The sequence below is a fragment of the Dorea sp. OM07-5 genome (assembly GCF_003481355.1).
Classification (GTDB): Bacteria; Bacillota; Clostridia; order Lachnospirales; family Lachnospiraceae; genus Dorea_D; species Dorea_D hominis.
Genome location: NZ_QUKZ01000010.1, coordinates 57,672 through 98,632, shown reverse-complemented (window position 1 = coordinate 98,632; position 40,961 = coordinate 57,672). Strand labels below are relative to the sequence as shown.

Below are 40,961 nucleotides of genomic sequence, written 5' to 3'. Positions count from 1 at the left end.
GATGAAGTATTTCTTGTATGCAGTTTTGAAGGTATATAAAAAATTTGTTATAACCCCTTGCAAAATATATTGCATGGGTTTATACTATATAAGTATTCCTCGATAGCTCAGTGGTAGAGCATTCGGCTGTTAACCGAAGGGTCGTTGGTTCGAGCCCAACTCGGGGAGTTTGAAAACCTGTAAGCCATAGTCTTACAGGTTTTTCTGTTTCTTCCACAACAGCCAGAGGAAACTGTCTGTGCCGGATTTTGTAATATTATATAAATAAAAAAGATATCTGATAAAGTAATGAGGAATTACAAATCGGATATCTTTTTTGTGCTATAATGTAGTAGCTAAATATTGCGCGGACCATTTAAAGCAGTGGACAATGGCAGATTCGGCAGATAAGAGCAATGTTCTTGTTTTCAAATATATTTACACGAGATTTTCTAAGATTTTTCGTTGAAATTTCCCCATTATCGTATATAACTTTTTAAGAAAAAAGGATTCGTTTGAAGTGACAATAGTTACGTAAATGAGTAAATTTAAAAGGGCGTGCTATAAATAATGTTTGCGAAAGTATAAAAGTATAAAAGCACAAAAGGACAAATGTCCTGAATTCATGGCAGAAATAATTTGATTTTATTTTAACAGAGTAAAACTGCCGGACATAATTCCTACACATTTTTGCGCTATTTTTTTATAATAGGAAATGGAAATAAGGAAATATCCATTTCATTCTTTGATGCCAATAAACTGCAGTGAGGAAGGAAGACTAAAATGGATCAAAATTTAGAAAAACTAGTAAAACTTTTGGAAAAAGACAGAGAAATATTTCAGATGTTGCGTCAGTGCCCATATGAGATTTTGAGACGTTTTGAAGTAAAGGATTATGAGGCGGACCAGTTTGTACTGAACCAGGGAGAGATTCATAACAGATTTTATATCATCGCTTCTGGGTATGTAGATATTTATGTAGAGTCAGCACATGGAAAACGTTATCTTCTTTGCACATATATGAAAGGCGATTATATTGGCGAACTGGAAATCTTCAAACAGACGGGTTACATCAGCCGGATACAGTCGCGTGGAAAAGTACGGATTCTGGAACTGGATCGAACGTTCTTTTTACAATGGATCCGGACAGATAAGAATTTTAATGAATATATGATTCGTACACTGTGTGATAATTCATACCGGATGTGTCTGAATATGGGAGAAAATACACTATATACATTAAAGCAGAGAATTTGTCAGTATCTGCTTCGTAATATGGAAATGGATGCAAAATTTGTCATGATTTCTTCAGAAGTTTTAAGTCAGCAGATGGCGGTGACAACAAGAAGTGTCAACCGGGTATTGAAACAGTTAAGAGAACAGGGATTTATTGAACTCGAGAAAGGGAAAATATCAATCTGCGATCAACAGGCTTTGGAAGATATATTAAGAAAGGATTGAGAACTATGAGTACATTACAGCCACATATCAGATGCAGCGAGGAAGATGCGGCAAAATATGCGATTCTTCCGGGAGATCCGGCGAGAGTAGACCGTATCAAAGAGCATTTAACAGATGTGAAAGAGATCGCATTTAACCGTGAGATGAAGAGTATCAGCGGATATTATAAAGGTGTAAAGGTGATGGCAGTTTCTACCGGAATGGGAGGAGCGTCTACAGGAATTACAGTAGAGGAGCTTCATAATATCGGTGTTGAAGTTATGATTCGTATCGGAAGCTGTGGAGCATTACAACCGGAGATCAATATGGGAGATCTGATCCTCATTAACGGAGCTGTCCGTGATGAGGGAGCTTCCAAAGCTTATATCGAAGAGATTTATCCGGCAATTCCAGATACAGGAGTACTGATGAATCTGATCGAAGCAACGAAGGATCTCGGATATGCTTACCATGTAGGACGTGGAAGAAGTCATGATAGCTTCTACACAGACCGTGAGGATGAGATCGATCACTACTGGTCAGGCAAAGGAATCCTTGGTGCAGATATGGAAACAGCCGCTTTATTTATCATTGGCGGTTTAAGAGGTGTTAAGACAGCTTCTATTTTAAATACAGTCAGCCTGTATGAAGGAAATCTGGAAGAAGAGATTAATAATTATGTAGATGCGGACAACGCAGCAGCAGTTGGCGAAGAGCATGAAATCATTGCTGCACTGGAAACAATCGTTCGTATGGACAAGAAGAATTAAGAGAGCGAAAGATACAAAGGTAGTGTCAAGTAAGCTATGAAAAAACTGAGACACAAAGGACGGAGGCAGAAAAATGAAAAATAAAAATAATAACAGCCCATGGTCGCTGAAAATCAATACGGCATCACTTGTATTGATCCCGGCGGCAGTAGGTATCAATTATATTGGGAAATTATTTGCAGGAATGTTAAAACTGCCATTATGGCTGGATTCCATCGGAACCTGTCTTGCAGCAGCATTGGCAGGACCGGTTGTCGGAGCGATTTCCGGAGCAATTAACAATATTATTTATGGTGTAACTATGGATCCGATCTCTACTGTCTATGCATTTTCGCAGGCAGGAATCGGAATCGTAGTAGGGCTGATGGCATATTACGGAGCACTTAAGAGTTTAAAGGGTACGTTGCTTACAGGTATATTTGGTGGTGCAGCGGCAGTTGTGATTTCTACTCCTTTAAATATTATTTTCTGGGGAGGAACAACCGGTAACCTCTGGGGAGACCTGGCATATGCGGCAGCGGTTGCCAAACATTTCCCTCTGTGGCAGGCATCTACGATCGATGAGATCATTGTAGATATCCCGGATAAAATTGTAGTACTTCTGTTGGTAGCAGCTCTTTTCAAAGGACTTCCGAAGAGTCTGATGTCCCTGTATCAGAGCAATCACAGAATCGAGAGCCTGGACTAGGCAGGACAGGAAAGAGAATGGAGGCTAATCATGAAAAGTTTGAGTTTGTATGAAGATAAACAGTCCTTTTTAAATGGACTGACTCCGGGATGCAAGGCTTTTTACATTATTGCAGCACTTGTAATTCCGGCAATGCTGGGAAGTAAATTGATCAGTATCGGATTTATTGTTTTAAGTATTTTACTTCTTACCCAGTCAAAAGTAATCCGCAGAACACTGCCAATCCTTGCAGTATCTGGATTTGTATTGATCACTGTAATTATTATTCAGGGATTGTTCCGTGCAGGTAACGAGACTGTAGTACTGGATCTTGGACCGGTTGCATTTTATAAAGAAGGTTTAATATTTGCGGCAGATATTGCAATTAATGTGTTAAATATTATTTTTGCTTTCTGTGTACTCGTTCTGACAACAAAACCTTCTGATATTATTGAGAGTATGGTAAGCCGCGGATTTTCACCGAGAATCGGATATGTATTTGTATCCCTGTTCCAGTTGATTCCGCAGATGACAGAGCGTATGTCTACAATCACAGATGCGCAGAGAAGCCGTGGTATGGAAACTGAGGGAAGTCTATTAATCCGAATGAAGGCATTTATTCCGTTGATTTCTCCTGTGATCATGAGTTCTTTTATTGATACAAAAGAGCGTGCGATCGCGCTGGAAGTTCGTGGATTTAACTCAAAAGAAAAGAAATCATTTTTGAATGTATTCCATGCAAATGCTGCAAGCCGTCCGATTTACTGGATTTTATTAATTGCCACAGTGGCATCTGTAGTATGGAAACTTGTGATGATGTTTGCATAAAATACGCAGAAAGGACAGAGACAGACAATGGCTGAGATTAAAATTGAAAATTTAAAATACAGATATCCGGATACGAAAGAACTTGCACTGGATGGAATCACCTGCGATATTAAGCCGGGAGAATTTATCGGCGTGATCGGACGTAACGGATCAGGGAAAAGTACATTTTGCCAGTCCCTTATCGGACTGGTGCCAAACTTTTACCGTGGCGCTTATGGCGGAAAAGTTTTTATTGATGATATTGAAGTACGCAATGTGGAAGTAGACGAACTTTGCCAGAAAGTTGGAATGGTGTTCCAGAATCCATTTAATCAGGTAACAGGTTCAAAATTGACGGTATATGAAGAAATTGCTTTCGGACTGGAAAACTTTGGTATTCCAAGAGACGAAATGAAGAAGAGAATCGATGATGCGCTGGAACTTCTCGATATTGCAAAATACAGAGACCGTGCTCCGTTTGATCTTTCCGGTGGGCAGATGCAGAGAATGGCGATCGCAAGTATCATTGCGATGAATCCGGAAATTATTGTATTGGATGAGCCAACTTCACAGCTCGATCCACAGGGAAGCGAGGAAGTGTTTAAAGCAGTTGCCAAGCTGAGTGAAAAAGGTATTACAGTCATCATGGTAGAGCATAAGATTGAAAAAATTGCAGCTTACAGCGACAGAATTATGTTATTAGATGGCGGTAAGTTGGTTGCATTTGACACACCACAGGAAATCTTCGCAAGAGAAGATCTGGATGAACATGGTGTAGTTGCACCGGTTTATACAAGAATCTGCAAAGATCTGGGACTTCGTGTTCCGGGAACAGATTATTATCCGGTAACTTTGGACGAAGCACATAAACTGCTGGCATGTAAGTAGTGGAAATGGAGGACATTATGAATACGATCGAGATAAAAAATCTGCATTTCTCATACAATGCAGGAGAAGAGATCCTGAAGGGACTGAATCTGACGATTGATGAACGCTCCACTGCGATTATCGGACAGAACGGTGCCGGAAAGACAACATTTGTAAAATTATTAAAAGGACTTTTGCGTCCGACAGAAGGACAGATTTTATTTAACGGGCAGGATATTTCCAAACAGACAGTTGCAACCCTAGCAAAAGATATTGGACTTATTTTCCAGAATCCGAATGACCAGATTTTCAAAAATACAGTTTTGGATGAAGTAATGTTCGGACCGATGCAGATCGGCATGAGCAAAGATAAAGCAAAAGAAGTTGCGTTAAAAGCATTGGATATGGTAGGCTTAAAGGGAACAGAGAAGATTAATCCGTATGACCTGGGACTCTCTGAGCGTAAGATGGTATCGATCGCAGCGATCGTTGCGATGGATACAAAGGTAGTTATTTTTGATGAGCCGACGATCGCACAGGATTACATGGGCAAGAAGAGAATTCAGGCTATCATGAAGGAATTACAGAGACAGCATAAGATTGTGATTTCTATTTTGCATGATATGGATTTCGTTGCGGAAACATTTGACCGGGCAATCGTATTTGCAAAAGGAGATGCACTGCTGGACGGAGATGTGAAAAGCGTGTTCAAGGAAAAGGATATTCTTGAGAAGGCATATTTGGAGCAGCCATACACCATGCAGCTTTGTTACGAACTTGGATATAAAGAAGCATTTTTAAACCCAGAAGATTTTGTCGCTTATAAGAAAGCGAATCAATAGTAAGAAGAAAGAAGGGACCGGGATGAGAGCATTTTGGATCGTACTGGACAGCGCAGGAATCGGAAAAGCACCGGATGCGGCGCAGTTTGGAGATGAAGGAAGTAATACCTGGAAAACCTGTTATGATTCAGGAAAATTGAACATTCCGAATATGGAGAAACTTGGCATTTACCATATTGATGATATGGGATATGGAAATCAGGATCAGGCAGCGGAAGGCTGCTATGGAAGACTGTATGAGAGTTCCCAGGGGAAGGATACAACCATCGGTCACTGGGAGATGGCAGGTGTGATCTCACCAAAACCGTTCCCGGTTTACCCGGATGGATTTCCGGAGGAGGTGCTGGCAGAATTTGAGAAGCAGACTGGACGGAAAGTGCTTTGTAATAAGCCATATTCCGGAACGGATGTAATCCGTGACTATGGAAAAGAGCACATGGAGACAGGCGCGCTGATCGTGTATACTTCTGCGGACAGTGTATTTCAGATTGCAGCCCACGAGGAAGTCGTACCGATTGAGACATTATATGAATACTGTAAGATTGCAAGAAAGATTTTGATGGGAGATCATGCAGTAGCGAGAGTTATTGCGAGACCGTTTGTCGGTGAGTATCCGAACTTTACAAGAACAGACCGTAGACATGATTTTTCACTGGTGCCTCCGAAACCGACGATTCTGGATCAGTTAAAGGCAGCAGGAAAAGATGTGATCGGCGTCGGAAAGATTTATGATATTTTCGCAGGTCAGGGACTGACTGAGACAACACCGAATCATGGAAATGCAAAAAATATGGAGAAAGTATTCGAAATCCAGAAAAAAGATTTTGACGGACTTTGCTATATCAACCTGGTTGATTTTGATATGATGTATGGACACCGCAGAGATATTCCGGGTTATACAAATGCGTTGAATGAATTTGATGAAGCACTCGGAACATTTCTTGCAAATATGCGGGATGATGATGTGCTCTTTATTACTGCAGATCACGGATGTGATCCGGGATACAAGGGAACAGATCATACACGAGAGGCTGTGCCGCTTCTTGGATATAGCAAGGCATGGAAACAGGGAATCAACATTGGAACGAGAGACACGTATGCAGATATTGCAGCTACGATCGGTGAGTTGTTCCAGATTGATTATACCGGTGACGGCAGCAGCTTTGTGGATAAATTGAGATAATAATAGAAGAGACCCTAAGGTTAAAATCTGTATGAGTTTACTCATGCAAGAAAGACTTTAGGGCCTTTTTGCGTAAATTTTTTCATTAATACGAAGCGTACATTTAGGAAGCTCTGCAGCATGATTTGTGTAAAAAAATGATAGGATATATTGGGGGGATAGGGGAATAGAAAAAATCGTGCTATAATGACGTTAGCATTGTAAATGCAAGTACAAAAGAAATGGATGGTATATGGTATGGAAGAACTTGTATATGTAGATCGTAAAAATACAAACTGTAACAAATGGGATGGCCAGACAGGCATGTTTGGCGAGGAAGGCTTACATGCAATGTGGGTGGCAGATATGGATTTCCGCGTGCCGCAGGGGGTGGTGGATGCCCTGAAAGAATATGTAGAGCAGGGAGTATTTGGATATTATAAAATACCGGAGTCCTATTATGAAGCATTTATAAAATGGGAAAAGGAGCAGCACGGATTTACGGTAGAGAAGAAATGGATGCGATTTTCACCTGGTGTGGTTGCGGCATTTCACTGGTTTGTGCAGATTCTGTCAGAGCCGGGGGATGCAGTGATCGTCAATACGCCGGTATATTATCCGTTCCTGCATGCAGTGAAAAATAATAACCGGAAGCTGATCTGTTCAGATCTGATCAACGAAGACGGAAAATATCATATAGATTATGAAGACTTTGAAAAGAAAATTGTAGAGAATCAGGTGAAAATATTTATTCTGTGTTCACCGCACAATCCGGCAGGACGTGTATGGAAAAAAGAGGAGTTAAAGACATTATTTGAAATCTGCAGAAAGCATCAGGTATATGTGATTTCGGACGAAATTCATCATGATCTGATCTTCAGTGAACATCCGCATGTACCGTCTTTATCTGTTGGTGAGTATGCAGATATGATGGTAGCAATCACAGCGCCGTCGAAGACATTTAACCTTGCCGGCGGACAGAATTCCATTGTGATCATTCCAGATGATAAGCTCCGGAAGAAATGGGATACATTTGTAGATGGAATCCGTGTCAGAAGTGGTAATCCGTTTGGATATATCGCAGCAGAGGCGGCATACCGGACAGGAGCTTCCTGGTTGAAAAGTGTGAAAGCACAGATCCGTGAAAATGAAGCATATGTCAGAGAAACATTTGAAAAAGAACTTCCGGATGTAGTAGTCTCGCCGTTGGAGGGAACATATTTGTGCTGGATCGATCTGGGCGCATATGTTCCGGCGGAAAAAGTCAAAGAAGTTGTGCAGAAAAGATGTCATCTGGCAGTTGATTTTGGCGACTGGTTCGGCGGAAGCAGATTTGGCACATTTATCCGTATGAATCTGGCTACATCGCCGGAAAATGTGAAGATTGGCGTGGATGCATTGGTAAGAGAACTGAAGAAGTAGTATGTGTATGAGACATTAAGATATGATAGATAATGAAAGTATACTTTCCGGGTGGGGAGTATACTTTTTGTTTATGGCGACGAGGAAGCTACCGGTGGCAGATCCGGTAGGTTCAGATATTTGACGAAATATGAAAAATAGATTATAATAAGACGAACATATGTTCTGAATTAAGAAAGGGAGAATGCGAGATGGAACACACTTATATAGCGATTGATTTAAAATCATTTTATGCATCTGTGGAATGTCAGGAACGTGATTTAGATCCGATGACAACGAATCTGGTTGTTGCGGATCCAAGTCGTACAGAGAAAACAATCTGTCTTGCAGTCTCTCCTTCTTTAAAAAAATGTGGAATTCCGGGAAGACCACGTTTATTTGAAGTAGTACAAAAAGTCAGCGAAATAAACAGGAACCGAAAAAATCTGGCTCCGGGAAGAAAGTTTACCGGAGATTCCTATAATATGGAAGAGTTAAAGCAGCATCCGGAACTGGAATTACAATACATTATTGCTGTTCCAAGGATGGCGCTTTATATGGATTACAGCCGCCGGATTTACGGTATATATCTGAAATATATCGCACCGGAAGACATGCATGTATATTCGATTGATGAAGTATTTCTGGATGTGACACATTATTTGAAAACGTATGGATTAACGGCGAAGAAACTGGCAGAGAAGATCATACAGAATATACTGAAAGAAACCGGAATTACGGCTACGGCAGGGATTGGGACGAATCTGTATTTGTGCAAAGTGGCAATGGACATTGTGGCGAAACATATCGAGCCGGACGCAAACGGTGTGAGAATTGCATCATTAAATGAAAGATCTTACCGGAAAATATTGTGGGATCACAGACCACTTATGGATTTTTGGCGGGTAGGCCACGGGTATGCACAGAAATTAGAAGCTGCAGGGCTCTACACGATGGGAGATATTGCGAGGTGTTCCATTGGGAAAGAAAATGAATATTATAATGAAGAACTTTTATACAAGATGTTTGGCGTGAATGCAGAATTATTGATCGATCATGCGTGGGGATATGAGCCATGTACGATGGAATATGTAAAAGCTTACCGGCCGGAACAGAACAGTATGGGAGCAGGACAGGTATTGCATTGTCCTTATTCCGGGAAACAGGCAAAACTTGTTGTAAAGGAAATGACAGACCAGTTGGTTCTGGATCTGGTGGAAAAGCAGCTGGTGACAGATCAGATTGTCCTGACCATTGGTTTTGACAGGGAGAATCTGGCAAATCAAAAAGGAAAAAGTCAATTTAAAGGTGAAGTAGCGACGGATCGTTATGGACGCAAAGTGCCAAAGCATGCTCATGGTACGGCAAATTTAGAAAAGTGGACATCTTCAACGAAAAAAATTATGGAAGCGGTATTGGAATTATATGACCGGATCGTAGATCCGGAACTTCTAGTCAGACGTATTACAATCACTGCGAATCATGTAGTGTCGGAATCTGCGGCGCAGGAAAAGAACGGCTTTGAACAGCTTTCGCTATTTGATAATGATCCGGATGAACCGCAGAAGAAGCAACAGGAGCAGGAAGAGCTGGAACGGGAAAAGAAAATGCAGAAGGCAGTGCTGGATATTAAGAAAAAATATGGGAAAAATGCAATCTTAAAAGGCATGAATCTGCAGGAAGGCGCGACGGCAGTGGAGCGAAACAGCCAGATTGGAGGACACAAAGCATGAGCGTGTATGGAAAATTTGAGAGTGCAGAAAAAAAGTACAAAGATATCATAGATCTTCCACATCCAACATCCAGAAAGCATCCCCGCATGTCGCTGGAAGCAAGAGCAGCACAATTCGCACCTTTTGCTGCACTGACCGGTCATAAAGAAGAATTGCAGGAGGAACGCCGGTTGACAAAGCATAAGATCATACAGGATGAAGGTTACCGGGAAGAACTGGATTATGCTTTAGATCATATTTGCCAGAGTGAAGGGGAGATTTGTATCCGGTGTGAATATTTTGTCGCAGACAAAGAAAAAGATGGCGGAGATTACAAAATCGCAACAGGAATATTTAAAAGGATAGATTCTGAGACAAATCACCTGGTATTAAAAGACGGGATGGAAATTCCGGTGGAAGATATTGTGGAGCTGGAAGAGATAGAAGATCCTACACTGGACAACGTCTGACGCCCTTAAATAATCTGAAAATGAAAATAAATACAAAAAATATATTGACAAATATATAATACAAGGTTATAATGTAATTACAAAATAACAAATCGAAATTATAAGACAGACGCGAGCTGTAGATAATTCATTTGTTATACGATTTCAATTATACAATTGAAAGTGTCCGAGGTGTAACGCAGGAGGACAACGATACTAAGAAAGGAAGGTACAGACCACCAAAAGGTAGAAGGTAATGAAGATGGAAGAACAATCAGAATAAAGGCGGATATCAATGAATGAATTGGTATCCGTCTTTATTTAGGTATGCATTTTTGATTAGTAAAGTGTTCTGTTCCAATGATAAAGTGGGGAGTTATAGGACAAAATGGGCATATTATGTTTTGGTGGTTATCCTTGATGGAAAGCAACGAATAGTTTACTTCGCGTGGGCCAAGTGATATAATTTTATTATTATAGGATAACAGGGAGGAAAGACTATGAACAGGAGAAAAGCGAAGATATTGTTTATGTCATTATGTTTGATGATTTGTATGGTATTATTTGTGTCAAATAATACCAATGCAGCTAGTAAAAAACCAACAAAAATGACATTAAATGTTTCAAAGAAAACCGTTGATGTTGGGGGAACATACCAAATTAAGGTGAAGTCTGTAAGTCCATCAAAGGCGAGTAAGTCTGTAGCTTATAAGAGCAGTAATACAAAGATTGCAACAATTTCTTCAAAAGGTATTGTAAAAGGAAAAAAAGAAGGAACAGCAAAGATTACGGTTCAATCAAAAAAGAATAAAAAGTTGAAAAAAACTGTTGCGATTACAGTCAAACGGTTGAAACCATATTCATTAACATTAAATAAAACAAAATTAAATATGAATGTTAATGATACATATAAGTTAAAGGCAACAGTAAAGGCAAGTAGCCCTATTACATGGAATTCTAGTAATAAAACAGTTGCAACAGTTGATAAAAATGGGATTATAACGGCTAAAAAAGATGGAACTGTAACAATTACTGTTAAAACAACGAAAAAGGGATATCATGGAAAAGTTCTTAGTAAAAGCTGCATAGTAACTGTATCAAAAAAGGATGATTCAAGTGATGAGCCTACAATAGATCCAAGTAAACCAGATACTCCAACTCTATCTAGACCAGAAGAACCAAAAGAAAATGTCAGTTTAGTATATTCTTGTTTATATTCTGATGGTGAATTAGTGATTTCACAAACTGAAATTACTCCACAAAAAGGAAGAACAGTATTGGCAAATAATAAAATAAGAACACCATCAAAAGTATATAAAAAAGATAAAACTAAAATTAAAAAAGTTACTTTCAGTGGAGCGGTAAAACCTACTTCTTGTCAAGAATGGTTTCTTGATTGTGAAAATCTAACTACTATTAATCATATGGAAAATTTATATACAAATACAACAGATGATATGACAAGTATGTTTGAAAATTGTACTTCATTAAAAGAAATTGATTTAAGTAATTTTGAAACAGAAAATGTATATTCTATGAATGATATGTTTATGAATTGTAGTTCATTAAAAACAATTGATACATCAAAGTTTAATACAGCAAAAGTAAAAGATATGCAATTTATGTTTTATAATTGTTCTTCATTACAAACATTAGATGTAAGTAATTTTAATACATCAAATGTTACAGATATGACGAATATGTTTTATAATTGTAAATTATTAAAAAATATTGATTTAACTAACTTTGATACATCAAAGGTTACTGATTTTAGTAGGATGTTTTGGGGATGTTCTAACTTTACAACTTTAAATTTAAGTAGTTTTGATACAGCAAAAGCTTGGCATATGGGTTGGATGTTCCGTAATTGTACAAAGTTAAAAACAATTACTGTTTCAGATAAATGGGTAACAGGAACAGCAAATACAAATGGAATGTTCTTAAATTGTGGTACAGACCATGTAACAAAAATTTAATTCACAATATAGAAGATACTCCATCATCCAGTATTGACAGTCGCGAAAAGAGGACGTCAGCTACTGAACGGTGGGGTATTTTTTAGTATCTGTACAATTGAAAATATCCAAAGTGCAACGTAGGAGTACAACGATATTAAGAAAGGAAGGTACGGACCACCAAAAGGTAGAAGGAAACGGAGATTTATGTTCCGATGACAAAGTAAAAACGCAAAAATAGGTAGAATATGTTTTCCGTATTATAGCTGTGTGCAAGTTGACGCTCGTTTATGTATTTGATAGAATAAATAAGGTAAATATGGGGAGCTTTTATGGAATAGAATAAGGAGGATAAGCTATGCTGGATTTGACATTTGGAGAGCAAGTCAAGATTATCTTAAAGAGAAAAGGTATGACGATCAAAGAGCTTGCAAAGCTCATTGAAGAGCAGACGGGAAAGAAGATGTCCCGTCAGAATATGACGCAGAGACTGAATCGCGATAATTTTCAAGAGCAGGATATGCGAACGATCGCGAGTATATTAGGCTGTCCTTTTCAATTGAATATTCTGGGAGAGGATACAGCTGCTGAAAATGACAGCATGGAACATATACAGGAAGTGGCAGCAGAGCCGGAAAAAGAGATTGTAGAAGAGACAGTAGAAGAAGTTTACGAAGAGCCGGAAGAGGAAGTCTACGAAGAACCAACGAAAGAAGTTTACGAAGAGCCGGAAGAGGAAGTCTACGAAGAATCAACGGAAGAGAGATTTTATGAAGAAGAACCGGTGGAAGAAGTAACGGAAGAAATCTACGAAGAGCCGACAGAAGAGATCGTGGAGGAAGTCTATGAAGAAGAACCGGTGGAAGAAGTAACGGAAGAAATCTACGAAGAGCCTGTAGAAGAGCCTGTGGAAGAACCTGTAGAGGAATATGATGATTTCCGAGAGACAGAGGAACTGATCCGGGAAACATTTGAAGAGGAGAACCAGGAAGAAGTTTCAGAGGTCACAACAGGAGAAGCAGAAGAGACAACATCGGAGCCGGAAGAGCCAGAGTCAACAGCGGAAGATGAAGAACCGACAGCAAAATCAGAAGAACCGGTGAAGAAAAAGAAACACCACAGCTGGAAGGATTATTTCCAGAGAATGACTGGCAAACATGCAGACAAGGAAGCAGAAGGCGTAAAGCAGACGGAAGTGGAAGAACAGAAACAGCAACCGGAACAGGAACCGTCGCCAAAACAGGAACCAGTGCCGGAACCGGAAATAACAGAACCGGAAGAAGAATATAAGGAAGAACTCGGTGAAGAATTTACAGAACCAGAAGCAGAAGTATCACCGGTAGAAGAGGAATTTGCAGAAGCATTTGAGGAAGCTGTTGCGAAAGAGAACGAGCAGGAAGAAGAGACAGAGGATTTATCCATTGGTGAGATGAATCCATATACCGGTCGTGAATATGAGTCCAACAGTGTGCGGATGCATCCGAAACGTATCGGTTATGTACAGGTTTACAGCCGCAAAGATCACAAATGGCAGGATATGACAGAGTGGGCATTTCTTGGTGAGCAGGAACGAAAGAAAGTAGAACTTGGTGATGATTATGTTTCACCGATTTACCTCGATTAGAAAGCGTGAAGATATATGAAATGGGAACAGCTATTATCGACAAAGCGAAGCAGAGAGTCCGGATCCGGCCGCAGGACGGATGGCAATACGGATCTGAGAAGTGAATTTGAAAAAGATTATCACAGAATTATCGGAAGCGCTTCTTTCCGCCGTTTGCAGGATAAGACGCAGGTGTTCCCACTGGACAAGAGCGATTTTATACGGACAAGGCTGACACACTCTATGGAAGTATCTTCGATTGCCAGGTCGTTGGGACAGAATATTGCGGAAAATATTCTGTTATATAAAAAGGATGAGGGCTTCAAACCGCACATGAAGGAAGATATCTGTAATATTTTGCAGTGTGCCGGATTGATCCATGACATTGGTAATCCGCCGTTTGGTCATTACGGTGAGGTCGCGATAAGAGAGTGGTTTGAAAGGAATCTTTCAAAGATCGAATTTCACGGACGCCCGGTCGATCAGCTTCTGAATGAACAGATGCTTGCAGATCTGTATCATTTTGAAGGAAATGCGCAGGCACTCAGACTGGTAACGAAATTACACTTTCTGGTGGATGAGCATGGAATGAACCTGACATATGCGTTATTGAATACAATTGTAAAGTATCCAGTGCCGTCCCATCAGATGGATCCTCATTCAGAAGATATTAAGAAGAAAAAAATGGGATATTATTATGCGGATGAGGAGATTTTCCGGGAGATTGAAAAAGAAACCGGAACAAACGGTAACCGTCATCCGCTGACATATATATTGGAAGCGGCAGATGATATTGCGTACAAGACAGCAGATATTGAAGATGCGTTTATTAAGAAATTTATCAGTTACCATACATTGCTGGAAGAGCTGAAAGAAGTGCAAGGATTAACGAAATCGGAGCAGACAGAGACATTTTCCCCGGCAGATGTACTGGAAGAGTTGTATTTACGTGGGAAAGAAAAAAATGTCGCACATCCGGAAGCGTATGCGATTAAGAACTGGATCATATGCGTGCAGGGATTTCTCATCGGTCAGGCAACTTATGGATTTACTTCTAATTATGATCAGATTATGGCAGGAAAATATCCGCATGATCTGTTTTACCATACAGAAGCGGAGAAATTAATGGACATGCTCGGAAAGCTGGCATACCGGGAAGTGTTTACGTCCGATGTGATCTACCGGATGGAAGTCGCAGAAGAGGCTGTCCTGGATTTCCTGATGGACAAGTTCATGCATGCGATCATCAGCTATGACGATGAGCCGGAGAAGTTAGAATCGCTGGATGTACGTATGGTTTCTTTTATATCGAGCAATTATAAAAGTGCGTATCATTTGCAGGCAGAAGGAAAATCAGATATTGAACGGCTGTATTTAAGACTGCTTCTGGTGACTGATTATATTTGTGGAATGACAGACAGCTATGCCAAACAGCTGTATCAAGAACTCAAAGCAATGGATTGGCCGTGGAGTGGTATTTTTTAACAGGACATGGAATAGATTGTGATAAATAAACCAGACAGGATGTGGAATGGTGAAGCAATTTATCCGATATCTGTATGAATACGATCAGGGAAAAAGAATAAGGAATGTAGGTTTTGTAAAAGTGGAACAAAGCGGAGCAAGAGGAATGGTACACATTCACGGAAAGGGACTGCGCCTCGGAAGTGAACGGACATTGTTCCTGTACCTGCTTTGTGAAGAAGACAGAGGCTACGTTGGAATCAGGCAGGGTGAGATTGGAAATATCAACCCTGCTGTTAATTATCGCTTTTGTTATGAAATGAAAGGCCATACTGTGTGCGGCGTACTTCTTATGAAAGAAGGAAATAATTATTATGCGGCATCGTGGAATGACATGCCGGTGGTGCCGGAGCGCTTGTGGCTGGGTGAGGAAAGTGAAAGTACATCTAAAAAAGAAAAGTCGAATACAGAGCCCAGTCTTAATTTAGATACAAAAGATGGGATAGAAGATGAACCAGTACTGACTTCAGATCATGCTTCAGGCAAAGACATAAAGCCATCGGAGAAAATAAGTTCAGAAACAGAAACCGATTTTTCCCCGGAGATATCCGCATCTGAAGCAGCCACAGAGCACATGGTAAAATGTAATGCACACCGGATCACAAGACGGGAGATCGCAAGGCTGCCGCGGTGCGAATGGAAATTAGCGAATAACCGTTTCCTATTACATGGCTATTATAATTACGGGCATTTACTTTTCCTGGAAGAAGAGGATGGCTGTTATCTGGGAGTACCGGGAGTGTATCATGAGAAAGAAGCGCAGGCAGCAGGCGTTTTCGGATTTGGGAAATTTGTTATGGCAGAGGAACTGGCATTTGACAATAATATAGATGAAAATATAAATAAAACTGCAGAAACAATTGTAGATGATAACATAGACAAAAAAGAAGCGCAGGCAGCAGACAGTGAAGAAGAGCGATTTGGATACTGGTGCAGGCGTGTCAGAAAATAAAGAAAAAGGATAGCGGAAGATGACAGATACAGATGCAAAATACATGAAAGAGGCAATCAGACAGGCAAAGAAAGCATATGCGATCGGGGAAGTACCGATTGGTTGTGTAATTGTCCGGGACGGGAAGATCATCAGCAGGGGATATAATCGCCGGACGATTGATAAGAATACACTGGCTCATGCAGAGTTGGCGGCGATCAAAAAAGCGAGTAAGAAATTAGATGACTGGCGGCTGGAAGGTTGTACGATGTATGTGACACTGGAACCTTGTCAGATGTGCGCCGGTGCACTGGTGCAGTCAAGGATTGACAGGGTTGTGGTCGGCTGTATGAATCCAAAAGCCGGATGTGCCGGATCTATTTTAAATCTTTTGCAGATGCCGGAATTTAATCATCAAGTTGAGCTGGAAACAGGAGTTTTAGAAGAAGAATGCAGTCAGATGATGAAAGATTTTTTCAGAGAACTAAGAGAAACCAAGAAATTGAAAAAACGGGGAGAAAATAAAAACAAGAAATAAAAAACGTGCATTGCGCTTCGAACACTTTCTCCCGGACGTTACCTTAACAGTTAACTCAGACCAGGCTGCCTTACGGCACCCGGGAGATTCTGCTTAGTGCTGCTTCGTTCCCGACCTGACACGGTTCACAGATTCCCGTCGCGTAAGACCCAGTCATCAACGCCACTTATTAAGGGCAGCTCCGAAAGAAAAATGCCCTCTGCGCAATATCACCCCTACTATAGCGGATTGTAGGTACAAGGTACCGCTAACACCCCGGCTGCACGAGTCTATATTTTAACGTGTTTTGCCCGAATTGTCAATGGAAATACCGGAATTGGAGGAAATATACAATGAAGATTTTGCTGGCAGCGATCAATGCCAAATATATACATTCAAATTTAGCAGTCTATTGTCTGAAAGCATACGCTGACCTGCACTGCCACACAGAACAGGAAAATAATGAATTACAGATTGAGATCGGAGAATATACGATCAACCAGCAGATGGATGATATTATGCGGGATGTCTACGAAAGGCAGCCCGACGTTTTATGTCTGTCATGTTACATCTGGAATTTAAAATATGTTGAAGAACTGATCCGGGAAATAAAAAAAGTCCGTCCGAATCTTAAGATTTGGACCGGCGGCCCGGAAGTTTCTTATGACGCACCGGATGTACTTCGAAGACTGCCGGAAGTTACCGGGGTAATGAAAGGAGAAGGCGAACTGACTTTTCATGCATTGTGTGAAGCATATGTACAGACAGAACAGGAAATGACCGGATATGAGATCCCGGATGATGTGCTGGGCGGGATTGATGGAATTACATTTCGTGACAGTAACGGCGAAGTAGTAGAAACACCGTGGCGGCAGCCGATCGATCTGAGCGAAGTCCCGTTTGTATATGAACATCTGGAAGATTTTGAACATAAAATCATCTATTATGAGACAAGCAGAGGCTGTCCGTTTGCATGCAGCTATTGCCTTTCTTCTATAGATAAGAGACTTCGTTTCCGCAGCCTTGATCTTGTATTTCGAGAATTACAGTTTTTCCTGAATCATAAAGTTCCGCAGGTTAAATTTGTAGACCGTACATTTAACTGCAAGCATGACCATGCACTGGCAATATGGAAATATCTGGAAGAACACGATAATGGAATTACGAATTTTCATTTTGAAGTGTCGGCGGATCTGTTAAATGAAGAAGAACTTGAGATTATTACTGCTATGCGTCCGGGATTGATCCAGTTGGAAATCGGCGTACAGTCAACGAATCCGGATACGATCCGGGAGATTCACCGAACAATGGATCTTGATAAGCTTGCTGCAAAAGTGGCAAGAGTCAATCAGGCAGGAAATATCCATCAACACTTGGATCTGATTGCCGGATTGCCATTTGAGGATATCAAAAGTTTTGCAGTGTCTTTTGATGATGTATACCGAATGCGCCCGGAACAGTTGCAGCTTGGTTTCCTGAAAGTTCTGAAAGGTTCTTATATGGAAACAAAAAAAGAAGATTATGGATTGCAGTATAAAAGTACACCGCCATACGAAGTGCTTTCGACCAGATGGATCTCTTATGAGGAAATCTTACATCTAAAAGGCATTGAAGAAATGGTTGAAGTTTATTATAACAGCAGACAATTTGAAGAGACGCTTGAAGAACTGGGAAAAGAATATGAGAGTGCATTTACCATGTATGAGAAACTCTGGAGTTATTATAAGAAACAAAATTATCATCAGGTCAATCATAAACGAAGCGAGCGCTATGAGATTTTGCTTGGATTTGTACATGAATATCATCCGGAAAAAGTGGAATACTACAGAGAATTGCTGACGTATGATTATTATCTGCGTGAAAATGCAAAATCCAGACCGGCATTTGCAGGAAAAGAAGTGCTTACGAAGGAAGAATACCGTCAGTTTTATGAAACAGAAGATAAAGAAAGGCGTTATCTTACTTCCTATGATAAATATGACAAAAACCAGCTGCGTAAAATGACGCATCTGGAAAGATTTTCAAGATTACAGAAAACAGTTTTGTTTGATTATCTGGAACGAAATCCTCTTACGCAGGATGCAAGAATCTGTCTGATCGACAGTCTGGCAGATTGTGGGGAAAATCGTTGCAAAGCATAGAAAAAGAGGGTAAAATATAAACGCATAACGCATAGAGAGGAAGGAAGAAATATGAATTTTAATGATAAAAGAGTAAAAAAAGCAGTCGCAGTTATCATTATGATTGTGATTGTAGCTATGGTAGCTACTATGATTTTGCCGGCAATGGTATAAGATCGTTATAGAAGGAGACAAAAGAGCAGTGGGGGAAAAGACAGGAGACAGGAGAAGACAGGGCTTCGGAAGAGTTTCCAGAAGGATGTTACGAAGAAGGAGAAAAAGAAGACAGCTCATTGGTCTGATGACAGTTGTCCTGGTTGTGTTAGTATGGGGTGCCGCTTATCTGGCACTCTATCGTTATGTGTCAAAATATCCGGTGAAGAAGATTTGCGATAACGTATATATTAATGTGGTAAATGTGTCCGGAATGACACGGGAAGAAGCAAAGCGTGCGATGGAAGAACATTTCGCTGAAGATGAGAAGCAGGCAGTTGTATTGAAAACCGGGGAGAAAGAGACAGAAACAACGCTGAAAGATCTTGGGTTTCAATATAAAAAAGAAGATCAGGCAATCGAGAAAGCAGTTTCTTATGGAAAAAAAGGAACACTTCTTAGCAGATACCGCAAACTTCGCAGACTGAAAAAAGAAAAAACAAAGATAAATATGAAGCTGGCGCTTGATGCGGATAAGACAGAGAAAGTTCTGAAGAAACAGGCGGTCCCGCTTGCACCGCATGCAACGGATGCAACGATTGCGCGTGTGAACGGAGAATTTCAGATTACATCGGAAAAAAAGGAAAAACAATCGATATAAAAGAAACAAAAAAGTTGTTGGTGCAAACATTGAACCGGAAATGGAATCATAAAAAGCTTGAGGTTACACTTCCGCAGAAGACAGGACATCCGAGAATCAAAGCAGCAGATCTGAAAAATATCAAAGACTGTCTGGGAACATTTTCAACCGATGCCGGTGGAGGTGAGCGCTGGAAGAATCTGAAAAACGGAGCAGAGAAGTTAAATGGCACGATTCTGATGCCGGGAGACGTCGTATCGGTACATGATATTACTTCTCCATATGATGCAGAACACGGCTATGCACTGGCGGGTTCTTATGAGAATGGACAGGTTGTAGATTCTTACGGCGGAGGAATCTGTCAGGTATCTACGACATTGTATAATGCCGTTTTGTATGCGGAATTAAAAGTGATAAAGCGTTTTCCACATTCTATGGCAGTAGCATATGTAGATCCGTCCAGGGATGCGGCGATCGCAGGCGATTATAAAGATTTCAGATTCCAGAACAATTACAAAGATCCAATATATATTGAAGGTGGAATTGATGGAGCAAACCAGCTGACATTTTCAATTTATGGCAAAGAAACAAGAAAAGAAAGTCGTAAGATCCAATTTGAAAGTGAGACGACGCATACAGAAGAACCGGGTGTGAGATATCAGGCAAATGCGGATGCGGCGATTGGTTCGATCGTTGCAGCCGGTGGCGGGCATACCGGCCGTACAGCAAGACTGTGGAAGATTGTAATACAGGATGGAAAGCAAGTGAGCCGGAAAGTTATTAATAACAGCACTTACAATAAGTCGGATCAGGTGATTTCAGTGGGAACGAAGTCGTCAAATGCACAGGCTTCAGCGATTGTAAGAAATGCGATCGGTTCGCAGGACAGAAGTAAGATTAATGCGGCGATTAGTCAGGCACAGGCTCTGGAATAATCATGGAACAGGAAACAGAGCGTATGTGTCGGAATAAATGCAGGAAAAGATGGAGAGGCATAAATGAGATTTGAAACAAAAGATGGCCATATAATAAGTGAACAGACAGTGATATGTGGATATTCAAAGCAGATCGGTGTGTACGGTGTTGCGGCTGTGGCAAATGCACTGGCAGCAGAAGGTGCAGAGCATATCGGAATCAGTGTACAGATACAGATTCCGGATTATGGATACCAGTCGAGGATTCATGGACTGGAAAAGTCTATCCGGAAAATCTGCAAAGAAAAAGATCTGGAACTTCTGGAAGTAAAGTCCGGAAAAAGTCCGGTGCTCCGTTTTGCACAGGTTGTCGTAAACGGTGTAGCTGCTGTCGCTGAGACTAAGACGCGTAAGCCGGAAGCCGGACAGGCAGTGGTTCTGCTAAAATGGGCAGGAATGGAAGGAATGCTGCGTGTGACAGAAGAGAAAGAGGAGCAGCTTAAGGAACGATTTTCACCAGCATTTCTTGCGCAGATCAAAAGCTATGCACCGCAGGTATTTTCGATAAAAGAAATGAGAAAAGCACGCGAAGCAGGAGCATTTGGATTGCGCCAGATCGGAGAAGGCGGTATTCTTGCCGAACTTTACCGGATGGCAAAGGAAGAAGGGCTGGGTCTTGATCTGGAACTTCAAAACATCAGCCTTTTGCAGGAGACAGTCGAAGTCTGTGAACAGTTTCATCTGAATCCGTATCAGATGACATCAACAGGAAGTTTTCTTGCGGTAGTATCGGACCAGTCAGCATTTCTGCGTCAGATGGAAGAGGCAGGAATTCCGGTCTCAATGATTGGATATTTTACAGATAATAATGACAAGATTATAAGAAATGGAGAGGAAATACGTTACATTGACCGCCCGGCACCGGATGCGGTGTATGGTATTTTCTCAGAGCCAAAAGAAAAATAATAGAATGATCTCATATAAAGAATTTGCGCTTGTAAATGAAGGTGATGAATCTTTTGTATGGGATCGTTTTTTATTGCTGTAGAAAGTGTATCCATTATATAGTATTATAAAATTAAGTTATGTAGAAAAGAGGAGAGATTATGTTAAACATTGTATTACATGAGCCGGAGATCCCGGCGAACACAGGAAACATCGGAAGAACCTGCGTGGCAGCAAATGCAAGGCTGCACCTGATTGAGCCGTTAGGATTCCGTTTGAATGAAAAGAACTTAAAAAGAGCAGGAATGGACTACTGGAAAGATCTGGATGTGACGACTTACATTGATTTTAATGATTTTATGGAGAAGAATCCGGGAGCAAAGATCTATATGGCTACAACAAAGGCGCATAAAGTATATACAGACGTGCAGTATGAGCCGGACTGCTATATCATGTTTGGAAAGGAAAGCGCAGGAATTCCGGAAGAAATATTAGTGAATCATGAGGAGGACTGTATCCGTATTCCGATGCTGGGAGACATACGCTCTCTGAATTTGGGCAATTCAGTCGCTATCGTGTTATATGAAGCGTTGCGGCAAAATAATTTTCCGGGAATGAATCTGGAAGGACATTTGCATCATTTGCACTGGAATGTCTGAATTATTTGAAAAATATATAAAAATTATGTAAATTCCACAACAATAAGCGCGCTTGTTCTTGTTCGGATACAAATTATTCTGGACATTTGATAATTGCGGTATTATAATCAAACTTACAACAAAGTTTTAACGAACGCGAGGGAGGTGGTGAAGGAATGGTAGAAGAGACCATTAGAACCATTAAGGACACGGAGTGTGAGGCAGATAAGGCCATGAAAGAAGCCGATGCAGCATGTGCCGAGATTCTTGAAAAAGCGGATGCATCTGCAGGGAGGATAAAAGAAGAAGCAGAAGCAAAAGCAAAAGAAAATGCGCAGTTCGCAATGAATGAAGCAAAGAAAGCCGGAGAAGAAGCGGTAAAGGACGCACTTCAGAAAGTAGATGAAGAGATTGTTTCGTTAAAGCGGGAAGCGGGCAGTAAAGAAGCCGAAGCAATAGCAGCAGTTATTGCACAGCTGGTTTGATCAAGATCTAACCGGAAAGAAAATGTAAAGGAGGGATAGATCTATGGCAGTATTGCAGATGCAAAGAGTCAGTATCTGCGCACTTAAAAAAGACCGCAAAGCAATTCTGGAAAAGCTGCAGGCACTCGGCGTTATGGAGATGAACCAGATCGCTGATGAAGAAGGCTTTGAAAAGATGGACACAGTGAATGCGAAGCTTAGCTTTGAGAAGAAAGCACAGCTTACAGAGACGGCGCTGGGTATCCTTGATATATATGCACCGCAGAAGCAGTCAATGTTGTCCGGGTTAGCGGGAAAAGAGCTTGTCAGTCAGGATGAATTCCAGAAAATCACAGCGAAAAAAGACGAAGTCATTGAAAAAGCAGATGCTCTGCTCACAAAGAGCAAAGAGATTGCAGAGATCAAAGCAAATATTGTGAAGATTGAAAATCGGATTGAATCGCTTGAACCGTGGCTTTCGTTGGATGCACCTATGAATTATGCAGGTACAGCCAGAACAGCAATGTTACTTGGAACGATGCCGGCGGGCACAGATGAAGCGGCTATTCATGAAAAGGTAGCTGCAGAGTGTCCGGAGATTGAAGCACTGGATGTGCAGATCATTTCCGAAGATGCAGACGCGGTTTATCTTGCTGTATTTTGTCTGAAAAAAGAGGCAGAGAAGACCGAAGAAGCTCTGAGAGCTGGAGGATTTGCAAGACCATCGCAGATATCCAACCAGATCCCGGCGAAGGAAAAAGAGAATCTGAAAGCCGAGATCCAGAAACTGAACAAAGAGATTGAAGTGACAGAGGAAGAGATCAAAGGATATGCCACAAGCAGAGAAGAGTTGAAAGTAGTGGGGGATTATTTCAGACTCCGTGCAGAGAAGTACGAAGTGCTTGGCACACTTCCACAGTCACAGCGAACATTCGTAATTAGCGGATATGTTGCAGAGAAAACAGTTCCTGTCCTTAAGAAAGCAATCGCAGACAGATACGATTGTGTGATGGATGTGGAAGAGTTAAAGGAAGAGGAAGAACCGCCGGTTATTTTAAAGAACAATGCTTTCTCAGACAGTGTAGAAGGTGTTCTGGAATCCTACGGACTTCCGCATAAAGGAGAGTTTGATCCGACGACAATCATGTCGTTTTTCTATGTATTCTTCTTTGGTATGATGTTATCTGATGCTGCATACGGTGCGATCATTGCAATCGCATGTTTTGTAGTATTGAAGAAATTCCCACGGATGAGCAAGAGTATGAGAAAGTCCATGAAGATGTTTATGTTCTGTGGTTTATCTACACTTGTGTGGGGTGTATTATTTGGCGGTTACTTCGGAGACGTTGTCGATGTTGTAGGAAAGACATTCTTTAATAAAGATATAACGATCAAGCCATTATGGTTTGCGCCGCTGAATAATCCGATGAAGCTGTTGATCTATTCCATGGCATTCGGACTTGTACATTTGTTTGTCGGCCTTGGAATCAAAGGTTACATGCTTCTGAAAGAAGGAAAAGTATTAGACTTTTTCTGTGATGTTATTTTATGGTATGTATTTCTGGCAGGACTTTTACTGATGCTGATCCCATCTGATATTTTTGCTTCTATAGCACAGGCAAAAATCGTATTTCCACCGTTTGTGAATACGCTTGCAAAAGCGCTTGCGATTATCGGTGCACTGGGACTGCTTCTGATGTCAGGAAGAGCAAATAAAAATCCGGTTCTCAGGATCGCGCTTGGAGCGTATGACATCTATAATATTACCGGATGGCTCAGTGATGTATTATCTTATTCACGTCTGTTAGCTCTCGGACTTGCAACCGGTGTTATTGCATCTGTTGTAAACCAGATGGGCAGCATGTTTGGAAAAGGCGTGGTTGGTGCGATCGGATTTGCGATTGTGTTCGTGGTGGGACATACTTTGAATCTTGCGATCAACTTACTTGGTGCATATGTGCACACGAACCGTCTTCAGTTTGTGGAATTTTTCGGAAAATTCTACGAAGGCGGTGGAAAACCATTTGAACCATTTGAATCAGATACAAAATATGTAGATATTAAGGAGGAAACTTTATCATGAGTATTTGGAGTAATTTAGGACTTGTATATGCGTTACTTGGCGCAGCAGTAGCAGTATTTCTCGCAGGAGCAGGATCAGCAATCGGAGTTGGTATCGCAGGTCAGGCAGCATCCGGAGTTGTAACAGAAGACCCTAGCAAATTTGCAAAAGTATTGATCATGCAGCTGCTTCCTGGTACACAGGGAATTTACGGACTGCTGGTTGGTTTCATTACATTATCCAAGATTGGTCTCCTTGGCGGCGGCGCAGCAGATCTTGATCCACAGACAGGACTTCTGATCCTTGCAGCATGTCTGCCAATCGGAATCGTTGGACTGATCTCTGGTAAAGCACAGGGACAGACAGCAGCGGCAGCAATCGGAATTGTAGCTAAAAAACCGGAGCAGTTCGGTAAAGCAATGCTGTTCCCTGCAATGGTTGAGACATACGCAATTCTTGCACTCCTGATTTCTATTCTGGCAGTAACAGCAATTCAGGTATAAAACAGGAAGGAGCAAAGAAGCGATGACAGGATTAGAAAAAATAAAAAGTCAGATCCTGGATGAAGCGAAAGCGGCAGCAGACAGCAAGATTGCAGAAGCAAAGGCAAAAGCGGACGAGATTGTAGCGCAGGCTGAGGCAGATGCTAAGAAGATTTCCGAGACGATTGCCCACAAATCCGAACTGGATACAGTGAATTACAAAGAGCGTACGGCATCTTCCGTTGATCTGCAGAGAAGAACAAAACTTCTGGCAGCAAAACAGGAGATGATCCAGAACGTGCTGGATAAGGCATATCAGTCTCTGGAGTCTATGAATGAGGAAGAGTATTTTGGAGTTTTATTAAAATTACTTGCAAGATATGCATTGCCGCAGGACGGAGAAATCTTCTTTTCCGCAGGAGATCTCCAGAGAATGTCTGACGACTTTAAAAATGCAGTGGAGAACACTGCGCGGGACAAAGGCGGAAGCCTTAAGATTTCCGCAGAAGAAAGAAAGATTGAGAATGGATTTGTTCTTGCCTATGGCGGGATAGAAGAGAACTGTACTTTACAGGCAATGTTCGATGAGAAAAAAGACGAATTGTCTGACAAAGTATACCATATATTATTTGCGTAACGCGTGACAGGAGGAAGTAACATGAGTGAACAGTATACCTACGCGGTTGCGCGCATACGTGCACTGGAAGTGTCACTGTTTTCAAACAGCACGATCGACCAGCTGATTGCATGCCAGAATTATCATCAGTGCCTGCAGTTCCTGGAAGAGAAGGGGTGGGGAGGCACAGATACTTCCGGAGATGCAGAGGCGATACTGACCAGAGAGGAAGAGAAGATCTGGGAGGTAGTGAAGGATCTTTCCATTGACATGGAGAACTTTGCAGTACTTTCCTATCCAAAACTTTTCCATAATCTGAAAGCTGCGATCAAGGAAGTATGCACGGAGGAAAAGAACCGGCACATTTTCTATGATGATGTAGCGATTCCGGGGGATGAGATGCTGGAGATCGTAAGAGAGAAAGCGTTTACCAGACTTCCGGACTACATGCAGCATGTGGCAGCGGATGCTTATGAGACACTGCTTCATACAAGAGATGGTCAGTTGTGCGACGTGATGATCGACAGAGCAACGCTGGATGCCGTATATGCGGCAGGTAAAGCGTCAAAAGCCCAGATCATCCGGGATTATGCAGAATCAACGGTTGCAGTTGCAGATATTAAGATTGCAGTGCGATCACAGAAAACCGCGAAATCTATAGACTTTATGAAAAGGGCAATGGCGGAGTGCGACAGTGTCAGTGTGGATCAGCTTTCCAAAGCGGCACTTTCCGGTAAGGAAGCGCTTCGTGATTATCTGATGGGAACGGCATATGCAGAAGGTGCGCAGGCACTTCTGGAATCTCCATCCGCATTTGAACGGTGGTGCGACAACCGGATCATCCAGACGATTAGCCCGCAGAAATATAATGCATTTACAATAGGACCGGTAATTGCCTATGTAATTGCAAGACAGAATGAAATAAAAACGGTACGAATCATTCTTTCCGGTAAGCTTAACGACCTGCCGGATGATTCTATTCGGGAAAGGGTAAGGGAAATGTATGTATAAGATTGCAGTATTAGGCGATTATGACAGCATCTACGGCTTTGCTACACTGGGGCTTGACACATTTCCGGTTACTACCCATGAAGAAGCTGCCGAAGAGCTTCACAAACTGGCAACAGGTGGTTACGGAATTATTTATATTACAGAAGCCTGGGCCGATCAGTTAAAACATGAAATTGCAAGATATCAGGAAGAAATCATCCCGGCGATCATCCAGATTCCTGGCATTGCCGGTAATACGGGAGCAGGAGTCGCGGGCGTTAAGAAGTCTGTGGAAGTGGCTGTCGGTTCTGATATTCTGTTTTCGCAACAATAAAATAAGAAATGGAGGGTGATTCGTCCAAATGAGTACAGGTACGATTAAAAAAGTAGCAGGACCGCTGGTCATCGCATCCGGAATGCGAGATGCTAACATGCGTGACGTTGTACGTGTTAGTGAAAAGCGTCTGATTGGAGAGATCATCGAGATGCACGGTGATGAGGCATCAATTCAGGTATACGAAGAAACATCAGGACTTGGACCGGGAGAACCGGTAGAATCAACAGGGGCACCAATGTCAGTAGAACTTGGCCCTGGTCTGATCACAAGCATTTATGATGGTATCCAGCGTCCTCTGGATGATATTATGAAGATTTCGGGAAATAACTTACAGCGTGGTGTTGAAGTTGCTTCCCTGAAGAGAGACAAGAAATGGGAATTTGTTCCGGTTGCAAAAGTCGGAGAAGAAGTTGGAGCGGGAGATGTGCTCGGTACTGTTCAGGAGACAGCAGTTGTTGAGCAGAAGATCATGGTTCCTTATGGAGTAAGCGGAACAGTCAAAGAGATCAAATCCGGTGAATTTACGGTAGAAGAAGTTGTTGCAGTTCTGGAGACGAAGGACGGAGACAAAGAGCTGACAATGATGCAGAAATGGCCGGTTCGTACAGGACGTCCATATGTGAAGAAACTGCCGCTGGATGCACCGCTTGTAACAGGACAGCGTGTTGTTGATACATTTTTCCCAATCGCAAAAGGTGGAGTTGCAGCCGTTCCGGGACCTTTCGGAAGCGGTAAGACAGTTATCCAGCATCAGCTTGCAAAATGGGCAGAAGCTGACATCGTAGTTTACATCGGTTGTGGAGAGCGTGGAAATGAGATGACAGACGTTCTGAATGAGTTCCCGGAACTGAAGGATCCGAAGACAGGACGTTCCCTTATGGAAAGAACCGTTCTGATCGCGAACACATCCGATATGCCTTTCGCAGCCCGTGAGGCATCTATTTATACAGGTATTACGATTGCAGAGTATTTCCGTGATATGGGATATTCTGTAGCATTGATGGCAGATTCTACATCCCGTTGGGCAGAGGCGCTTCGAGAGATGTCAGGACGTCTGGAAGAGATGCCTGGTGAGGAAGGTTACCCGGCATACTTAGGTTCCCGTCTGGCAGAGTTCTACGAGAGAGCCGGACGTGTAGTTTCCATCGGTAAAGATGCAAGAGAAGGTTCCCTGTCCGTAATCGGAGCCGTATCTCCTCCGGGTGGTGATACATCAGAGCCGGTATCACAGGCAACCCTTCGTATCGTTAAGGTATTCTGGGGACTGGATTCCGCACTGGCATATAAGAGACATTTTCCGGCTATTAACTGGCTGACCAGTTATTCGCTGTATCTGGATAATATGAAAGACTGGTTTAATGAAACCGTTGCTCCGGACTGGATGGATGACCGTCAGAGAATGATGAGCCTTCTGACAGAAGAAGCAGCATTGGAAGAGATTGTACAGATGGTAGGTATGGATGCATTGTCTCCGTCTGACCGTCTGAAGATGGAAGCAGCAAGATCTATCCGTGAAGATTTCCTGCATCAGAACTCTTTCCACGAAATAGATACTTACACACCACTTCGTAAACAGTATTTGATGATGAAACTGGTTCTTGCATTCTATGATCAGGCTTCAGAAGCTCTGAACAAAGGTGCATCCATGAAAGATCTTCTTGTAATGGATGTCAGAGAGAAAATCGGTCGTTATAAATATACATTAGCTGAAAATATTGAGACAGAATATGAGAAGATCATGGATGAACTCGGTAAAGAAGTAGCAGGAACGATCGGGAAGGAGGACTTCTAATTATGCCAAAGGAATATAGAACAATACAGGAAGTTGCCGGACCGCTGATGATGGTAAAAGGTGTAGAAGGCGTTAAATACGACGAGCTTGGTGAAATCGAACTCGCAAGCGGAGAAAAACGACGCTGTAAAGTACTGGAAGTAGATGGAGATGACGTAGTAGTACAGCTCTATGAGAATGCTGCCGGTATTAACTTAAGTAACAGTAAAGTACGTTTCCTCGGACGAAGCATGGAGCTTGGTGTATCTGCGGATATGCTGGGACGTGTCTTCGATGGACTGGGACGTCCGATTGATGATGGACCGGAGATTTTGCCGGAGGAAAGAAGAGATATTAATGGTCTGCCTATGAACCCGGCAGCCCGCGTGTACCCGGAAGAGTTTATCCAGACAGGTGTATCTGCCATTGATGGTCTGAATACATTGGTTCGTGGACAGAAACTGCCAATCTTCTCTTGTTCCGGTCTGCCACATTCCCAGCTGGCAGCCCAGATTGCAAGACAGGCAAAGGTACGTGGAACAGATGAGAAATTTGCCGTTGTATTTGCTGCAATGGGTATTACATTCGAAGAGTCTAACTACTTCATCGAGTCATTCAAAGAGACAGGTGCGATTGACAGAACCGTTCTGTTTATCAACCTTGCAAATGACCCGGCTGTAGAGCGTATCGCAACTCCTCGTATGGCACTGACAGCAGCAGAATATCTGGCATTTGAAAAAGATATGCACGTTCTGGTTATCCTGACAGATATCACGAACTACGCAGATGCGCTGCGTGAAATTTCCGCAGCGAAGAAAGAGGTACCTGGACGTCGTGGATATCCAGGATATATGTACACAGACCTTGCAACAATGTATGAAAGAGCCGGACGTCAGAGAGGTAAAGACGGAAGTATCACTATGATCCCAATCCTGACTATGCCTGAGGATGATAAGACACATCCTATTCCTGATCTTACCGGATATATCACAGAAGGTCAGGTAATCTTAAGTCGTGAGCTGTATCGTAAAGGATTACAGCCGCCGATTGATGTATTACCGTCTCTTTCCCGTCTGAAAGATAAAGGTATCGGTGAAGGCAAAACAAGAGCAGACCACTCCAATACGATGAACCAGTTATTTGCTGCGTATTCCCGTGGAAAAGATGCAAAAGAACTGATGACAATCTTAGGAGAAGCTGCCTTAACAGAGATTGACCTGAAATATGCAGAATTTGCAGAAGCATTTGAAAAAGAATATGTTTCCCAGGGATATGACAACGACAGATCTATTGAGGAGACACTGGAAATTGGCTGGAAATTATTGTCTATGCTGCCAAGAGCAGAGTTGAAACGTATCGACGACAAATTCTTAGACCAGTATTATGGAAAGCAATAATCAGGTAATGGAAATAAGGAGGTAGCGAATGGCATCGAAACAGATCACTCCTACCCGGATGGAACTGACCAAGACGAAGAAGAAGCTTGTTACAGCAAGAAGGGGACATAAGCTCCTGAAAGACAAGCGTGATGAGCTGATGCGTCAGTTTCTGGAGCTGGTAAAGGAGAACATGGCACTTCGTCAGAAAGTAGAAGCCGGAATCCTCTCTGCAAATAAGAACTTTGTTATAGCCAAAGCCGGAATGGATGAGGCTACGTTGAATACCGCACTGATGGCACCAAAACAGGAAGTAAATCTGGAAGTAGGCAATAAAAATGTTATGAGCGTTGACATTCCTGTGTTCAATACGAAGACAAGGACTGCTGATGCCAATGATATTTATTCTTATGGATTTGCATTTACATCCAGTGATCTGGATGGTGCTGTAAAATCACTGGCGGACATTCTGCCGGATATGTTGAAACTTGCGGAGACAGAAAAAGCATGCCAGCTTATGGCGGCTGAGATCGAGAAGACAAGACGTCGTGTAAATGCGCTGGAGCATGTGACAATTCCGGAGGCTCAGGAGACAATCAAATATATCACGATGAAGCTGGACGAGAACGAGAGAAGCTCTCAGATCCGTCTGATGAAAGTAAAAGATATGATGCTTGAAGAAGCACATCACTACAGCGAAAGAGCTTAGAATGAAAAGGCGATACAAAAGATGTGTCGCCTTTTCGTTTCGCGTAGAGAATAAGGCGGAACGGAACATCGGCATCATGGAAAAGGGAAGAGATACAAATGAATTTGACGGATTTCAAATACATTATTGAAATAGATAAAAGAGGATCGATTTCACAGACTGCAAAAGAGATTTACATTGCGCAGCCAAACTTAAGCAAAGCAATTAAAAATGTAGAAACAGAATTTGGCATACAGATTTTTAAACGCTCCTCAAAAGGAGTACAGGCGACAAGAGACGGACAGAATTTTCTGGAATATGCCAGAAAAGTCATCCGGGATGTTGATGAGCTAAGGGAACATTATGGAAAAGAACGCAGTGAAAAGCTGACACTTCGATTTTGTGTGCCCCGGGCCAGCTATATTGCGCATGCTTTTGCCGAGTATATCAGCAACCAGGATGACCAGATGGAGATGGATGTGGATTTCCGGGAGACAAGTACGATGACGGCAATCGACAGTATCGGTCAGAATGGATATGATCTTGGAATTATACGGTATCAGCGGAGAAAGCAGGAGGATTACCAATCGCTTCTTCAGCTTCGGAATCTGGAAATGCAGGTGATCAATGAATTTGATTATTTACTTTTGACTTCCGCAGACGGAGAACTTGCAGAAAAGGATTTTCAGTCTCCGGGAGAATTATCGGACGGAGTAGAAATCTTACATGGAGATTCCAGGCTCCCGAACGGAGAATATATTGAATTTTACCGGGAAGGAAGGGAAGCCTATCATCCGAAAAAGAAAATATATATTTTTGAAAGAGGAAGTCAGTTTGATATTTTAAGAGAAGTGAAGAACAGTTATATGTGGGTATCTCCGCTGCCGGAAAAGATGCTGGAACGGTATCATCTTGTGCAGAAGGAAGTCGGATTTCTAAGACATAAAATGAGGGATGCACTGATATATAAAAAAGGATATGTGATGAATCAGAAAGAAAAAGAATTTCTTGAGCATCTGAGAAGGAAAATTGAAGAAATATAATTGTCTAGAAGAAAGAAGGTGTGCCTGAGGGTGCATCTTTTTTTAGGATATATAAAATTCTATATGGAAGACATCGGATATTGATATAAACATATCAATAATTTCTATGATATAATATACAATAAATTGATAAAAAATAGCCAATATCAGGGAAAAATGAACAAAAAGGAGGATGAGGATATTATGTTAGATACATCGTATTATGAGAAAGCAGATGAAATCATAGCAAGACACACAAGAGAAGAACGATCATTGATCCCGATTATCCAGGATATTCAGGAGGAGTACAGATACCTGCCACCGGAACTTCTGACATATGTGGCAAAACAGATCGGGATTACGGAAGCAAAGGCGTACAGCGTGGCAAGTTTTTATGAGAATTTTTCTTTCGAGCAGAAAGGCAAATATGTCATTAAAGTCTGTGATGGAACAGCCTGTCATGTGAGAAAATCCATTCCGATCCTGGAACGTTTGTATAAGGAACTCGGATTAAATGATAAGAAGCATACATCAGACGATCTGTATTTTACTGTGGAGACGGTGTCCTGTCTGGGGGCATGTGGTCTGGCACCGGCGATTACAGTAAATGATGTTGTGTATCCTAAGATGTCACCGGAAAAAGTAGTGGATCTGCTGAAAGAGTTGAGAGGAGAATAACATGAAGATAGAGAACAGAACGGAATTAAAAGAATATCGTACTGAATGTCAGAAGCGGCAGCGTGCGAAATGTCGCGTTTTGATCTGCGGTGGAACAGGATGTCTGGCCGGGGGTTCAGATAAAATTTACCAGAAAATGCTGGAACTGACAAAGAATGACGGGAATGTATCGGTGGAGTTCGGCGCAGAGATTGCACATACCAAGGTTATGAAGAGTGGTTGCCACGGATTCTGTGAAATGGGACCGCTGGTGAGAATCGAACCACATAATTATTTATATATTAAAGTGTCGCCGGATGATTGTGAAGAGATCTATCAGAAAACAATCTGCGAAGGAAAATCGATTGAACGTTTGTTATATCATATGGACGGACAGGTCTATGCTTCACAGGAAGAGATCCCATTTTACGCAAAGCAGACGAGACTTGTATTGAAAAACTGCGGACATATCGATGCCGATCACATCGAAGGAGCGATGGTGGTCGGAGCATATTCTGCATTAGAAAAAGCATTGTTTGAGATGACACCGGAATCCGTGATCGATATGATTTATGAGTCAAATTTAAGAGGACGTGGCGGTGCAGGATTCCGTACCGGACGTAAATGGAAACAGGTAGCATCCCAGAAGGAAAAGATTCGTTACGTAGTCTGTAACGGTGACGAAGGTGACCCGGGCGCATTCATGGACAGAAGTATTATGGAGGGTGATCCGCACCGCATGATCGAAGGTATGATGATCGCTGCATATGCGGTTCAGGCGCAGGAAGGATATATTTATGTCCGTGCCGAATATCCGCTCGCGATCCAGAGACTGGAGACGGCAATCCATCAGGCGGAAGAGATTGGAATTTTAGGAGATCATATCCTGGGAACAAACTTCAGCTTCCGTTTACATATCAACCGAGGAGCCGGAGCATTTGTCTGCGGCGAAGGAAGTGCGCTGACAGCATCTATTGAGGGCAAACGTGGTATGCCGAGAGTAAAACCGCCGCGTACAGTACAGCAGGGACTCTGGGCAAAACCTACAGTATTAAATAACGTTGAGACTTACGCAAATGTACCAATGATCATTCAAAACGGCGCAGAGTGGTATCTGGGTATCGGTACACCGGAAAGCCCGGGAACAAAAGCATTCGCATTGACAGGTAATGTAAGAAACACAGGACTTATCGAAGTGCCGATGGGAATTACTCTCCGGGAAGTTATTTATGATATCGGTGGAGGCATTCAGAACGGTAAAAAGTTCAAAGCGGTTCAGATCGGCGGACCATCGGGCGGATGTCTGACAGAGAAACAGCTGGACAGCAAGATGGATTTTGATTCGCTGGCGAAGATCGGAGCGATGATCGGTTCCGGCGGACTTGTTATTATGGATGAAAATACCTGTATGGTAGAAGTAGCCCGGTTCTTTATGAGCTTTACGCAGAGAGAATCCTGTGGAAAATGTGTGCCATGCAGAGAAGGTACAAAAAGAATGCTGGAGATTCTTGAAAGAATCGTAGCCGGAAATGGAAAACCGACAGATATAGATGAGTTGCGTGAACTGGCCGATATGATTGAGAGTACCGCGTTATGCGGACTTGGAAAGAGTGCGCCAAAACCGGTTATCAGTACATTGAATGCATTTGCAGAAGAATATAGAGAACATATTGAGGAAAAGAAGTGTAAAACAGGGGTTTGTACAAATCTCAGACAGTTCCAGATTGATCCGGACATCTGTAAAGGATGTTCCAAGTGTGCAAGAAATTGTCCGGCTGGAGCAATTGAAGGTGAGTTGAAATCACCGTATCACATTAATCAGGAGAAATGCATTAAGTGCGGAGCCTGTATGGAACAGTGTCCGTTTAAGGCAATTTCTGTTGCCAGATAGGAGGAAACGTCATGGGAGTAATGACTATAGATGGAAGAAAAGTAGAATTTACGGATGAACCGAATATTCTTACCGTCATTCGTAAAGCAGATATTGATATACCAACCTTATGTTACCATTCAGAACTGTCTGTATATGGTGCCTGTCGTTTATGTACAGTAGAAAATGATAAAGGAAAAACATTTGCATCCTGTTCCGAACCACCGAGAGACGGAATGGTGATCTATACAAATACACCGCGCCTGATGAAGTATCGGAAATTAATTCTGGAGTTACTTCTGGCAGCGCACTGCAGAGACTGTACAACTTGTATCAAAAGTGGAGAATGTCAGCTGCAAAGCCTTGCGCACCGGATGGGTGTTATGGATGTCCGATTTGAAAATACGAAAGAATTACAGCCGATCGATGACAGTTCGCCGGCGATCGTGAGAGATCCGAATAAATGTATTTTGTGCGGTGACTGTGTACGTATGTGTGACAATGTGCAGGCAGTAAATGCAATTGATTTTGCATATCGAGGAACAAAAGCGCTGGTAACACCTGCATTTGATAAGAAAATTGCAGAGACCGACTGCGTGAACTGTGGACAATGCCGGGTTGTATGTCCGACAGGCGCAATCAGTATTAAGACCAACATGGATGTTATCTGGGATCTTCTTGCAGATAAAGATACCAAAGTGATCGCACAGATCGCACCGGCAGTCCGTGTGGCAGTAGGAGATCAGTTCGGTCTGCCGCGTGGCGAAAATGTTATGGGTAAATTGGTAAATGTCCTGCATCGTATGGGATTTGATGAAGTATTTGATACATCTTACGGTGCGGATCTTACAGTTATAGAAGAGTCGGAAGAACTTTTGAATCGGCTGGAATCCGGAGAAAAATTGCCACTCTTTACATCCTGCTGTCCTGCATGGGTAAGATATTGTGAAAACCGTTATCCGGAATTTGCCGAGAATCTTTCGACCTGCCGGTCACCACAGCAGATGTTCGGCGCTGTAGTACGGGAATATTATAAAGATCCGGAGAAGAATCTCGGAAAACGAGTGGTATCTGTATCTATTATGCCTTGTACAGCGAAGAAAGCTGAGATTTTACGACCGGAATCTTCAACAAACGGTAAGCAGGATATCGATTATGTACTGACAACAACCGAGCTCGTTTCCATGATTCGCAAGTCTGGTATCCGTTTTGAGAATCTGGAAATTGAAGCGTCAGATATGCCATTTGGAATCGGATCCGGTGCCGGAGTGATCTTTGGTGTAACCGGCGGTGTGACCGAAGCGGTTTTGAGACGTCTGCGTAAAGGACATAACCGTGTAGATATGGATAATATCAAATTCAGCGGTGTGCGTGGAGAGAAAGGCCTGAAAGAAGTAGAATTTGATTACAACGGCAGAACCATTCGTGCGGCAATCGTAAGTGGTCTCAGAAATGCAGATGCACTTTTGAAGCGGATCAAGGCCGGGGAAGTACACTATGATTTCGTAGAAGTAATGGCATGTTACAGAGGCTGTGTCATGGGTGGTGGACAGCCGGTACCGGCCGGACCGAGAACAAAATCAGCAAGAATGAAGGGTCTTTATGATTCAGATGTGAATACCCAGATTAAGAAGTCCAATGAAAATCCGTTGGTTCAGACGTTGTACGATGGCTTGCTGAAAGGAAAAGAACACAAACTTCTGCATCGGAATTTTGAAGCCGCAAAAAATGAATAACAGAAAAGATTTCAGGGAACAGCTTATGAAAAAATGCATATAATAAAGCAGATAATTTCCCTGGAAGGAGCAGAACCGATGAGCGAGAAACTGCCTTTTTATATGGCATATCAAAATCAGCTGCCAATCGATACAGCCTGGGAGCGGGAAAACAGCCGGGATGTATCTTATATGAAGAGTATGTATCCGGCCGAAGTGAAAAAGATTCTGCCATATGTAGAGGCAGAATGCGACCGGCTGGAATATGACGTCAGTATGATTTATGATGAGTATCCGGATCGTTTGCAAATACAGATGATATGCGGTCGTGTTTATGCAAATGTGAAAGGTCAGATCGACTTTGCAGATAAGCAGAAGGATAAAACAGATGATCTTCCGACGAAAATGGAAGATGACTGGCTTCGTGAGCTGGTGTGGGTAATGACCTGTCAGGAGATATGCCGCCGAAGGCAGGAGCGGAGAAACTTTCAGAGAAAATATTATTTTCTGAATGAGAGTGTATCCTGAAGAGATAATTTATACAAAATAAGAACCGGAGGAATAAAAGGATTTCCGGTTCTTATTTTTTATGGTAAAGTATCCGTTGGCAGATCAGGCAGAGCGGTATTGGTAGAATTGGTCAGAAAATGATAAAAAATGAGTTCGAATCTTGTAAAGGCAGTAGATTCTGAAGCAAGAAGTGGACGAAAAAGGAATCTTATGTTAAAATGGATAGGATTAAAATGTAATAAGTATCAAAAGATTTCAAACAAATACAGACTAAAGGATGAAAAATATGAAGAATATCGTATTTATCGGAATGCCGGCATCGGGGAAAAGCACAGTCGGTGTTGTTGTTGCTAAGAGACTGGGATATAAGTTTGTAGATACAGATCTGGTAATCCAGGAAGTGGAGAAGCGTTTGCTTAAAGAGATTATTGCAGAAGAAGGAAATGAAGGTTTCTTACGGATTGAAGACCGGGTGAATGCGGAGATTCAGGAAGAGCGTGCTGTTATCTCGCCGGGAGGAAGTGTTGTATATTGCGAGAATGCAATGAGGCATTACAAAGAGACCGGAACGATCGTATATTTACATACGTCGTATGAGACAATAAATAACAGACTCCATAATGCTAAAAACAGAGGTGTTGTGTTAAAAGACGGTCAGAGATTAAAAGATCTGTATGAGGAGCGTACCGCATTATTTGAACGGTATGCAGATCTCACGATCAGTGAGGAAGGACGGGATCTGGAAGAGACAATCGAGGAAGTTCTTCGTGTGCTTGAAAACGGATTAAATGTTACAAAATAATTACATAAAATTAAAAAATATTTTACAAATGTTGGATTTGTGCTATAATAGCAAAGACTCAGGAAGTGGGAGTCTTCCTGTTTTAGATTTTTAAGAGAACAAAATGGGCATAACTGCTATATCCAATATGCTTATATCATAGACAGCAATATTATATAGAGGTGTGGTTAATGGAACAGTATATTATTAAAGGTGGCCATCCGTTAGTCGGAGAGGTCGAAATAGGGGGAGCAAAGAACGCGGCACTTGCAATTCTTGCGGCTGCGATCATGACAGATGAGACAGTTAAGATTGATAATCTTCCGGATGTCAACGATATTAATGTATTACTGGACGCAATTGCCGGAATCGGAGCGACAGTGAATAGAATTGACCGTCATACTGTGACGATCAACGGAAGAGGCATTCATGATTTCAGTATAGAATATGATTATATTAAAAAGATCCGTGCATCTTACTATTTACTTGGCGCAATGCTCGGAAAGTACAAACATGCGGAAGTGGCACTGCCGGGAGGATGTAATATCGGAAGCAGACCGATTGACCAGCATCTGAAAGGTTTCCGTGCACTGGGCGCAGAAGTAGAGATTGAATATGGTAAGATCATGGCAGAAGCTGAGAAGCTTGTTGGTAAACATATTTATTTTGATGTTGTCAGTGTAGGCGCTACGATCAATGTAATGATGACGGCTGCGATGGCAGACGGTCTTACAATTATGGAGAATGTGGCTAAAGAGCCACACGTTGTAGACGTGGCAAACTTCCTGAACAGCATGGGAGCGAATATTCGTGGTGCAGGAACAGATGTGATCAAGATTCGTGGAGTCAGACAGCTTCACAGTACAGAGTATTCAGTTATTCCGGATCAGATTGAGGCCGGAACATTTATGTTTGCGGCAGCGGCAACCAGAGGAGATGTGACAGTATTGAATGTCATTCCGAAGCATTTGGAAGCTACGATTGCCAAACTGGAAGAGATTGGCTGTGAGGTAGAAGAATTTGACGATGCAGTGCGTGTTGTATCCAAGGGAGATCTTACAAGTACACATGTGAAGACACTTCCATATCCTGGATTCCCAACGGATATGCAGCCACAGATTGGTGTGACGCTTGCACTTTGCAAGGGAACAAGCACAATTACAGAGAGTATTTTTGAAAATCGTTTCAAATATCTGGACGAACTTGCCAGAATGGGAGCGAATGTCAAAGTGGAAGGCAACTCAGCAACTATCGAAGGTGTTGAGAAGTTCAGCGGAGCAAGAGTGAGTGCACCGGATCTCCGCGCAGGAGCTGCACTTTGTATTGCAGGACTTGCAACAGAAGGCATTACAATTGTAGATGATATTGTATATATCCAAAGAGGATATGAGAGATTCGAAGAGAAGCTCAGAGGTCTTGGCGGTGTCATCGAAAAAGTAGAAACTGAGAAAGAAATTCAGAAATTCAAATTAAAAGTTGGATAAATCAGTTGACAAGAACAGTTAAAACGTGTAAAGTTCTATAAGGTAACAAAGAAAATAATAAATATTGCTAACTTTCTCTTATTCAGAGCAGTGGAGGTACAAAGGATCTGTGAAGCTGCGGCAACCCCCATCATGGGAAGGTGCCAACCTGAGCGAGTAATCGAACAATAAGAAGATTGATATATGAGAATATAAACAGTCCACTTGTTGTGGACTGTTTTTTTCGCATTGTGGATGATTATGTGGATAACATAAAAAGGGACAGGTCTTTTTTAAAAGGGGACGGGGATTTTCTGGAAAATCCCCGTCCCCGGGAGAAAGTAGAAGGGAGAATGACATGGAAAAAAGATTATTTACATCCGAGTCCGTTACAGAAGGACATCCGGATAAAATGTGCGACCAGATTTCAGACGCGATTCTTGATGCACTGATGGAACAGGATCCGATGAGCCGTGTGGCTTGTGAGACAACAACAACGACAGGTATGGTTCTCGTTATGGGTGAGATCACTACAAATGCTTATGTTGATATTCAGAAAATCGTACGCGATACAGTAAAAGAGATTGGCTATACAAGAGGAAAATTTGGATTTGACGCAGAGACATGTGGTGTGATCACAGCAATTGACGAGCAGTCTGGAGATATCGCTCTTGGAGTTGATAAAGCGTTGGAAGCAAAAGAGCATACAATGGGCGATGATGAGATTGATGCGATCGGAGCCGGTGACCAGGGTATGATGTTCGGATACGCAACGGATGAGACTCCGGAACTGATGCCATATCCGATTTCTCTGGCGCATAAACTGGCAAGAAAACTTACAGAAGTAAGGAAGAACGGAACGCTTTCTTATCTGAGACCGGATGGAAAGACACAGGTTACAGTAGAATATGATGAAAATGATGTTCCGAAACGTCTGGATGCAGTTGTCTTATCTACACAGCACGATCCGGATGTGACACAGGAGCAGATTCACGAAGATATTAAGAAATATGTATTTGACACAGTACTTCCGGCAGAGATGGTAGACGAGAATACAAAATTCTTTATCAACCCGACAGGACGTTTTGTTATCGGTGGACCACACGGAGACAGTGGACTGACAGGGCGCAAGATCATTGTAGATACTTACGGTGGAATGGCACGTCACGGCGGCGGAGCATTCTCAGGTAAAGACTGCACAAAGGTAGACCGTTCAGCAGCGTACGCAGCACGTTACGTTGCGAAAAATATTGTTGCAGCAGGACTTGCCAAGAAATGTGAAATCCAGCTTTCTTACGCAATCGGAGTTGCTCATCCGACTTCCATTATGGTAGATACATTTGGAACCGGTAAAGTATCTGATGAAAAACTGGTTGAGATCATCCGCGAGAACTTTGATCTCCGCCCGGCAGGAATTATCAAAATGCTGGATTTGAGAAGACCAATTTACAAGCAGACAGCAGCTTACGGACACTTTGGACGTACAGACATCGACCTCTCCTGGGAAAAGACAGATAAGGTGGATGTACTGAAAGCATATTTATAAAATTTTTAGAAATGTTTACAGGCGCTTTGATGTGAAGCGCCTTTTTTCATGCTATACTTGAGTCTGGAGGTGTTCCTATGAAAATAAGAACAAGACTTGTGATAGCATTTTTAACGATTACGCTGATTCCGATTATATTGACAACAACTATGGGAATAGTCCTGTGCAGACATCAGATCAGCTCAATCGAAAAGACATATGGAGTTACTGATACAACCTGGGAGAGCTTATCAAATTCTATGCAGGTATTGTCAAAAGTAACTGAGAAGCCGTATGAAGAACTAAAGAAGATTATTGCCGAAGATCCGGAAGAGATGGGCGATGCGACCAGACTTGAGAAAGTAAATAAAAAACTGGAAAAGAAAAAAGCCTATCTGCTTGTGCGAAAAGGAAATACAATTGTTTACATTGGTACAGACAGTGGGGAAACAAAATATGTGATCCGTCAGCTTCCGAAGTATGGTGAGGCAGATGCCGATGCGAAAAATGGACTTTATCTGGGTGGCAATGCTCAGGTACTGATCAAGCAGATTGATTTTAAATATCGAAGCGGAGAAAAAGGAAGCGCATTTATC

The 40,961-nt window shown here is 42.1% G+C and carries 38 protein-coding genes, 1 tRNA gene, 1 other RNA gene and 1 riboswitch (1 of these 41 only partly in view); of the genes, 39 read left to right on the top strand and 1 reads right to left on the bottom strand.

Translation table 11 applies throughout. From position 1 onward, the window contains the following. Positions 1–96 precede the first annotated feature (96 nt). The 16 genes from DXC04_RS10770 (at position 97) to tadA (ending at position 16,647) form a co-directional block, all read left to right on the top strand. A tRNA-Asn gene (locus tag DXC04_RS10770) sits at positions 97–168 on the top strand. A gap of 594 nt (positions 169–762) precedes the next feature. Beyond that, positions 763–1,440 (top strand): Crp/Fnr family transcriptional regulator, encoded by a 678-nt coding sequence (locus tag DXC04_RS10765; protein ID WP_021860257.1) that lies wholly within the window; start codon positions 763–765, stop codon positions 1,438–1,440. Between the two features lie 5 nt (positions 1,441–1,445). Further along, positions 1,446–2,189, top strand: coding sequence for a nucleoside phosphorylase (locus DXC04_RS10760; RefSeq protein WP_021860256.1), 744 nt, complete (start codon positions 1,446–1,448; stop codon positions 2,187–2,189). Between the two features lie 73 nt (positions 2,190–2,262). After that, positions 2,263–2,877 carry an ECF transporter S component gene (locus DXC04_RS10755; protein ID WP_117538290.1) on the top strand — a complete coding sequence of 205 codons (615 nt, stop codon included), beginning with the start codon at positions 2,263–2,265 and terminating at the stop codon, positions 2,875–2,877. Between the two features lie 30 nt (positions 2,878–2,907). Continuing rightward, positions 2,908–3,684: an energy-coupling factor transporter transmembrane component T family protein gene (locus DXC04_RS10750; protein ID WP_021860254.1), complete on the top strand. Its 777-nt coding sequence runs from the start codon at positions 2,908–2,910 to the stop codon at positions 3,682–3,684. 27 nt (positions 3,685–3,711) lie between these two features. Further along, positions 3,712–4,551 carry an energy-coupling factor ABC transporter ATP-binding protein gene (locus DXC04_RS10745; RefSeq protein ID WP_021860253.1) on the top strand — a complete coding sequence of 280 codons (840 nt, stop codon included), beginning with the start codon at positions 3,712–3,714 and terminating at the stop codon, positions 4,549–4,551. A 17-nt stretch (positions 4,552–4,568) separates the two neighbouring features. Beyond that, complete coding sequence (locus DXC04_RS10740; protein WP_117538293.1) at positions 4,569–5,372, top strand: energy-coupling factor ABC transporter ATP-binding protein; 804 nt, start codon at positions 4,569–4,571, stop codon at positions 5,370–5,372. A 22-nt stretch (positions 5,373–5,394) separates the two neighbouring features. Beyond that, entirely contained in the window at positions 5,395–6,555 is a 1,161-nt protein-coding gene (locus tag DXC04_RS10735; RefSeq protein WP_118660988.1) for a phosphopentomutase, read from the top strand. 204 nt (positions 6,556–6,759) lie between these two features. Next, positions 6,760–7,956: a MalY/PatB family protein gene (locus tag DXC04_RS10730; RefSeq protein ID WP_330426457.1), complete on the top strand. Its 1,197-nt coding sequence runs from the start codon at positions 6,760–6,762 to the stop codon at positions 7,954–7,956. Positions 7,957–8,147: 191 nt separating this feature from the next. Continuing rightward, positions 8,148–9,668, top strand: a complete 1,521-nt coding sequence (locus tag DXC04_RS10725) for a Y-family DNA polymerase (protein WP_118660987.1) — start codon at positions 8,148–8,150, stop codon at positions 9,666–9,668. Further along, the gene (locus DXC04_RS10720; protein ID WP_118660986.1) at positions 9,665–10,117 is read left to right on the top strand and encodes a hypothetical protein; all 453 of its coding nucleotides are present in this window, start codon (positions 9,665–9,667) and stop codon (positions 10,115–10,117) included. Before DXC04_RS10725 ends, DXC04_RS10720 begins: the two co-directional genes overlap by 4 nt. A 479-nt stretch (positions 10,118–10,596) precedes the next feature. Continuing rightward, entirely contained in the window at positions 10,597–12,072 is a 1,476-nt protein-coding gene (locus DXC04_RS10715) for a BspA family leucine-rich repeat surface protein (RefSeq protein WP_118660985.1), read from the top strand. A gap of 337 nt (positions 12,073–12,409) precedes the next feature. After that, positions 12,410–13,675 (top strand): hypothetical protein, encoded by a 1,266-nt coding sequence (locus DXC04_RS15715; RefSeq protein WP_199692542.1) that lies wholly within the window; start codon positions 12,410–12,412, stop codon positions 13,673–13,675. 15 nt (positions 13,676–13,690) lie between these two features. After that, positions 13,691–15,139, top strand: coding sequence for a deoxyguanosinetriphosphate triphosphohydrolase (locus DXC04_RS10695; RefSeq protein WP_118660984.1), 1,449 nt, complete (start codon positions 13,691–13,693; stop codon positions 15,137–15,139). A 46-nt stretch (positions 15,140–15,185) separates the two neighbouring features. Further along, complete coding sequence (locus DXC04_RS10690; protein WP_118660983.1) at positions 15,186–16,130, top strand: DUF6128 domain-containing protein; 945 nt, start codon at positions 15,186–15,188, stop codon at positions 16,128–16,130. 19 nt (positions 16,131–16,149) lie between these two features. After that, on the top strand, positions 16,150–16,647 hold the full coding sequence (tadA, locus tag DXC04_RS10685) for a tRNA adenosine(34) deaminase TadA (protein WP_118660982.1): 498 nt from the start codon (positions 16,150–16,152) through the stop codon (positions 16,645–16,647). 3 nt (positions 16,648–16,650) lie between these two features. Here tadA and ffs read toward each other — a convergent pair. Then, an RNA gene (gene ffs, locus DXC04_RS10680) (signal recognition particle sRNA large type) lies at positions 16,651–16,914 on the bottom strand. A gap of 65 nt (positions 16,915–16,979) precedes the next feature. On the opposite strand from ffs, the gene DXC04_RS10675 reads away from it, so the two are divergent. The 23 genes from DXC04_RS10675 to DXC04_RS10570 form a co-directional block, all read left to right on the top strand. Next, complete coding sequence (locus DXC04_RS10675) at positions 16,980–18,767, top strand: B12-binding domain-containing radical SAM protein (protein WP_118660981.1); 1,788 nt, start codon at positions 16,980–16,982, stop codon at positions 18,765–18,767. A 181-nt stretch (positions 18,768–18,948) separates the two neighbouring features. Beyond that, the gene (locus DXC04_RS15910; RefSeq protein ID WP_243112142.1) at positions 18,949–19,560 is read left to right on the top strand and encodes a peptidoglycan binding domain-containing protein; all 612 of its coding nucleotides are present in this window, start codon (positions 18,949–18,951) and stop codon (positions 19,558–19,560) included. Positions 19,561–19,580: 20 nt separating this feature from the next. After that, complete coding sequence (locus tag DXC04_RS15905; protein ID WP_243112141.1) at positions 19,581–20,474, top strand: VanW family protein; 894 nt, start codon at positions 19,581–19,583, stop codon at positions 20,472–20,474. Positions 20,475–20,537: 63 nt separating this feature from the next. After that, positions 20,538–21,419 (top strand): AIR synthase-related protein, encoded by an 882-nt coding sequence (locus DXC04_RS10665; protein WP_118660980.1) that lies wholly within the window; start codon positions 20,538–20,540, stop codon positions 21,417–21,419. A 140-nt stretch (positions 21,420–21,559) separates the two neighbouring features. Further along, on the top strand, positions 21,560–22,057 hold the full coding sequence (locus tag DXC04_RS10660; protein WP_021860239.1) for a tRNA (cytidine(34)-2'-O)-methyltransferase: 498 nt from the start codon (positions 21,560–21,562) through the stop codon (positions 22,055–22,057). A 155-nt stretch (positions 22,058–22,212) separates the two neighbouring features. Next, positions 22,213–22,521, top strand: coding sequence for a hypothetical protein (locus tag DXC04_RS10655; RefSeq protein ID WP_117538302.1), 309 nt, complete (start codon positions 22,213–22,215; stop codon positions 22,519–22,521). A 43-nt stretch (positions 22,522–22,564) separates the two neighbouring features. Then, positions 22,565–24,583, top strand: coding sequence for a V-type ATP synthase subunit I (locus DXC04_RS10650; RefSeq protein WP_117538303.1), 2,019 nt, complete (start codon positions 22,565–22,567; stop codon positions 24,581–24,583). Next, complete coding sequence (locus tag DXC04_RS10645; RefSeq protein WP_021860236.1) at positions 24,580–25,065, top strand: V-type ATP synthase subunit K; 486 nt, start codon at positions 24,580–24,582, stop codon at positions 25,063–25,065. The genes DXC04_RS10650 and DXC04_RS10645 overlap by 4 nt, the downstream gene beginning before the upstream one ends. 22 nt (positions 25,066–25,087) lie before the next feature. Then, a complete protein-coding gene (locus tag DXC04_RS10640) occupies positions 25,088–25,681 on the top strand; it encodes a V-type ATP synthase subunit E (protein WP_117538304.1) in 594 nt (197 codons plus the stop codon). Between the two features lie 21 nt (positions 25,682–25,702). Next, a complete protein-coding gene (locus DXC04_RS10635) occupies positions 25,703–26,671 on the top strand; it encodes a V0D/AC39 family V-type ATPase subunit (RefSeq protein WP_021860234.1) in 969 nt (322 codons plus the stop codon). After that, entirely contained in the window at positions 26,664–26,984 is a 321-nt protein-coding gene (locus DXC04_RS10630; RefSeq protein ID WP_021860233.1) for a V-type ATP synthase subunit F, read from the top strand. Before DXC04_RS10635 ends, DXC04_RS10630 begins: the two co-directional genes overlap by 8 nt. Positions 26,985–27,012: 28 nt before the next feature. Next, a complete protein-coding gene (locus DXC04_RS10625) occupies positions 27,013–28,779 on the top strand; it encodes a V-type ATP synthase subunit A (RefSeq protein WP_117538305.1) in 1,767 nt (588 codons plus the stop codon). Between the two features lie 2 nt (positions 28,780–28,781). Beyond that, complete coding sequence (locus tag DXC04_RS10620) at positions 28,782–30,155, top strand: V-type ATP synthase subunit B (RefSeq protein ID WP_021860231.1); 1,374 nt, start codon at positions 28,782–28,784, stop codon at positions 30,153–30,155. Between the two features lie 28 nt (positions 30,156–30,183). Further along, entirely contained in the window at positions 30,184–30,843 is a 660-nt protein-coding gene (locus DXC04_RS10615) for a V-type ATP synthase subunit D (RefSeq protein WP_021860230.1), read from the top strand. 98 nt (positions 30,844–30,941) lie between these two features. Beyond that, the gene (locus DXC04_RS10610) at positions 30,942–31,865 is read left to right on the top strand and encodes a LysR family transcriptional regulator (RefSeq protein WP_021860229.1); all 924 of its coding nucleotides are present in this window, start codon (positions 30,942–30,944) and stop codon (positions 31,863–31,865) included. A gap of 183 nt (positions 31,866–32,048) precedes the next feature. Then, positions 32,049–32,522, top strand: a complete 474-nt coding sequence (locus DXC04_RS10605) for a complex I 24 kDa subunit family protein (protein ID WP_117538307.1) — start codon at positions 32,049–32,051, stop codon at positions 32,520–32,522. 1 nt (position 32,523) lies between these two features. After that, on the top strand, positions 32,524–34,392 hold the full coding sequence (locus DXC04_RS10600; protein ID WP_118660979.1) for an NADH-quinone oxidoreductase subunit NuoF: 1,869 nt from the start codon (positions 32,524–32,526) through the stop codon (positions 34,390–34,392). An 11-nt stretch (positions 34,393–34,403) separates the two neighbouring features. Beyond that, on the top strand, positions 34,404–36,107 hold the full coding sequence (locus tag DXC04_RS10595; protein WP_118660978.1) for a [FeFe] hydrogenase, group A: 1,704 nt from the start codon (positions 34,404–34,406) through the stop codon (positions 36,105–36,107). Between the two features lie 78 nt (positions 36,108–36,185). Next, the gene (locus tag DXC04_RS10590; RefSeq protein WP_021860225.1) at positions 36,186–36,614 is read left to right on the top strand and encodes a hypothetical protein; all 429 of its coding nucleotides are present in this window, start codon (positions 36,186–36,188) and stop codon (positions 36,612–36,614) included. A gap of 268 nt (positions 36,615–36,882) precedes the next feature. Further along, complete coding sequence (locus DXC04_RS10585; protein WP_118660977.1) at positions 36,883–37,398, top strand: shikimate kinase; 516 nt, start codon at positions 36,883–36,885, stop codon at positions 37,396–37,398. Between the two features lie 170 nt (positions 37,399–37,568). Continuing rightward, entirely contained in the window at positions 37,569–38,861 is a 1,293-nt protein-coding gene (locus tag DXC04_RS10580; protein WP_117538310.1) for a UDP-N-acetylglucosamine 1-carboxyvinyltransferase, read from the top strand. A 75-nt stretch (positions 38,862–38,936) separates the two neighbouring features. After that, positions 38,937–39,035, top strand: a riboswitch (SAM riboswitch). A gap of 163 nt (positions 39,036–39,198) precedes the next feature. Continuing rightward, a complete protein-coding gene (metK, locus tag DXC04_RS10575) occupies positions 39,199–40,386 on the top strand; it encodes a methionine adenosyltransferase (RefSeq protein ID WP_021860222.1) in 1,188 nt (395 codons plus the stop codon). Between the two features lie 77 nt (positions 40,387–40,463). Then, positions 40,464–40,961, top strand: partial view of a HAMP domain-containing sensor histidine kinase gene (locus tag DXC04_RS10570; RefSeq protein ID WP_118660976.1) — the 5' portion only. 999 nt of this gene lie beyond the right edge of the window; the window shows 498 of its 1,497 coding nt (coding positions 1–498); the start codon lies at positions 40,464–40,466; the stop codon falls past the right edge of the window.

Excerpts from the sequence above, each read along its gene's own strand:
- DXC04_RS10765 (WP_021860257.1), top strand. The coding sequence starts at position 763 with ATGGATCAAAATTTAGAAAAACTAGTAAAACTTTTGGAAAAAGACAGA.
- DXC04_RS10760 (WP_021860256.1), top strand. The coding sequence starts at position 1,446 with ATGAGTACATTACAGCCACATATCAGATGCAGCGAGGAAGATGCGGCA.
- DXC04_RS10755 (WP_117538290.1), top strand. The coding sequence starts at position 2,263 with ATGAAAAATAAAAATAATAACAGCCCATGGTCGCTGAAAATCAATACG.
- DXC04_RS10750 (WP_021860254.1), top strand. The coding sequence starts at position 2,908 with ATGAAAAGTTTGAGTTTGTATGAAGATAAACAGTCCTTTTTAAATGGA.
- DXC04_RS10745 (WP_021860253.1), top strand. The coding sequence starts at position 3,712 with ATGGCTGAGATTAAAATTGAAAATTTAAAATACAGATATCCGGATACG.
- DXC04_RS10740 (WP_117538293.1), top strand. The coding sequence starts at position 4,569 with ATGAATACGATCGAGATAAAAAATCTGCATTTCTCATACAATGCAGGA.
- DXC04_RS10735 (WP_118660988.1), top strand. The coding sequence starts at position 5,395 with ATGAGAGCATTTTGGATCGTACTGGACAGCGCAGGAATCGGAAAAGCA.
- DXC04_RS10730 (WP_330426457.1), top strand. The coding sequence starts at position 6,760 with ATGCAAGTACAAAAGAAATGGATGGTATATGGTATGGAAGAACTTGTA.
- DXC04_RS10725 (WP_118660987.1), top strand. The coding sequence starts at position 8,148 with ATGGAACACACTTATATAGCGATTGATTTAAAATCATTTTATGCATCT.
- DXC04_RS10720 (WP_118660986.1), top strand. The coding sequence starts at position 9,665 with ATGAGCGTGTATGGAAAATTTGAGAGTGCAGAAAAAAAGTACAAAGAT.
- DXC04_RS10715 (WP_118660985.1), top strand. The coding sequence starts at position 10,597 with ATGAACAGGAGAAAAGCGAAGATATTGTTTATGTCATTATGTTTGATG.
- DXC04_RS15715 (WP_199692542.1), top strand. The coding sequence starts at position 12,410 with ATGCTGGATTTGACATTTGGAGAGCAAGTCAAGATTATCTTAAAGAGA.
- DXC04_RS10695 (WP_118660984.1), top strand. The coding sequence starts at position 13,691 with ATGAAATGGGAACAGCTATTATCGACAAAGCGAAGCAGAGAGTCCGGA.
- DXC04_RS10690 (WP_118660983.1), top strand. The coding sequence starts at position 15,186 with ATGGTGAAGCAATTTATCCGATATCTGTATGAATACGATCAGGGAAAA.
- tadA (WP_118660982.1), top strand. The coding sequence starts at position 16,150 with ATGACAGATACAGATGCAAAATACATGAAAGAGGCAATCAGACAGGCA.
- DXC04_RS10675 (WP_118660981.1), top strand. The coding sequence starts at position 16,980 with ATGAAGATTTTGCTGGCAGCGATCAATGCCAAATATATACATTCAAAT.
- DXC04_RS10665 (WP_118660980.1), top strand. The coding sequence starts at position 20,538 with ATGAGATTTGAAACAAAAGATGGCCATATAATAAGTGAACAGACAGTG.
- DXC04_RS10660 (WP_021860239.1), top strand. The coding sequence starts at position 21,560 with ATGTTAAACATTGTATTACATGAGCCGGAGATCCCGGCGAACACAGGA.
- DXC04_RS10655 (WP_117538302.1), top strand. The coding sequence starts at position 22,213 with ATGGTAGAAGAGACCATTAGAACCATTAAGGACACGGAGTGTGAGGCA.
- DXC04_RS10650 (WP_117538303.1), top strand. The coding sequence starts at position 22,565 with ATGGCAGTATTGCAGATGCAAAGAGTCAGTATCTGCGCACTTAAAAAA.
- DXC04_RS10645 (WP_021860236.1), top strand. The coding sequence starts at position 24,580 with ATGAGTATTTGGAGTAATTTAGGACTTGTATATGCGTTACTTGGCGCA.
- DXC04_RS10640 (WP_117538304.1), top strand. The coding sequence starts at position 25,088 with ATGACAGGATTAGAAAAAATAAAAAGTCAGATCCTGGATGAAGCGAAA.
- DXC04_RS10635 (WP_021860234.1), top strand. The coding sequence starts at position 25,703 with ATGAGTGAACAGTATACCTACGCGGTTGCGCGCATACGTGCACTGGAA.
- DXC04_RS10630 (WP_021860233.1), top strand. The coding sequence starts at position 26,664 with ATGTATAAGATTGCAGTATTAGGCGATTATGACAGCATCTACGGCTTT.
- DXC04_RS10625 (WP_117538305.1), top strand. The coding sequence starts at position 27,013 with ATGAGTACAGGTACGATTAAAAAAGTAGCAGGACCGCTGGTCATCGCA.
- DXC04_RS10620 (WP_021860231.1), top strand. The coding sequence starts at position 28,782 with ATGCCAAAGGAATATAGAACAATACAGGAAGTTGCCGGACCGCTGATG.
- DXC04_RS10615 (WP_021860230.1), top strand. The coding sequence starts at position 30,184 with ATGGCATCGAAACAGATCACTCCTACCCGGATGGAACTGACCAAGACG.
- DXC04_RS10610 (WP_021860229.1), top strand. The coding sequence starts at position 30,942 with ATGAATTTGACGGATTTCAAATACATTATTGAAATAGATAAAAGAGGA.
- DXC04_RS10605 (WP_117538307.1), top strand. The coding sequence starts at position 32,049 with ATGTTAGATACATCGTATTATGAGAAAGCAGATGAAATCATAGCAAGA.
- DXC04_RS10600 (WP_118660979.1), top strand. The coding sequence starts at position 32,524 with ATGAAGATAGAGAACAGAACGGAATTAAAAGAATATCGTACTGAATGT.
- DXC04_RS10595 (WP_118660978.1), top strand. The coding sequence starts at position 34,404 with ATGGGAGTAATGACTATAGATGGAAGAAAAGTAGAATTTACGGATGAA.
- DXC04_RS10590 (WP_021860225.1), top strand. The coding sequence starts at position 36,186 with ATGAGCGAGAAACTGCCTTTTTATATGGCATATCAAAATCAGCTGCCA.
- DXC04_RS10585 (WP_118660977.1), top strand. The coding sequence starts at position 36,883 with ATGAAGAATATCGTATTTATCGGAATGCCGGCATCGGGGAAAAGCACA.
- DXC04_RS10580 (WP_117538310.1), top strand. The coding sequence starts at position 37,569 with ATGGAACAGTATATTATTAAAGGTGGCCATCCGTTAGTCGGAGAGGTC.
- metK (WP_021860222.1), top strand. The coding sequence starts at position 39,199 with ATGGAAAAAAGATTATTTACATCCGAGTCCGTTACAGAAGGACATCCG.